General features: G+C 71.4%; 51 protein-coding genes and 4 pseudogenes (1 of these 55 cut by a window edge). 20 read left to right on the top strand and 35 right to left on the bottom strand.

The window, feature by feature from the left end; all coding sequences use genetic code 11:
- Positions 1-432: the 3' portion of a type III effector protein gene (locus KSNIM_RS35495; RefSeq protein WP_263107293.1), read on the top strand. 258 nt of this gene lie to the left of the window's left edge; only the last 432 of its 690 coding nucleotides appear in the window; its start codon lies beyond the left edge, outside the window; the stop codon is at positions 430-432.
- 483 nt (positions 433-915) lie between these two features.
- Here KSNIM_RS35495 and aspA read toward each other — a convergent pair whose 3' ends face one another.
- The 4 genes from aspA to KSNIM_RS35475 all read right to left on the bottom strand — a co-directional run bounded on the left by aspA (position 916) and on the right by KSNIM_RS35475 (position 5,599).
- Positions 916-2,328, bottom strand: coding sequence for an aspartate ammonia-lyase (gene aspA, locus KSNIM_RS35490; protein ID WP_263107292.1), 1,413 nt, complete (start codon positions 2,326-2,328; stop codon positions 916-918).
- 43 nt (positions 2,329-2,371) lie between these two features.
- Positions 2,372-3,388 carry an asparaginase gene (locus tag KSNIM_RS35485; protein ID WP_263107291.1) on the bottom strand — a complete coding sequence of 339 codons (1,017 nt, stop codon included), beginning with the start codon at positions 3,386-3,388 and terminating at the stop codon, positions 2,372-2,374.
- A 97-nt stretch (positions 3,389-3,485) separates the two neighbouring features.
- Positions 3,486-4,925, bottom strand: coding sequence for an amino acid permease (locus KSNIM_RS35480; RefSeq protein WP_263107290.1), 1,440 nt, complete (start codon positions 4,923-4,925; stop codon positions 3,486-3,488).
- Entirely contained in the window at positions 4,922-5,599 is a 678-nt protein-coding gene (locus KSNIM_RS35475) for a FadR/GntR family transcriptional regulator (RefSeq protein ID WP_263108235.1), read from the bottom strand. Before KSNIM_RS35475 ends, KSNIM_RS35480 begins: the two co-directional genes overlap by 4 nt.
- A gap of 1,099 nt (positions 5,600-6,698) precedes the next feature.
- On the opposite strand from KSNIM_RS35475, the gene KSNIM_RS35470 reads away from it, so the two are divergent.
- A complete protein-coding gene (locus KSNIM_RS35470) occupies positions 6,699-9,389 on the top strand; it encodes an RICIN domain-containing protein (RefSeq protein WP_263107289.1) in 2,691 nt (896 codons plus the stop codon).
- Positions 9,390-9,853: 464 nt separating this feature from the next.
- Here the strand turns inward: KSNIM_RS35470 and KSNIM_RS35460 are convergent, their stop codons facing one another.
- The 4 genes from KSNIM_RS35460 to KSNIM_RS35445 all read right to left on the bottom strand — a co-directional run bounded on the left by KSNIM_RS35460 (position 9,854) and on the right by KSNIM_RS35445 (position 15,467).
- Positions 9,854-10,324 (bottom strand): hypothetical protein, encoded by a 471-nt coding sequence (locus KSNIM_RS35460; protein WP_263107288.1) that lies wholly within the window; start codon positions 10,322-10,324, stop codon positions 9,854-9,856.
- 78 nt (positions 10,325-10,402) lie between these two features.
- On the bottom strand, positions 10,403-12,454 hold the full coding sequence (locus tag KSNIM_RS35455) for a family 43 glycosylhydrolase (RefSeq protein WP_263107287.1): 2,052 nt from the start codon (positions 12,452-12,454) through the stop codon (positions 10,403-10,405).
- A gap of 232 nt (positions 12,455-12,686) precedes the next feature.
- Complete coding sequence (locus KSNIM_RS35450) at positions 12,687-13,127, bottom strand: RICIN domain-containing protein (protein ID WP_263107286.1); 441 nt, start codon at positions 13,125-13,127, stop codon at positions 12,687-12,689.
- 108 nt (positions 13,128-13,235) lie between these two features.
- Positions 13,236-15,467, bottom strand: a complete 2,232-nt coding sequence (locus KSNIM_RS35445; RefSeq protein ID WP_263107285.1) for an alpha-L-fucosidase — start codon at positions 15,465-15,467, stop codon at positions 13,236-13,238.
- Between the two features lie 463 nt (positions 15,468-15,930).
- On the opposite strand from KSNIM_RS35445, the gene KSNIM_RS35440 reads away from it, so the two are divergent.
- From KSNIM_RS35440 to KSNIM_RS35385, 12 genes and pseudogenes are all read left to right on the top strand, one after another.
- Positions 15,931-16,995: a sugar ABC transporter substrate-binding protein gene (locus KSNIM_RS35440; protein ID WP_263107284.1), complete on the top strand. Its 1,065-nt coding sequence runs from the start codon at positions 15,931-15,933 to the stop codon at positions 16,993-16,995.
- 47 nt (positions 16,996-17,042) lie between these two features.
- Entirely contained in the window at positions 17,043-18,608 is a 1,566-nt protein-coding gene (locus KSNIM_RS35435; protein ID WP_263107283.1) for a sugar ABC transporter ATP-binding protein, read from the top strand.
- Complete coding sequence (locus KSNIM_RS35430; RefSeq protein ID WP_263107282.1) at positions 18,601-19,641, top strand: ABC transporter permease; 1,041 nt, start codon at positions 18,601-18,603, stop codon at positions 19,639-19,641. Before KSNIM_RS35435 ends, KSNIM_RS35430 begins: the two co-directional genes overlap by 8 nt.
- A 91-nt stretch (positions 19,642-19,732) precedes the next feature.
- Positions 19,733-21,058 carry an L-fuconate dehydratase gene (locus KSNIM_RS35425; RefSeq protein ID WP_263107281.1) on the top strand — a complete coding sequence of 442 codons (1,326 nt, stop codon included), beginning with the start codon at positions 19,733-19,735 and terminating at the stop codon, positions 21,056-21,058.
- Positions 21,051-21,953 carry an amidohydrolase family protein gene (locus tag KSNIM_RS35420; RefSeq protein WP_263107280.1) on the top strand — a complete coding sequence of 301 codons (903 nt, stop codon included), beginning with the start codon at positions 21,051-21,053 and terminating at the stop codon, positions 21,951-21,953. Before KSNIM_RS35425 ends, KSNIM_RS35420 begins: the two co-directional genes overlap by 8 nt.
- Positions 21,944-22,381 (top strand): RbsD/FucU family protein, encoded by a 438-nt coding sequence (locus KSNIM_RS35415; protein WP_263107279.1) that lies wholly within the window; start codon positions 21,944-21,946, stop codon positions 22,379-22,381. Before KSNIM_RS35420 ends, KSNIM_RS35415 begins: the two co-directional genes overlap by 10 nt.
- Complete coding sequence (locus KSNIM_RS35410) at positions 22,378-23,421, top strand: zinc-dependent alcohol dehydrogenase (protein ID WP_263107278.1); 1,044 nt, start codon at positions 22,378-22,380, stop codon at positions 23,419-23,421. The genes KSNIM_RS35415 and KSNIM_RS35410 overlap by 4 nt, the downstream gene beginning before the upstream one ends.
- Positions 23,418-24,179: an SDR family oxidoreductase gene (locus KSNIM_RS35405; RefSeq protein WP_263107277.1), complete on the top strand. Its 762-nt coding sequence runs from the start codon at positions 23,418-23,420 to the stop codon at positions 24,177-24,179. Before KSNIM_RS35410 ends, KSNIM_RS35405 begins: the two co-directional genes overlap by 4 nt.
- Positions 24,164-24,313 (top strand): annotated as a pseudogene (locus tag KSNIM_RS35400) (keto-deoxy-phosphogluconate aldolase); the annotation flags it as partial. The gene KSNIM_RS35405 and the pseudogene KSNIM_RS35400, both read left to right, overlap by 16 nt.
- 16 nt (positions 24,314-24,329) lie before the next feature.
- Positions 24,330-24,764: pseudogene (locus KSNIM_RS35395) on the top strand (sugar kinase); the annotation flags it as partial.
- Positions 24,765-24,825: 61 nt separating this feature from the next.
- Complete coding sequence (locus KSNIM_RS35390) at positions 24,826-25,839, top strand: aldo/keto reductase (protein ID WP_263107276.1); 1,014 nt, start codon at positions 24,826-24,828, stop codon at positions 25,837-25,839.
- On the top strand, positions 25,830-26,537 hold the full coding sequence (locus tag KSNIM_RS35385) for a FadR/GntR family transcriptional regulator (protein ID WP_263107275.1): 708 nt from the start codon (positions 25,830-25,832) through the stop codon (positions 26,535-26,537). Before KSNIM_RS35390 ends, KSNIM_RS35385 begins: the two co-directional genes overlap by 10 nt.
- 600 nt (positions 26,538-27,137) lie before the next feature.
- On the opposite strand, the gene KSNIM_RS35380 is transcribed toward KSNIM_RS35385, so the two are convergent.
- A complete protein-coding gene (locus KSNIM_RS35380) occupies positions 27,138-28,559 on the bottom strand; it encodes a non-reducing end alpha-L-arabinofuranosidase family hydrolase (RefSeq protein WP_263107274.1) in 1,422 nt (473 codons plus the stop codon).
- Between the two features lie 1,839 nt (positions 28,560-30,398).
- Here KSNIM_RS35380 and KSNIM_RS35375 point away from each other — a divergent pair.
- Complete coding sequence (locus KSNIM_RS35375; protein WP_263107273.1) at positions 30,399-32,042, top strand: RICIN domain-containing protein; 1,644 nt, start codon at positions 30,399-30,401, stop codon at positions 32,040-32,042.
- An 832-nt stretch (positions 32,043-32,874) separates the two neighbouring features.
- On the opposite strand, the gene KSNIM_RS35365 is transcribed toward KSNIM_RS35375, so the two are convergent.
- The 6 genes from KSNIM_RS35365 to KSNIM_RS35340 form a co-directional block, all read right to left on the bottom strand.
- On the bottom strand, positions 32,875-33,801 hold the full coding sequence (locus tag KSNIM_RS35365) for a diacylglycerol/lipid kinase family protein (protein ID WP_263107272.1): 927 nt from the start codon (positions 33,799-33,801) through the stop codon (positions 32,875-32,877).
- Between the two features lie 367 nt (positions 33,802-34,168).
- Positions 34,169-35,827, bottom strand: coding sequence for a bifunctional 3-(3-hydroxy-phenyl)propionate/3-hydroxycinnamic acid hydroxylase (locus tag KSNIM_RS35360; protein WP_263107271.1), 1,659 nt, complete (start codon positions 35,825-35,827; stop codon positions 34,169-34,171).
- Between the two features lie 20 nt (positions 35,828-35,847).
- Positions 35,848-36,999: a VOC family protein gene (locus KSNIM_RS35355; protein WP_263107270.1), complete on the bottom strand. Its 1,152-nt coding sequence runs from the start codon at positions 36,997-36,999 to the stop codon at positions 35,848-35,850.
- A gap of 460 nt (positions 37,000-37,459) precedes the next feature.
- On the bottom strand, positions 37,460-37,810 hold the full coding sequence (locus KSNIM_RS35350; protein ID WP_263107269.1) for a DoxX family protein: 351 nt from the start codon (positions 37,808-37,810) through the stop codon (positions 37,460-37,462).
- 13 nt (positions 37,811-37,823) lie between these two features.
- Positions 37,824-39,746 (bottom strand): acyl-CoA synthetase, encoded by a 1,923-nt coding sequence (locus KSNIM_RS35345; protein ID WP_263107268.1) that lies wholly within the window; start codon positions 39,744-39,746, stop codon positions 37,824-37,826.
- Between the two features lie 99 nt (positions 39,747-39,845).
- Complete coding sequence (locus tag KSNIM_RS35340; RefSeq protein WP_263107267.1) at positions 39,846-40,799, bottom strand: fumarylacetoacetate hydrolase family protein; 954 nt, start codon at positions 40,797-40,799, stop codon at positions 39,846-39,848.
- 155 nt (positions 40,800-40,954) lie between these two features.
- Here KSNIM_RS35340 and KSNIM_RS35335 point away from each other — a divergent pair, with 155 nt between their 5' ends.
- A complete protein-coding gene (locus KSNIM_RS35335) occupies positions 40,955-41,626 on the top strand; it encodes a TetR/AcrR family transcriptional regulator (protein ID WP_263107266.1) in 672 nt (223 codons plus the stop codon).
- 268 nt (positions 41,627-41,894) lie between these two features.
- Here KSNIM_RS35335 and grpE read toward each other — a convergent pair whose 3' ends face one another.
- Together grpE and dnaK are read right to left on the bottom strand one after the other, a co-directional pair.
- Complete coding sequence (gene grpE / locus KSNIM_RS35330) at positions 41,895-42,488, bottom strand: nucleotide exchange factor GrpE (RefSeq protein WP_263107265.1); 594 nt, start codon at positions 42,486-42,488, stop codon at positions 41,895-41,897.
- Positions 42,485-44,338, bottom strand: a complete 1,854-nt coding sequence (gene dnaK, locus KSNIM_RS35325; protein WP_263107264.1) for a molecular chaperone DnaK — start codon at positions 44,336-44,338, stop codon at positions 42,485-42,487. The genes grpE and dnaK overlap by 4 nt, the downstream gene beginning before the upstream one ends.
- 268 nt (positions 44,339-44,606) lie before the next feature.
- Here dnaK and KSNIM_RS35320 point away from each other — a divergent pair, with 268 nt between their 5' ends.
- Positions 44,607-45,104, top strand: a complete 498-nt coding sequence (locus KSNIM_RS35320) for a J domain-containing protein (protein WP_263107263.1) — start codon at positions 44,607-44,609, stop codon at positions 45,102-45,104.
- A 72-nt stretch (positions 45,105-45,176) separates the two neighbouring features.
- On the opposite strand, the gene KSNIM_RS35315 is transcribed toward KSNIM_RS35320, so the two are convergent.
- The 4 genes from KSNIM_RS35315 to KSNIM_RS35300 are packed head-to-tail and all read right to left on the bottom strand — an operon-like array spanning position 45,177 to position 46,944.
- On the bottom strand, positions 45,177-45,635 hold the full coding sequence (locus tag KSNIM_RS35315; protein ID WP_263107262.1) for a hypothetical protein: 459 nt from the start codon (positions 45,633-45,635) through the stop codon (positions 45,177-45,179).
- Positions 45,623-46,009: a DUF2267 domain-containing protein gene (locus KSNIM_RS35310; protein WP_263107261.1), complete on the bottom strand. Its 387-nt coding sequence runs from the start codon at positions 46,007-46,009 to the stop codon at positions 45,623-45,625. The genes KSNIM_RS35315 and KSNIM_RS35310 overlap by 13 nt, the downstream gene beginning before the upstream one ends.
- A gap of 17 nt (positions 46,010-46,026) precedes the next feature.
- Positions 46,027-46,452 (bottom strand): STAS domain-containing protein, encoded by a 426-nt coding sequence (locus tag KSNIM_RS35305; RefSeq protein ID WP_263107260.1) that lies wholly within the window; start codon positions 46,450-46,452, stop codon positions 46,027-46,029.
- Positions 46,453-46,509: 57 nt separating this feature from the next.
- Positions 46,510-46,944, bottom strand: a complete 435-nt coding sequence (locus KSNIM_RS35300; RefSeq protein WP_263108234.1) for an Hsp20/alpha crystallin family protein — start codon at positions 46,942-46,944, stop codon at positions 46,510-46,512.
- A gap of 178 nt (positions 46,945-47,122) precedes the next feature.
- On the opposite strand from KSNIM_RS35300, the gene KSNIM_RS35295 reads away from it, so the two are divergent.
- The gene (locus KSNIM_RS35295) at positions 47,123-47,692 is read left to right on the top strand and encodes a hypothetical protein (protein ID WP_263107259.1); all 570 of its coding nucleotides are present in this window, start codon (positions 47,123-47,125) and stop codon (positions 47,690-47,692) included.
- Positions 47,693-47,732: 40 nt separating this feature from the next.
- Here the strand turns inward: KSNIM_RS35295 and KSNIM_RS39230 are convergent.
- The 4 genes and pseudogenes from KSNIM_RS39230 to KSNIM_RS39225 all read right to left on the bottom strand — a co-directional run.
- A pseudogene (locus KSNIM_RS39230) lies at positions 47,733-47,998 on the bottom strand (SDR family NAD(P)-dependent oxidoreductase); the annotation flags it as partial.
- A gap of 92 nt (positions 47,999-48,090) precedes the next feature.
- The gene (locus tag KSNIM_RS35285; protein ID WP_263107258.1) at positions 48,091-48,564 is read right to left on the bottom strand and encodes a hemerythrin domain-containing protein; all 474 of its coding nucleotides are present in this window, start codon (positions 48,562-48,564) and stop codon (positions 48,091-48,093) included.
- Between the two features lie 117 nt (positions 48,565-48,681).
- Positions 48,682-48,804, bottom strand: a pseudogene (locus KSNIM_RS35280) (histidinol phosphatase); the annotation flags it as partial.
- Between the two features lie 124 nt (positions 48,805-48,928).
- Positions 48,929-49,216, bottom strand: coding sequence for an SDR family NAD(P)-dependent oxidoreductase (locus KSNIM_RS39225; protein WP_317634092.1), 288 nt, complete (start codon positions 49,214-49,216; stop codon positions 48,929-48,931).
- Between the two features lie 150 nt (positions 49,217-49,366).
- Between KSNIM_RS39225 and KSNIM_RS35270 the strand changes: the two genes are divergently transcribed.
- Together KSNIM_RS35270 and KSNIM_RS35265 are read left to right on the top strand one after the other, a co-directional pair.
- On the top strand, positions 49,367-49,774 hold the full coding sequence (locus tag KSNIM_RS35270; RefSeq protein WP_263107257.1) for a hypothetical protein: 408 nt from the start codon (positions 49,367-49,369) through the stop codon (positions 49,772-49,774).
- A 32-nt stretch (positions 49,775-49,806) separates the two neighbouring features.
- Positions 49,807-50,361 (top strand): hypothetical protein, encoded by a 555-nt coding sequence (locus KSNIM_RS35265; RefSeq protein ID WP_263107256.1) that lies wholly within the window; start codon positions 49,807-49,809, stop codon positions 50,359-50,361.
- A gap of 12 nt (positions 50,362-50,373) precedes the next feature.
- Here KSNIM_RS35265 and KSNIM_RS35260 read toward each other — a convergent pair whose 3' ends face one another.
- From KSNIM_RS35260 to KSNIM_RS35215, 10 genes are read right to left on the bottom strand one after another with little or no spacing between them, the layout of a single operon-like run.
- Positions 50,374-52,185 (bottom strand): complex I subunit 5 family protein, encoded by a 1,812-nt coding sequence (locus KSNIM_RS35260; protein ID WP_263107255.1) that lies wholly within the window; start codon positions 52,183-52,185, stop codon positions 50,374-50,376.
- 2 nt (positions 52,186-52,187) lie between these two features.
- Positions 52,188-52,535, bottom strand: coding sequence for a sodium:proton antiporter (locus KSNIM_RS35255; RefSeq protein WP_263107254.1), 348 nt, complete (start codon positions 52,533-52,535; stop codon positions 52,188-52,190).
- Entirely contained in the window at positions 52,535-53,287 is a 753-nt protein-coding gene (locus tag KSNIM_RS35250) for an MnhB domain-containing protein (protein WP_263107253.1), read from the bottom strand. The genes KSNIM_RS35255 and KSNIM_RS35250 overlap by 1 nt, the downstream gene beginning before the upstream one ends.
- Positions 53,284-53,553, bottom strand: coding sequence for a Na(+)/H(+) antiporter subunit B (locus KSNIM_RS35245; RefSeq protein ID WP_263107252.1), 270 nt, complete (start codon positions 53,551-53,553; stop codon positions 53,284-53,286). Before KSNIM_RS35245 ends, KSNIM_RS35250 begins: the two co-directional genes overlap by 4 nt.
- Positions 53,550-53,846, bottom strand: a complete 297-nt coding sequence (locus KSNIM_RS35240) for a cation:proton antiporter (RefSeq protein WP_263107251.1) — start codon at positions 53,844-53,846, stop codon at positions 53,550-53,552. The genes KSNIM_RS35245 and KSNIM_RS35240 overlap by 4 nt, the downstream gene beginning before the upstream one ends.
- Positions 53,843-54,160, bottom strand: coding sequence for an MrpF/PhaF family protein (locus KSNIM_RS35235; protein ID WP_263107250.1), 318 nt, complete (start codon positions 54,158-54,160; stop codon positions 53,843-53,845). Before KSNIM_RS35235 ends, KSNIM_RS35240 begins: the two co-directional genes overlap by 4 nt.
- Positions 54,157-54,600, bottom strand: a complete 444-nt coding sequence (locus KSNIM_RS35230; RefSeq protein WP_263107249.1) for a hypothetical protein — start codon at positions 54,598-54,600, stop codon at positions 54,157-54,159. Before KSNIM_RS35230 ends, KSNIM_RS35235 begins: the two co-directional genes overlap by 4 nt.
- Positions 54,601-54,657: 57 nt before the next feature.
- Positions 54,658-54,828 carry a hypothetical protein gene (locus KSNIM_RS35225; protein ID WP_263107248.1) on the bottom strand — a complete coding sequence of 57 codons (171 nt, stop codon included), beginning with the start codon at positions 54,826-54,828 and terminating at the stop codon, positions 54,658-54,660.
- A gap of 56 nt (positions 54,829-54,884) precedes the next feature.
- The gene (locus KSNIM_RS35220; RefSeq protein WP_263107247.1) at positions 54,885-55,961 is read right to left on the bottom strand and encodes an SDR family oxidoreductase; all 1,077 of its coding nucleotides are present in this window, start codon (positions 55,959-55,961) and stop codon (positions 54,885-54,887) included.
- Between the two features lie 55 nt (positions 55,962-56,016).
- Entirely contained in the window at positions 56,017-56,973 is a 957-nt protein-coding gene (locus KSNIM_RS35215) for a TIGR03557 family F420-dependent LLM class oxidoreductase (protein ID WP_263107246.1), read from the bottom strand.
- Positions 56,974-57,025: the final 52 nt, after the last annotated feature.

The raw sequence follows: 57,025 nt of genomic DNA, 5'->3' as shown, positions 1-57,025 counted from the left end.
GGCGCCACGTGGGCGGAGCTCGCCCACCCCATGGGCGTCGCCAGCCGCCAGGCCGCCGAGAACCGCTACCTGCGCCTCAAACCCGCCCGCGGCTCCACCGGCGAGGAGACCGGCGCCGAGCGCGTGAAAGCCGTCCGCGACCGCCGGGCCGCCGAGCGAACGGTCACCGCCTGGGCCCGCGACAACGCCGCCGACCTGCGCGTCCTCGCGGCCCAGATCAGCGCCCTCACCGACCTGCCCGCCGGGGCACGGCCTGCCCGGGCCGCCCTCGCCACCGCCCTCGGCACGCCCGACCCTGCCGACCTCGTCGCACCGCTGAACGGCATGCGCCCCCACCTCGGCCCGGCCCACGCCGACCTCGCCACCCGCCTCGACCACCTCACCCACCACACCGACCGCCTCCGCCATGACAGCGACCAACGACGCGCCTGACCGCACCCCCGACACCACCGAAGAACGCTGGCAGCGCATCCAGGACAAGATCACGGACCTCGAACGCCGGGTCCACGAGACCGGCTCCGCGGCCATCGCCGCCATCGACACCCGCCTCGCCCACCTCGACGCCCTGCGGCAAAGCCTCGCCCGGGACCCGTGGCCCCCACGGCCGGCGCCGGCCACCGCAACGAACACCGCGCCGACCGTCCCTCCACACCCCACCGGCGCGGAAAGCCGGCCCGGGTCGCCGTTGACGACCCGTCACCCCCGCCCCGACACATCCACTTCATCGGCTTCGGCCGGCCGGCCCGGCCTTCACACGGCATCATCGTGGCGCCTGGTCGGCGCGTGACGCAGGAGATCCGGGGCCCGGCGGGTGCGGCGGTCGGTCCCCGCCGGGCGCCCTCGGCTCCCCCAGCGGTCAGAGGTCCGCGTGTGATGCGCGGCCCTCGACCGTCTCCGCCGTCCCCGCTGTTCCCGTCATCGGGCCAGGGCTGTGTCGGTCCCTGCGATCACCTCGGGCCGCAGCAGGCCGGACAGGGTCCCGGCCGGAAGGAGGCCCTTTTCGAGGACGAGTTCGGCCACGCCCCGGCCGCTGGCAAGGGCTTCCCTGGCGATGTCCGTCGCGGCCGTGTACCCGATGTAGGGGTTGAGGGCGGTCACCAGGCCGATGGAGTTCTCGACGGTAGCCCGGAGCGCCTCGGTGTTGGCCGTGATGCCGGTGACGCACCGCTCGGCGAGGATGCGGCAGGCCGCGCTGAGGTGGGTGATCGACTCGGACAGTGAGTGGAGGATGATCGGCTCGAAGGCGTTGAGCTGCAGCTGGCCGGCCTCGGCGGCCATGGTGACCGCAATGTCGTTGCCGATCACTTCGAAGGCGACCTGGTTGACGACCTCGGGGATCACCGGGTTGACCTTGCCGGGCATGATGCTCGAACCGGCCTGCACCGGCGGCAGGTTGATCTCGCCGAGGCCTGCGCGCGGGCCGGAAGACAGCAGGCGGAGGTCGTTGCAGGTCTTGGACAGTTTCACGGCGATCCGCTTGAGCACACCGGACATCTGGACGAATGCGCCGCAGTCCTGGGTGGCCTCGACCAGGTTGGCCGCCGTGACCAGGGGCAGCCCGGTGAGGCCGGCGAGGTGGCGTCGGGCGCACTCGGCGTAGCCGGCGGGGGCGTTGAGGCCGGTGCCGATGGCGGTCGCACCGAGGTTGATCTCGTGGATCAGCTCGACGGCCTCCGCGAGGCGGCTGCGGTCCTCCTCCAGCATGACGGCGAAGGCGGAGAACTCCTGTCCGAGGGTCATCGGCACGGCGTCCTGCAGCTGGGTGCGGCCCATCTTGAGCACGTCGCGGAACTCGACGGCCTTGCGGGCGAAGGCCTCCTGGAGGACGGCCATCGCGTCGAGCAGGCCCCGAACGGCGAACACGGTCGCGATTCGGACGGCGGTCGGGTAGACGTCGTTGGTGGACTGGGCGAGGTTGACGTCCTCGTTGGGGTGCAGGTGCCGGTACTCGCCCTTGGCGTGGCCGAGCAGTTCCAGTGCCCGGTTGGCGACGACCTCGTTGGCGTTCATGTTGGTCGAGGTGCCGGCACCGCCCTGGATGACGTCGACGACGAACTGGTCGTGCAGCTTGCCGTCGCGGATCTCGCGGCAGGCGGCGACGATCGCCGCGGCCTTCGCGGGTTCCAGCAGGCCGAGTTCCTCGTTGGCGAGCGCGGCGGCCTCCTTCACGGCGGCCAGCGCGTCGATCAGGTGCGGGTATGCGGAGATGGGCGTACCGGTGATGGGGAAGTTCTCGGTGGCGCGCAGGGTGTGGACGCCCCAGTAGGCATCGGCGGGGACCTCGCGGTCTCCGAGCAGGTCGTGCTCGCTGCGGGTGGCGGCGGTCATGGGGGTGTTGGTCCTCTTCTTCTTCCTGGAGCGGTGGGTGAGGTCACGCCGGGGAGGGCAGCGCCGACGGGTCCAGCGCTGCCACGGGCCGGACGCCGCCGACGGGACGGCCGCCACCGGTCGCCGGGTCGCCGGCGAACGGGGTCAGCAGCCGGGCATCGACTCCCGCGAGGGCCAGCGCGGCCGCCGCGACAGGGACCCGTGCCCGGTTCGCGCCGTCGGCGATCTTCACAGCGACGGCGCGGCCGTCCGGCAGTGCTGCGGTCTGAACGCCCTCGAAGCCGTCCTTGGCCAGCAGTCCCGGCACCGCCCGCATCAGCTCGGCCACGTCCCGCCCGGTGCCGGAGGCCATCTCCGGGTGCCCTCGCAGCGCGTCCGCCACTCGGAACTCGGGGCTGCCCGGCACCGCGGTGGCGATGCGGGCGGCGGCACGGGCGATGCCCTGAAGGGAGACGGCGAACAGCGGGGTACCGCAGCCGTCGACGGTGACGTGCGCGATGCGCTGGCCGGTGAGCTCCTCGACGGCCTCGGCGATCGCCGTCTGGAGCGGGTGGGCCGGGTCCAGGTACGTCTGCAGGGGCCAGCCGTTGAGCGTGCAGAGGTAGAGCATCGCGGCATGCTTGCCGGAGCAGTTCTGCGCGAGCCGCGACGGCGGACGGCCCTCGCGCACCCAGGCGTCGCGGACGGCCTGACCGTACGGCAGGTCGGGGACGTTGCGCAGGTCGTCCTCGGTGAGGCCGGCGAGCGCCAGGATCCGCCGAGTGCCGGCGAGGTGGCGCTCCTCGCCGGAGTGGCTGCCCATCGCGAGGGAGAGCAGGTCGCCGTCGAGCGGCAGCCCCGCCCTGACCATGGCGACGGCCTGCAGCGGTTTGAGGGCCGATCGCGGGTAGCAGGCGGCCTCGGTGTCGCCCAGCTCGAACCGGACCTCACCATCGGTGCCGAGGACGACGACGGAGCCGTAGTGGACGCCCTCGACCAGGCCGCCACGGGTGACATGGGCGACGGGCGCGTGGCGGGGCTCGCGGATCGGGGGCGCGGCCGCCGGGGGACTGCTGAGCATGACTGCCTCGATCGGTGGTGGCGTGGGGCTGCTGCCCCGGGTGCGTGCGGGCGGCGGACGTACGGCGGTCCGGTGGGAGCGCCCGGCCGCGCGGGATTCAGCCGTCGGCGCGGTCGGCGGCGCGCGCGATGCGCCCGCGGATCGAGTACCAGCCGGCGACCAGCGCTGCGGCGATCAGCGGTACGCACAGCACCGTGGTGCGTCCGGCGCCGCCGTCGGCGTACATGAGGACCAGGACGGAGGCGAGGAAGGCCAGGGTCACGAGCTCGGTCCACGGCGAGCCGGGCAGGCGGTAGCCGGGCCGGGTCAGTTCGCCGTCGCGGGTCTTCCGCCAGAACAGGAGGTGGCAGACCATGATCATGCCCCAGGTGGCGAGGATGCCGATCGCAGCGAGGTTGAGCACGATCTCGAAGGCGTCGGCGGGCACCACGAAGTTGAGGCCCACCCCGAGCACGCACATGCCGCTGGTCAGCAGGATGCCGCCGTAGGGGACCTGACTGCGGCTCATCCGGGCGGTGAAGCGGGGTGCCGACCCGTTGACGGCCATGGAGCGCAGGATGCGGCCGGTGGAGTAGAGGCCGGAGTTGAGTGAGGACATCGCCGCGGTGAGCACGACCAGGTTCATCACGCTGCCGGCCGCCGGGACGCCGATGTGGGAGAGCACCGTCACGAACGGGCTCTGGCCGGCGGAGTACTTGTTCCACGGCATCAGCATCGACAGCAGGAGGACCGAGCCGACGTAGAAGAGGCCCACCCGCCACATGATCGAGTTGATCGCCTTCGGCATGATCTTCTCGGGGTTCTCGGTCTCGCCCGCCGTGACGCCGACGAGTTCCACCGAGGCGTAGGCGAAGACGACGCCCTGGATGATCAACAGCATCGGAAGCAGGCCGTTGGGGAAGACGCCGCCGTTGGCCACGACCAGGGACGGGCCGGGCACGGCACCGTCGACCGGGTGCCGGGTGACCAGCAGGAAGATCGCGACACCCATGAAGAGCACCAGCGCGCCCACCTTCACGACCGCGAACCAGAATTCCAGCTCGCCGAAGATCCGCACCGAGATGAGGTTGACGGTGAGCACCACCGCCAGGGCCACCAGCGCGATCACCCACTGCGGGACGTCGGAGAACAGGTGCCAGTAGTGGGTGTACGTAGCCACCGCGGTGATGTCGGCGATACCGGTGGTCGCCCAGTTGAGGAAGTACATCCACCCCGCCGTGTACGCGCCCTTCTCCCCCAGGAACTCCCGGGCGTACGAGACGAAGGCGCCCGAGGAGGGGCGGTACAGGACCAGCTCGCCGAGGGCGCGAACGACGAGGAACGCGAAGACGCCGCAGACGGCGTACGCCACGAACAGGGAGGGTCCGGCATCGGCGAGCCGTCCGCCCGCACCGAGGAAGAGGCCGGTGCCGATCGCTCCGCCGATAGCGATCATGTTGACGTGCCGGGGTTTCAGGGACTTGCTGTAGCCGGCGTCGCCGGCATCGATGTGACGGGTCGTGGGGCGCTTCTCGTCCTTGAGGAACTGCTCGCTCACGCCTCGGGTATGCCTTCCGTGGGGGACGCCGTGCGCTTGGGGCGCACGATGTCGGTGAGGGTCGTCTCGACCTGACGGAGGTGGTGGGACATGGCCTCCACCGCGTCGTCTTCGGAACCGTCGATCAGGGCTTCGACGATCGCCCGGTGCTCGCAGTTCGACTGCTCGCGACGGCCGCCGAGCTCGTTGAGGAATGTCGACTGACGCGCCAGTGCGTCGCGGATCTCCTCGATGACCCGGCGGAACACCGGGTTGCCGGAGGCCTCGGCCACCGCCAGGTGGAAGACGGTGTCCAGCGCGACCCACGCGGTGGTGTCGGTCTCCCGCTCCATCCGGTCGAGAAGGTGGCCCAGGTGGTCCAGGTCTTCCGGAGTGCGGCGCAGCGCCGCATAGCCCGCGACCGGGATCTCGACGTGCCTGCGCACCTCAAGGAGGTCGCTGGCCGCGTAGTCGCCGAAGGTGGGGTCCTCGACCGTGCTCGCCACGACGAAGGTTCCCTTGCCGGTCCTCGAGACGGTCAGGCCCATGGTCTGCAAGGCCCGGAGTGCCTCCCGCAACACGGGTCGGCTTACCTCCAGGGTCCGGCAGAGCTCCGCCTCCGAGGGGAGCTTGTCACCCACGGCGTACACGCCGTGCTCGATGGCGCTGCGCAGGTGGCCGAACACCGCTTCCATTGCGCTGACGCGCCGCGGGATCGATCCACCTGTCTGGCTGTCTGACAGGTTCACAGGGCGATCTTGGGGGGTGGTGGAGACCGGTGTCAAGACTCGGGTACCGATGGGACCTGTCCGGGCCCACTCATTCGATGACCCGGGTGACTTCAGCGACCTCCACCGCGAACGGCCGGCCAGGGCCGGGGGTTGGTCACGCCTGGGCAGTGGGACGCCGAGGACGGCCTCGGCGGTGCTGCGGGGCGATCCGGGCCGGCAGACGCTCCGGGGTGCGCAGCAGCCGGCGGACAGGGATGACGGCAATTCCGCGGCAGCCGCGATGTCCTGGGCGGACATGCCGCGACGGACCAGCTCAGCGGCCGGACGGCAGCGGGTGCGGGATCGCCGTGGGCGGCCCTGCCCTGGACGCGGTCGGTGTCGCGGCGCCGGGGGCCCGCAGCGGCCGTCTGACGGTACGTGCTCCGGGGGCAGCCGTAGTCCGCGCACGACGCCTGCCCGTGACGCACCCGGCTGCGGGCCGTCCGACGCGACGGCCGCGCACCCGCCGCCTGCTCCCTGGCCCACCGTCACCGCCCGGCGCCACGGCTGGGGTCGGGTGACCTGCGTCGGCACCGTGCCCGGCCGCGACCTCGCCCAGGGAGCCGGCTGCCTGGCTGGTGCCGGTCGCCGTCGCCGGCGGCATGACCTGCCCGCGTCCGTCACCGTCAGCACCGGCACCGCCCCCGACGGGCGCCGGGTCCCACGTGGTGCACAACGGGTGCTGGCGACCCGCCGAGGTCCGGATGCCCGCAGGCCTGACCGACGTCCTGGACGGCAGCGCGCTCAACGCGCGCACAAGGTCCGACTCGGCTCCTGAGACGTACGGGTCTTCATCTTCCGCCAGCGCACAATGAATACGACTTATTTTTGGCCGCAGGTCTGCCGGACACCACCACCCATAGCGTCTCACCTGCAGTATTCACCTCCCCAGCATGATGCACTCCCATGTCAGTGGTGTTCCGTTCGTGAAAAATAGGCATGTCTATTGTCTTGACAGAGTTACTCGTCCGGCTCGATAAATGCAACTCATAAGCCACCGGGGCTTGGAGGAGGGACACCACAGATGAGACCCCGACGCATCGGTGCGGTGACGGTCAAGGCGATGACAGCGGCAGTGGTCGCCCTCGCGGCCGCCCTGCCCGCTCAACCCGCCTACGCGGCCGCGACGAACTTCTACGTCGACCCCGTCAACGGCAGCGACAGCAACTCCGGAACCAGCACCGCCTCGGCGTTCAGGACCGTCCAGGCCGCCCAGAACGCGGTCCGGGCGATCAACGCGAACATGGCCGACGACATCGTCGTGAACCTGCGCGGAGGTACCTACACCCTCACCGGCCCCGTCACCTTCGGCACCGCCGACTCGGGCACCAACGGCCACACGGTGGTCTACCAGGCGTACAACGGTGAGACACCCGTGATCAGCGGCGGCAAGTCGATCACCGGCTGGACCGCCGCCGCCAACGGCGAGTACAAGGCGTCCATCGGAACCACCAACTTCCGGCAGCTGTACGTCAACGGGGTCCGCGCCACCCGCGCCCGCTACCCCGACTCCGGCACCGACTTCAACCTGCAGGGCAGCGACACGACCAACAAGCTGCTGAGGGTGCCCAGCTCGCAGGTCTCGAACTGGGGCAACCTGAACCAGGTCGAGATGATGCTGGAGACGCAGTGGGGCGAGAGCTACCTGCGGCTGAAGTCGATCAGCACCGCGGGCAGCACCGCCAGCATCTCGATCCAGGACCACGAGGCGGGCATCCTCTTCCAGCGCCCGTGGCCGCAGCTCGCCAACAACTCGCCGTTCCACTTCGAGAACGCCCACGAGTTCCTCAACGAGCCGGGCGAGTTCTACGTCGACACGACCACGCAGACCCTCTACTACAAGCCCCGCCCCGGCGAGGACATGTCCACCGCCTCCGTGAAGGCGCCGACCGTCCAGACGCTCTTCGACGTCAAGGGCACCAGCCTCGACAGCCCCGCCCACGACCTGCGCTTCTCCGGCCTCACCTTCACCCAGACCACCTGGATGGAGGCGAGCAACAACGGCTACCTGAACGCCCAGGGCGGCACCTACAACATCTCGGCCAACACCTCCAACCAGCAGTACGTCGGCCGGCCGCCGGCCGCCGTCCAGGCCGCCGACACCGACCGCATCTCCGTCACCAACAACGTCTTCTCGCAGCTGGGCTCCACCGCGCTCGACCTCTCGCACGGTGTCCACAACAGCAGCGCCATCGGCAACTACATCTCCGACATCGCCGGCAACGGCATCATGGTCGGCAAGTTCTCCGACCCGACGGTCGAGTACCACACCATCTACAACCCACCGTCCTCGCCGGCCGGCGAGGACGCCCGGGAGGTGGTCAAGAGCGTCACCGTCAAGAACAACCTGATCACCCGGACCGGTGAGGACTACCTCGGCACCGCGGCCATCAACGCGGGCTTCGTCAACAGCACCACCATCGACCACAACGACATCTCCGACGGCCCGTGGGCAGGCATATCGCTCGGCTGGGGCTGGCAGTCGGCGGCCAACGCCGAGGGCAACAACAGCGTCAGCTACAACCGGATCGGCAACGTGATGAACCGGCTGTGCGACTCCGCCGCCATCTATCACCTGTCCAACGACCCGGGCACGGTCATCAACGGCAACTACATCCACGACGTGGTGCGCAACGCCGCCGCCTGCGGCTCGGCCGTGGCCGGCCTCTACACGGACGAGGGGTCGGACAACATGACCCTCTCGAACAACGTCCTGTCGCACACCGACGGATTCATCAACCAGAACCGCAACGGCGCCAACGTCACCCTCACCAACAACACGACCTCCGGCGACACGGTGATCAAGGCCTCCGGCCTCGAGTCCGGCTACCAGTGGATGACCCTGGTACCCAACCTCGCCTGGAACAAGACCGCGACCTCCTCGTCGGTCTACGGCACCGGCACCGAACCCTCGAAGGCTGTGGACAACAACGGCGCGACCGGCTGGTCCCCCACCGGCACCGACACCTCGGCCTGGTGGCAGGTCGACCTCGGCCAGCCCTACCAGCTCGGCCAGTTCGTCCTGACCACCCGTCAGGACCTGGATCAGTCCGCGACCCGCGGCAACTTCGAGGTCCGCGGCTCCAACGACCCGAACTTCGGCAGCTACACCGTCCTCGGCCGCCAGACCGACACCCTGCCGTTCGCCTCGACCCTCACCGGCGACATCGACGTCCGCCGGGCCTTCCGCTACGTGCGGGTCGCCAAGACCGACGGCGGCTACTTCTACATCACGGACTTCAGCGTCCAGCAGACCGGCGGGGCGCAGGCGGCCTCGACCGGCGCCCCGAGCACCAACCCGTCGACGTACTACACCATCAAGAACGTCAACAGCGGTCAGGTCGCGGACGTGTCCGGCGGGTCCACCACCGACGGCGGAAGCGTCATCCAGTGGCCGAACAACGGCGGCGCCAACCAGCAGTGGAACATCGTCCCGGTCACCGGCCAGCTCTACAAGATCGTGAACCGGAACAGCGGCAAGGCCCTCGAGATCCCGTGGAACAGCCACTGGCGCGGGACCGGCGCGGACCAGTACTCCTACAACGCCGGCAACAACCAGCTCTGGTACTTCGAGCCGACCAGCGGCGGCTACCTGCTCCGCAATTTCGAGAGCAAGCAGGTCCTGGAGGTGACCGGCGCGTCGACCACCAACGGCGCCACCACCGACCAGTCGAACGCCATCAACCAGTCCCACCAGGCCTGGACCGTCCAGTGACCGGGTGACCCACCCCGAGGCACCGACCGTGAGGCCGGAAAGCAACGCTTTCCGGCCTCACGGCCTTCCGCAGCGACTCGCCGAAGCGGAAACCGGCATGCGAAAGCCACGGGCACTCCCCCTGATCGCGCTCGGCACCGCAACGGAAGAGGGCCGACGCCTTCCACCACGGTGTCCGCCCGCGGACACCACCGGGTGGCTGAGGAATCCGCCCCCTGCCGCCGCACGCGTGCCGTCCGGAATCGCCGGCAGATCTCCGGACTCGGACCAGTCGTGCAGTGGGCCGGGCAGACGGCCGATGTGTCCGCCGCGGGCGAGGGCCCGACCGCCGAGGGCGGCGGCCTTCCGTCGAGCGAGCCGTCAGTAGGCTCAAGAACCTCCGTGCGGTGGCTACGCGGTATGACAAGCGAGGCTACGTGTTCCTCGGCACCGTCTCAGCTGCAGCTGTCATCGTGTGGCTCCGCTCATGACCGGCCACTCGTGTTCGAGTCGAGTGCGGAGGCCTGGCCGACCGCGGCAGACAGGACGAGTGGCAGCTCCTTGTCGGCCTGGCCGAGCGCCAGCGCGAGCCAACGACCGTTGTCGGGGAGCGGCCACACCTGCATGCTCACGACCTGTTGGCTGAGGTAGTCGAGCGGCTCGGGCACCGGCTCTCCCTCGCAGCTGGCGCTGAGATACGGTCCGAGGTCCACGACGAACGCATTGCCCCACCGAGTCGTCAGGCGTGCCGCCAGGTCGTCGAGGCAGGCCTGCAGTTCGGCTTCGGCCTCGACCCGGGCCTGCCCGTCGTCGTCATCCCAGAAGTCCTGACTGACCTGCAGTTCGCGCACATGATGCTCTGGTCCACCTCCCCCGGAGGCGTCGACATAGGTCACCTCCGGGAACGGCTGCACGGCCAGCGAGTCAATCGTCGAGAGGTACTCCTCGGTGGTCATGGGCGCAGGCTATGGGGCCGCGCAGACAACCTCCACCGACCGGGCGCACCCACCAATGGTCGGCCGGACAGCTCCTAGCTAGCCGGTGACGCGCTGGAAAGTCCACCGCTGGTTGGTGCTTCCCCTGTCGGAGTACTGGATGAGCGCGGTGCCGTCGGCCGTACCGCCCCCGCTGACATCGAGCACCTTGCCGCTGGTGCGGTTGACCAGGACGAACTCGCCGCCGGCCTGCGGGCGCAGCTGCCACTGCTGGCTCGCCCGGCCGTCGGCGGTGGCCTGTACGACCCGTGCGCCGTCCGCCGTCGAGGAGGCTGCCACGTCGAGGACCTTGCCGCTGTTGACGCACGTGATGGTGTGGTAGCCGTCCGCCGTGGACTGGAAGGTCCACTGCTGGTTCGGCGCGCCCTTGTCGGTCCACTGGACCAGGCCGGCGCCGTCCGCCTTCGAAGCGCCGGCCACGTCGGCGACCTTGCCGCTGCGCACACTGACGATCTTGTATGACCTGGCGGGTCCGACGGTGTACTGCACCGAGTCCACGTCGACGTGGCCGGTGCCGTTCGGGTTGTAGGTGAAGAGGCCGACCCGGTCGCCCCGGTAACCGCCCCAGGTGAGCTGGTAGGTGCCGCCGAACGAGGTGAAGGTGTTCCCGTCGAGGCTGTAGGAGAACCGGCTGACTCCGCTCACGTCCCACGAGGTGCGCAGCCACACGGCGTTCTGCGTGATCACCGGACCGTCGGTGAGGGTGCCGTTGACGTTCTGCGAGATCGTGGTGGTGGTCCCGGAGCACCGGACACCCAGCCCCGCGTAGGTGGCCGCGTAGTGGCACAGCCCGGCGAACTGCCCGTCGGCGAGGCCGTCCAGTTCGATGCGGACGGTCACCGTCGCGCCGCCCGCCGTTCGCAGGACGCGTTGCGTGAGGGTGTTGCCCACCTTGGTCAGGTTGTCGGCCAGCAGCGGTGCGAACGCCTTCAGCCGCAGGTAGCCGGGGCGTTCGGTCAGGGACCAGTGGTCCGCGCGCGGCTGGTAGTACCACTCCCACTGCGGCTTGAGCCGGGTGTCGGCGAACAGGTCGCCGGTCACGACGGCCGGCAGCGCGTCGACCGGCAGACCGGGCGTGCCGCCGGCGGGCACCTGACCCGTCCACACCATGCTGCCGATGCCGTCCGCACCCACCTGGCCCAGGATCGGCCAGCCGTCCACCCAGGTCACCGGCAGCAGGGACAGCGACCGCCCCTCCCAGTCGCCGTGGCCGTGGTGGGTCACGAAGTACCAGGTGCCGTCCGGAGCCTGCACCAGCCCGCCCTGGTTGGGCTCGCGGTCCACCGAGGAGTTGACGTGCTCCAGCTGCCGGGTCTCGAACGGCCCGTAAAGGCTGGAGCCGCGGTTCATCATGAGGACCCGGCCCTCGGGCTTCACCTCGCTGTACAGGTGGTAGTAGAGCCCGTTGATCTTGTAGAGCTTGTTGGCCTCGCTGCCCGGCGACTGGTGGATCACCGTGGACGGGCCGACCAGCGACTTGCCATCCTCGGACAGCTTGAACAGGTGGATCTTGTAGCCGTCCGAGTAGTGCGAGGTGACCAGATAGCCCTGCCCGTCGTCGTCCCAGAAGGGGCACGGGTCGTCCCATCCGGAGGTCCGCCACACCGCCGTCAACGGATCCCACGGCCCGGCCGGCGACGGGCCCGACGACATGAAGAAGCCTTCGTCGGGCGTGTTGAAATACACCCAGTACCGCCCCGCGTGGTAACGGATGGCCCCGGCCCACACGCCGCGGCCGAAGCGGGCCATCCGGTCCCAGTTCAGCAGCGGACCGACGGCGGTGACGTCGCCGACCACGCCGCCGAGCGTCCGCCAGTTGACCAGGTCCGTCGAGTGCAGGACTGCCACGCCGGGCGAGTACCCGAACGTGCTGGTGATGCCGTAGTAGTCGGCGCCGACCCGGATGCAGTCCCAGTCGCTGAAGTCGCCCGGGAGGACCGGGTTGACGTAGGTGCCGTCGCCCTGGTCGCCCCACGTCCCGGCCGGAGGCACGGTTGCCGCCGCCCGGCCCGGTGACAGCAGCCCCGGCAGCAGGAGCGCCCCCGTGCCGACCGCCGCGAGCCGGCCGAGCTGACGTCTGGTGATGTCCACAATCCCGTCCTTGGTCAAGGGAAACCCGCCGGTCAACAGAGGCATCGGCGGCTTCTTCGAGCGAAAGTGACGTGGTGCCAGGACAGTCGGGCAGAGGCCGGTTCCGACCGTCGGCGGGAGCGGCCCTCCGAACCCGCTCGCCGCCTCCGGCGCCCACCCATCGATGACGACGACCGCACGTCGGGCGGACCGGCGTCGCGGATGCTCGTGCGCTGATGTTAACGCTCACAATTCAGATGTCGGACGACTGCCGCTGGGCCGTCCGGATCCGGCCATCACTTTCGGCGAGCTCCGGGCCGGCGTCAAGATGTCCGGCATGAACAGGTACCGCATTCCGGAGTCTCGGCGGTCGGGGGCGGGAGCCGCCGGGGCCACCGGGCCAGGAGAAAGTCCGGGCCTCGCTGCTGGTGCTTGCGCTCCCGCCGGGCTCCTGGTCCACCGCCGCTGCCTGGGCGGTCGGGCCCGCGACCCCGATGCTCAGGCCACTGCCGACGCCCACCAGCAGGTAGTTGCCGCCGGTGTAGCCGCCGGTCAGGTCGAGGGTCCACCGCTGGTTGGCCCCACCGTTGCAGGTCCACTGCTGCACCTGGACGCCGACGGTGGTCGACCTGCTCGGGACGTCCAGGCACAGGCCGCTCTTGACGCTCTTGAACGTGTAGATGTTGTCCGCCACCCTGGCAGGGCCCACTGCCAGGGGCCGGTGGCGACGGAGCGGGTCCGCTCAGCCGTACGGGGCCGCAAACCCTTGTGCCTGCGGCCCCGTACCGGCGGTGGCCGGTGTCTACAGCGCCGTGAAGGTCCACAGCAGGTTGGAGCTGCTGTTGTAGGTCCACTGCTTGGTGACGGAGCCCGACGCGACGCTGCCACCGCCGTCGAGGACCAGACCGGTGGTGCGGTTCTCGATCGAGTAGCCGTAACCGCTCCGGAGAGTGATCTTCCACTGCTGGTTGGTACCGCCGTTCCACGGGGCCTGCCGGGCCGTGGAGCCGGCGGTTGTGGCGCCCCAGCCGTCGGCGACCATGCCGTTGGTGCGGTTGACCAGCTTGTAGTAGCCGCCGCCCACGTCGACCGCCTGCCACTGGAGGTTGGTGCTGCCGTCCCAGGTCCACTGCTTGAGGTTGGACCCGGAGGCGACGTTGCCGCCGCTGTCCAGGGCGAGGCCGTCGGTGACGTTGGTGAGCCGGAAGTACGTCGACGGGTTGAACTGGACCTTCAGCGAGACGATCTGGTCGTTGTTGCCGGCGGCCCTGAGGTCGGGGTTGTCGGCGGTGAAGGTCCAGGCGGTGCCGGTGAAGTTGTCCGCCGAGTAGCCGATGACCTGGAAGCCGGGAGACGTACGGATGGAGGAGATGGCGGCCGCGCCCACACCGGCCGCGGTCAGGTCGGCCGCGGTGTACTCGCCCACGGTCAGCGCGGCGGAGGCGCCGGTGTAGTTGACGTCCTTGAAGGCGACGGCGCCGGCCGGCGGCCGCAGGTCGGGGATGGTGCCCGAGAAGGAGAGCTTCAGGACGTACGCGTTGGCGCTGTACGGCGCGGAGGAGGGCAGCGTGACCGTGAGGCCGGAAGAGCTCTGCACCGGTGCGGCCAGGTCGATGGTGGTTCCGGCGGTGGAGCCGAGCAGCTTCACCGAGGTCAGCGACGAGAGGTTGATCCGCTCCGAGCTGAGGGTCTTGATCGTGAGTGAACTGCCGGGCCAGCCCAGGACCGTGGCGTACAGGACGTTACCGGCCTTGTTGCGGGTGAAGCGGATGTCCTGCGGTGTGCCGGCCGTCGGGTTGGTGAAGGAGCCACCGCCCATCTTCGTCGGGCCCTCCCCGTAGACCGTCCAGGCGCGGGTCGAGTAGATCGACTCTCCGAAGCGCTTCAGGTGGTCGCCGATGCCGAGCAGGACGTCCCTCTGCGCCTGGGGGATGGTGCCGTCGGCCATCGGCGCGATGTTCAGCAGGACGTTGCCGTTCTTGCTGACCCGGTCGATGAACGAGTGCAGCATCTGCTGGATGCTGTAGTAGCCGATGCCCTGCGTGTAGCACCAACTGCTGCTGGAGATGCTGTCGTCGGTCAGCCAGTACGGGCTGGTGAGGTCCGCCGGGCCGCCGCGCTCGTAGTCGAAGATCTCGCCCTTGTTGTTGAGGCCGTCCTTGTAGGTGGCGACGACCTCGCGGCCCCAGGCATTGGCCTGGTTGTAGTAGTAAGACAGGAAGTTGAGGCGCTGAGTCTCGTCGACCATGTTCAGATCGAAGTCCTGCCACAGGATGTCCGGCTGGGCGCGGTCGACGACCTCCTTCAGCTTGTCGTACCAGAGCTGGTTCTCCTGCGACTTGTCCAGCTGACCGTAGAGCTTCTTGAGGCTCGGGTCCGACTGCGCGGGGGCGCTGTCGTAGTAGCCGTTGAAGTTGAACGCATGGTGCATGGCCACCAGCAGCTTGAGGTTCTTGGCTCGGATCGCCGTGGCGAACAGCTGCAGCAGGTTCAGTTTCGGGCCCTTGGCGACCGAGTTCCACTCGTTGACCTGGCTGTCCCACATGGAGAAGCCGTCGTGGTGCTCGGCGACCGGTCCGGCGTACTTGGCGCCGGCGTCGACGAACAGCTGCGCCCACTCGTCGGGGTCGAAGTTCCCGCCGGCCGACTTCAGCTTCGGCGCGAACTGCACGGTTTTGCCCGCGAGGTCCTGCGCTCCGTTGATGAAGTTGTGGTAGGGCCAGGCCGACGGCTGACCGTAGGTGGCGATGTGGTGCTGGTTGGCCGCACTGCCGGCCTTGTACATGTTCCGCGGGTACCACTCGCTCTGGTACGCGGGAACGCTGAAGACCCCCCAGTGGAAGTAGATCCCGAACTTCGCATCCTGGAACCACTCCGGAGCCGGCGGGTGCTGGTCGACCGAGTTCCAGTCGGGAGTGTAGGTGCTCGGTGCCGCCTGTGCGACGCCGGCCGCGAGGCCGCCGCCGGCGATGGCGGCCGCAGCCACACCTGCGGCTGCGGACAGGAACTGACGTCGGTTGAGAGAACTCGCCATGAGGACATCCCTGGGCTGAGGGGACAGCGGAGACGGGCTGGACCAAGGGACGTGCGGCGCGCACGCCCCTGGAGCACCGGAGGTTACGCATGAAGTTCGTTCATGTGACGCCCCGATGTCAACGGGCGTGCAGGGATGAAAACGGCCCGCGGCTCACGGTTTTGTCTATCTGCGATGAGATATGCCCTATTTGGCGTACGCCAGACATGGCATGTTTCAGGCTGTGCGACCCGCAGGCGGAGCACCGGCGTCGCCTGCCACGCTATTGATGGGATTGATTTCCATCCCAGGCCATCCCGCGGCCATCGAACAGGCCGCACTTGCAGCAGTTTTGCTCGACTCCTAGACAGCACCCCCGGCCGCCGCCTATACATACATCCCATCTCTCCGCGACGGCGGCGTACAACAGCTGCCGCCCGGCACAACTCTCTCCCGCTCAAGGGACCAGCGCGAGGAAGTACCGATGAGACTCAGGACCGCACTCTGCTCCGCCACCTCCGCCCTGTCTGCCCTGGCGCTGCTCAGCGCCTGCGGTAGCGGCGCGGGCACCACGGCCGCGTCGGGCGCCGCGCCACTGGTCGGGGTCGACTACCCGCGTTCCGACACCGACTTCTGGAACTCGTACATCAAGTACACGCCCGGATACGCCGGACAGCTGGGCCTGTCACTCAAGACGACCAACTCGCAGAACGACGTCGCCAAGCTGACCGCCAACGCGCAGACCTTCATCAGCCAGGGGGTGAAGGGGATCGCGATGGCGCCGCAGGACACCGCCGCCATCGCTCCGACCCTGGCGCAGTTGGAGGCGAAGAAGATCCCCGTCGTCACCGTCGACACCCGCCCGGACACCGGCAACGTGTTCATGGTGGTACGGGCCGACAACCGCGCCTACGGCGAGAAGGCCTGTCAGTTCCTCGGCACGAAGCTCAAGGGCGAGGGCAAGGTCGTCATGCTGGAGGGCGGCTTGGACTCCATCAACGGCCGGGATCGCACCGAGGCGTTCAACGACTGCATGAAGAAGAACTACCCCGGCATCAAGGTGTTCGGTGAGGCCACCAACTGGGACGGCGCGGTCGCCGCGCAGAAGCTCCAGACCGACCTGACCGCCAACCCGGACATCAAGGGCGTCTACATGGAGTCCAGCTTCGCCCTGTCCGGCACGCTCCAGGTCCTCAAGCAGAAGGGCCTGCTGGTCGACCCGGCGGACAAGAAGCACGTCTTCATCGTGTCCAACGACGGCATCCCGGAGGAGCTCAAGTCCATCGCGGCGGGCAAGATCGACGCCACCGTCTCCCAGCCGGCCGACCTGTACGCCAAGTACGCCCTGTCCTACCTGCAGGCGGCGATCGCCGGGAAGACGTTCGCGCCGGGCAAGACCGACCACAACAGCACCATCATCCAGGTCCGTCCCGGCCTCCTCGAGGACCAGCTCTCCGCCCCCCTGGTCACGCTCGACGGCGGCACGTACGGCGGTGTGCCCAGCGTCAAGAGCGACGACACCTCCCTGTGGGGCAACAACCTCGGCTGACCTGCCCGGTCAGGCGCCCAACGGCTATCGAGTACAAGGCGGTTGTGATGAGCGACGGGGAGCGAGCAGTCAGCTCCTGGCCCGCCCCGGCAGACGACGGACGGTCCCAGGCGGGCCCGCCCGTCGTCGAGGCGACGGGCATAGTCAAGCGATTCGGTCCGACGGTGGCCCTCGACGGCGCCCGGATCACCATCAGGCCCGGCGAGACCCATGCGCTCGTCGGCCGCAACGGGGCCGGCAAGTCGACGCTCGTGTCGGTCCTCACCGGTCTGCAGGCACCCGACGAGGGAACGATCGCCTTCGGCGGCAGCCCCGCGCCACGGCTGGCGGACCGCGACGCGTGGCGACAACGCGTGGCCTGCGTCTACCAGAAGTCCACGATCATCCCCACGCTGACCGTGGCCGAGAATCTGTTCCTGAACCGGCACGACCACGGCCGCGGCCGGCTCATCAGCTGGCAGGCTGTTCGCCGGCGGGCGCAGGAGCTGCTCGCGGCGTGGTCCGTGGACGTCGACCCGCAGACCTCGGCCGGCGATCTGAGCGTGGAGCAGCGGCAGTTCGTGGAGATCGCCAGGGCGCTGTCCTTCGGTGCCCGGTTCATCATCCTGGACGAGCCCACCGCTCAGCTCGACGGGTCGGCCATCACCCGCCTCTTCGAGCGCATCCGCGACCTGCAGCGCCAGGGCGTGACCTTCTTGTTCATCAGCCACCATCTCCAGGAGATCTACGACATCTGCGACATGGTGACGGTGTTCCGCGACGCCCGGCACATCGTGACCGCGCCGGTCGCGGAACTCCCCCGCACCGAGTTGGTCGCCGCGATGACCGGTGAGGCCGCGGTCGACCGGCTTCAGGTGCGACCGAGCAGCCTCGACCGCACCGCCACGCCCGCGCTGTCCGTGCAGGGGCTGGGCAGTGGCGGTGCCTACGGTGATGTCACTTTCGAGGTGGGCGCCGGGGAAATCGTCGGACTCGCGGGTGCCGCCGGCAGCGGTCGTACCGAGGTGGCCGAGACCGTGGTAGGGCTGCGGGCGGCCCAGGTGGGCGAGGTGGCGATCGCCGGGCGGCGGCCCCGGCCCGGCAGTGTTCCCGCCGCCCTCGCCGCCGGTGCCGGGTTCGTCCCGCAGGACCGGCATCATCAGGGATTCGTGCCCGACATGTCGATCGCCGACAACGCCACGCTGTCCGTGCCGCACAGGCTCGGCCGGAACGGACTCCTCAGCCGTGACCGACGGGACCGGCTCGCCGACGACATGATCGAGAAGCTGGCGATCAAGACACCGGGACCCGAGCTGCCCGTCTCCGCGCTCTCGGGCGGAAATCAGCAGAAGGTCGTCATGGCCCGGGCGCTGGCGGACGACCCCCGCCTCCTGGTGCTGATCAACCCGACCGCCGGTGTGGACGTGCGCTCCAAGGAGTTCCTCCTCGGCAAGGTCGAGGAGACGGCGCAGACCGGCACGGGAGTGCTCATCGCCTCCGACGAACTCGACGACCTTCGTATGTGCGACCGGGTCCTGGTGATGTTCCAGGGCCGGGTGACCTCGGAGATGGCCCGCGGCTGGCACGACCACGAGCTCGTGGCCGCGATGGAAGGAGTGGACCTCGATGCCTGAAACCGTCCTCGCGGACACAGCCGCCAGGGCCGCGGAACCCAGGCCCCCGCGCACCGCGCTGCTCGGCGGCCGGATACCCCTGGCCCGGCTGCGCGACCTCGCCCTCGTCCCCGCGATCGTTGTCATCGCGATCGTCGGCCAGATCGTCAACCCCGTCTTCCTGCAGACCGACAACCTGATCAACGTCCTGCAGACCATGTCCGAGATGGCCCTGCTGGTTCTCGCCCAGACGATGATCCTCATCGTCAAGAAGATGGACCTGTCCCTGGAGTCCACGATGGGCCTCGCGCCCGGCGTCGCGGCCTGGCTGGTCGTCCCGGCCGGCGCGGGACACGGGCTCGGTCTGCTCCCCGGAGCCTGGTCGATCCCCGTCACCCTCGCCGTGGGCGTACTCGTCGGCGTGATCAACTCCCTGATGATCATCCGCTTCGGCCTCAACGGCTTCATCGTCACCCTCGGCATGCTCATCGTCCTGCGCGGCATCCTCACCGGCATCTCCGGCGGCCAGACCTTCTTCCAGCTGCCGGACTCGATGCTCTACCTCGGCACCGCCGAGTGGTTCGGGATGCCCGCCTCCATCTGGACGTGCCTGGCCCTGTTCGCGATCGCGATCGTGGTGCTCGGCTGGACCAGCTTCGGCCGCTCCCTCTACGCCATCGGCGGCAACGCGGACGCGGCGAAGGCGGCCGGTATCCGTACCGGCCGGGTGCTGTGGACCGTGATCGTGACGGGCAGCGTGCTCGCCGCCCTCGCCGGCCTGATGCTGTCCGGGCGGCTGGCCTCGGTCGCCTCCGCGCAGGGCAACGGCTACATCTTCACCGTCTTCGCCGCCGCCGTCATCGGCGGGATCAGCCTGAACGGCGGCAGGGGGACCATGTTCGGCGCGTTCTGCGGCATCCTCCTGCTCTTCATGATCCAGAACGTGCTGACGCTGGCGGGTGTCCCCGCTCAGTGGATCGGTGCTCTCAACGGCCTGATCATCCTGATCGCGCTCGCCATCTCCCGCATCACCGGGGGCAAGGTCCAGGAGTGACCCGGGCGGCTGCCGACCGTCGCCCGTCCTCCGCCGCGTTCACGTCTCGCCACGAGGGGATCGCCCCCGTGTTCCTCACAGGAGTTGTCGCATGTCCTCGCCCGCGCCCGCATCCGCCCGCATCACCGCCCTGGACGTCCTGGACGTGCGGTTCCCCACCTCCGAACATCTCGACGGCTCTGACGCCATGAACCCCGAGCCCGACTACTCCGCCGCCTACGTGGTGCTGCGCACCGACGCCGCAGACGGACTGGAGGGCCACGCTCTCGCCTTCACCACCGGACGCGGCAACGACGTACAGGCCGCGGCCATCGCGGCCCTCGCCCCGTACGTGGTCGGCCTGTCCGTGGAGGAGGTCTGCGACGACCTGGGGTCCTTCTCCCGTTCGCTCGTGCACGATCCGCAACTGCGTTGGCTGGGCCCGGAGAAGGGTGCCATCCACATGGCCACCGGAGCCGTCGTCAACGCCGCCTGGGACCTCGCCGCCAAGCGCGCGGGCAGGCCCGTCTGGCGGTTCCTCGGCGAGATGTCCCCCCAGGACCTGGTCGCCCAGGTCGACTTCCGCTGGCTCAGCGACGCGCTCACCCCCGAGGAGGCGCTGGACATCCTGCGCCGTGCCGAACCGGGCCGCCAGGAGCGCATCGCCCGTCTTCTGGAGCGCGGCTACCCCGCCTACACCACCACGCCCGGCTGGCTGGGTTACTCCGACGAGAAGCTGGCCCGCCTGGCCCGCGAGGCCGTCGCCGACGGCTTCACCCAGCTCAAGCTGAAGGTCGGCGCGTCCCTGGAGGACGACGTACGGCGCATGCGTGTCGCCCGCGAGGCGGTCGGCCCGGACGTCCGCATCGCCGTCGACGCCAACCAGAGATGGGACGTGGCACCCGCGATCGACTGGATGCGTGCCCTCGCCCCCTACGACCCGTACTGGATCGAGGAGCCCACCTCCCCCGACGACATCCTCGGCCACGCCGCCGTCCGCGAGGCGCTCGACCCCATCAAGGTCGCCACCGGCGAGCACATCGCCAACCGGGTCGTCTTCAAGCAGCTGTTGCAGGCCGGCGCGGTGGACATCGTGCAGATCGACTCCGCACGGGTCGGCGGCGTCAACGAGAACCTCGCGATCCTCCTGCTCGCCGCGAAGTTCGGGGTTCCGGTCTGCCCGCACGCCGGCGGTGTGGGACTGTGCGAGATGGTCCAGCACCTGTCGATGTTCGACTACGTCGCCGTCTCCGGCACCACCGAGGACCGGGTCATCGAGTACGTCGACCACCTGCACGAGCACTTCGTCGACCCCGTCCGCATCGCCGACGGCCACTACCTCGCGCCGACCCGGCCCGGGCTGAGCGCACAGATGCACCCGGCCTCGCTCAAGGAGTACACCTACCCCGACGGCCCGATCTGGACCGCCCGTGCCTGACGCCCGGGTCCTCGTCGACGCCCACCACCACGTGTGGGACCTGGACGCCCGCCCCCAGCACTGGTTGAACGAGCCCGGCCACGAACCCATCAACCGCACCCTCGGCACCGGCGACCTGCGCGCGGCCGCGACCGCGACCGTGGCAGGGCGCCAGTTGGAGTGCACGGTGCTCGTCCAGTGCGTGACGTCGGTCGACGAGACGCGCGAGTTCCTCGCCCTCGCCGACAAGGACCCGCTCATCGGCGCGGTCGTCGGCTGGGCGGATCTCACCTCGCCGGCGATCGGCGACGTGCTCGACGAACTGCGCGCCGGACCCGGCGGTGGCTACCTGCGCGCCGTACGTCACCTCGTCCAGGGGGAGTCCGATGCCGCCTGGCTTCAACAGCCTTCGGTGGAGCGGGGACTACGGGCGGTGGGTGAACTGGGTCTCGGATACGACCTGCTCATCCGCAGCCACCAGTTCCCCCAGGCGATCCGCCTGGCCGAGCGCCTCCCCGACCTTCCCCTGGTCCTCGACCACGCCGGAAAACCACCCATGGCCCAGCAGGACCTGGGCGACTGGGAGCGGGGCGTGCGGCGGCTGGCCTCACATCCCCGGGTGCGGTGCAAGGTGTCGGGCCTGATCACGGAGGCCGATCACGAGAAGTGGACCCTCGACGACATCCGACCGGTGTGGGACGTCCTGCTGGCGGCTTTCGGCCCCGACCGGCTGATGTTCGGCTCCGACTGGCCGGTGGCGAACCTCGCCGGCGGATGGAACCGGTGGGCCGCCGCCGTCGAGGAACTCCTGGCCGGCTGCTCCGCCGCCGAGACCGAGGCGGTCCTCGCCGGCACCGCCACCGCGTTCTACCGCCTCGACCCCGCTCGAAGGAAGGACGGCACTCCATGCTCCTGACCGAACTGCTGCACCCGGGCATCCTCGAAGCCCTGGCGGCCGCCGGGCATGGAGCCCGGGTGCTGCTCGCCGACGGCCACTATCCGGCGAGCACGGCCACCGGCCCCCGGACCAGGACCGTCCATCTCAACCTGGCGCCGGATCTGCTGGATGTCACCACCGTGCTCGACGTCCTGCTGCGGGTGCTTCCCGTCGAGGCGGCGCACGTGATGGTGCCGCCGGAGGGCGCGCCGGAGCCGCCGGCCATCGCCGAGCACCGCTCGATGCTGGCGCCCGTCGCCGTCGAGACGCTCGGCCGTTTCGAGTTCTACGACGCCGCCCGGTCACCCGACCTGGCCCTCACCGTCGTCACCGCCGACACCCGCACTTACGCCAACCTCCTGCTGACCATCGGCGTCCGCGCTGAAGGGACCCTGAGTACACGATGACGCTTGCTGTTCGCTACACGGCCGCCCGGACGCTGGACACGGCTCCGGTCGAGCCGGCCGAGCCCGGCCCCGGTGAGGTGTTGCTGGCTCCCGCGTACGTGGGGATCTGCGGTACCGATCTGCACATCTTCCACGGCGACATGGACGCCCGGGTCGCCGTACCGGCCGTCCTCGGTCACGAGATGTCCGGCCGGGTGGTGCGGGTCGGCGCCGGGGTGGAGGGCTGGCGGGCCGGGGACGCGGTGACGGTGATGCCGCTGCGCTGGGACGGCACCTGCCCGGCGTGCCTGAACGGCCACCAGCACGTGTGCCAGCACCTGGACTTCATCGGCATCGACTCGCCGGGGGCGATGCAGCAGCGCTGGACGGTGCCCGCCGACACGCTGATCCGGCTGCCGGACTCGCTCCCGCTGGACCGGGCCGCGCTGGTGGAGCCCACCGCGGTGGCCGTGCACGACGCCGGACGCGCCGGCGTGCGGGCCGGCGAGCGGGTCGTCGTCGTGGGCGGCGGTCCGGTCGGGATCCTGATCGCGCTGGTGGCGCGGGCCGCCGGCGCCGACGTCCGGGTGGTGGAGCCGAGCGCCCACCGCCGCAAGCTCGCCGAGGAGTCGGCACTCGCCACCTGGGACCCGGCCGCCGAGAACGTCACCGAGGCGGTGCAGGAGTGGACCCGGGGCGCGGGCGCGGACGTCGCGTTCGAGGTCTCCGGTGCGGCGGCCGGCGTCGACACCGCGGTGGAGGTGCTGGGCGTGCGCGGCCGGCTGTGCCTGGTGGCGATCCACCCCCGGCCCCGCGAGATCAACCTGCACCGCTTCTTCTGGCGTGAACTCACCCTGGTGGGCGCCCGCCTGTACGACCGGTCCGACTTCGAGAACGCGGTGGCGCTGGTCGCCGACGGCACGATCCCGGCCGACCGGCTGATCAGCACGGTCGTGCCGCTCACCGACGCCCAGGCGGCGTTCGAGGCCCTGGAGGGCGGCGGCGACGTGATGAAGATCCTCGTGGACTGCACCGGCGACACCCGGGGAGCGAGCGCATGAACGCCTTCGACCTGACCGGCCGGCTCGCCGTCGTCACCGGAGCCCGCCGCGGCATCGGCCGCGCCATGGCCCGCGCCCTGGCCGCGGCCGGCGCGGACGTCATCGGCGTCAGCGCCAACCTGGAGAAGACCGGCAGCGACGTCGAGCAGGACGTCCTCGCCGCGGGCCGCACCTTCGAGCCGATCCGCACCGACCTCGCCGACCCGGACGCCGTGCGGGCCCTGGGCGCGGACCTCGCGGGCCGCGAGCGGCCGGTGGACATCCTGGTCAACAACGCCGGCACCATCCGCCGCGCACCCGCCGCCGAACACCCGGACACGGACTGGGACCTGGTACTCCAGGTCAACCTGAGCGCCCAGTTCGCGCTCGCCCGGGCGGTCGGCGCGGCGATGGTCGCCCGCGGCCAGGGGAAGATCATCTTCACCGCGTCGCTGCTCAGCTTCCAGGGCGGCATCACGGTCCCCGGCTACACCGCCGCCAAGCACGGCGTCGCCGGCCTGACCAAGGCGCTGGCCAACGAGTGGGCCGGGCACGGCGTCAACGTCAACGCCATCGCGCCCGGCTACATCGCCACCGACAACACCCGGGCACTGCAGGGCGATCCGGTGCGCAGCAGGGCGATCCTGGAGCGGATCCCGGCCGGTCGGTGGGGCCGGGCCGAGGACCTGGCCGGCGCGACCGTCTTCCTGGCCTCGGACGCCGCCGCCTACGTGCACGGCACCGTGCTGCCCGTCGACGGCGGATGGCTGGGCCGATGACCACCGATCCGGCCGGCGTCCTGGCCGGCGCCCGCATCATGCCGGTGCTGACCGTGCCCGATCCGGCCACGGCCGCCCCGCTGGCCGACGCGCTCGCCGCGGGCGGCGCCAGGTGCGCCGAGGTCACCTTCCGCACCCCGGCCGCCGAGCCTGGCCGGACAGTATCCCGGGGCGCTGCGGGTCGAGGCGGACGAGGTCCCGGACGCACTCACCGAGGTGGCCGTCCTGCTGCCCGAGGCACGGGTGCTGGCGACGGCCCTGCGCTAGGTCCCGTCGGCCGGCGTGAACGACTGGTCCTCTGCCCCCTGGTCGGCCGACACCGGCTATGTGCACGGCCCCTCGATGCCCGGACTGCACGTCCGCGACCGCATCGGCTCCGGCGACGCGTTCGCGGCCGGACGGATCTACGGACTGCTGACGCGCGACGGTGCGGCGGGCCTCGACGGCCCCGGCCCGCAACGCGCTCTGGCCTACGGCACCGTCCACGGCGCCCTGGCCATGACCACGCCCGGCGACGTCTCCATGGCCTCGCTCGCCGAGGTCGAGGCGCTCATGGCGGATGGCTCGGCCGCCGTCAGACGATGACCCGCCCGAGGCCGCCGTACCGAATCGAACACATGGAGGAGCGCAGTTGACACATCGGACCATGGGACGCCGGAGGATCACGAACACGTCCGTCGAGCTCACGGAACTCGGCTTCGGGGCCTCCGTGATCGGCAACCTCTACCGTGTCACCCCTCCTGACGACGCCCGCGCCGCGATCGAGGCGGCCTGGGAGACCGGGATCCGGTACTTCGACACGGCACCGCACTACGGGCTCGGGCTCTCCGAGCGACGTCTGGGAGCCGCCCTGCGGGACCGTCCACGCGACGCGTACGTCGTCTCCTCCAAGGTCGGCCGCCTGCTCGTCCCCAACGAGCGGCCGCACGGGGTCGACAGCGAAGGCTTCGTGGTGCCGGACGACCTGCGCAGGCAGTGGGACTTCAGCCGTGACGGAGTGCTCCGCTCCATCGAGGCGACCTTGGAACGCACCGGCCTGGACCGCTTGGACGTCGTCTACCTGCACGACCCCGACGACCACGGGAGACAGGCCGCCGAGGAGGCCATGCCGGCCCTCGCGGACCTGCGCGACCAGGGCGTGATCGGCGCGATCGGCGCAGGCATGAACCAGTCCGCCATGCTCGCCCGCCTCCTGCGCGAGACCGCCGCCGACGTGGTGATGCTCGCCGGGCGGTACACCCTCCTCGACCAGTCCGCCCTCGACGACGTGCTGCCCGCCGCGCAGGCACTCGGCAAGAGCGTGGTGGCCGTCGGCGTGTTCAATTCGGGGCTGCTCTCCCGCGACCGGCCCGCCGAGGGCATGACGTACGACTACCGGGAGGCTCCCCCGGCCCTCGTCACCCGCGCCCGGGCGATCGCCGAGGTCTGCGCGGCGCACGGTACGACGCTGCCCGCGGCAGCGGTCGCGTTCCCGTACAGCCATCCCAGTATCATCAACGTCACCCTCGGCATGCGGACCGCGGAACAGGTCGGACGGAACGCGGAGCTCCACCGTCAGCACATCCCCGAAGCCCTCTGGGACGATCTCCGCGCCCGGGGACTCATCAGGTCGGACGTGCCCGCGGCGAACGGGCCCGGAAGGAGTGCGCGGTGTCTCTGACGGACAAGGCCATTGCGCAGATCCGGGAGCTGATCCGCAGCGGAGCTCTGCCACCGGGCTCGAAGCTCCCGCCGGAGCAGGAGCTGGCCGCCCAGCTCGGCCTCTCCCGCAACCTCGCCCGGGAGGCCGTGAAGGCGTTGGCCGTCGCCCGGGTCCTGGAGGTCCGGCGGGGCGACGGCACCTACGTGACCAGCCTGCAGCCGAGCCTGCTCCTGGAGGGGCTCGGCGGTGCGGTCGAACTGCTGCAGGGCGATTCCGCCGCAGTGCAGGATCTCATCGAGGTACGGCGGCTCCTGGAACCGGCCGCCACCGCGCTGGCCGCCACCCGGATCTCCGACGAGCAGCTGGCCGACGTCGAGCGGCACCTGGAGGCCATGCGCGAGGCCCGTGACGACGTGGAGCGGCTCAACGCCCACGACGCCGCCTTCCACCACGCCGTCATCGCGGCCACGGGCAACGAGACACTGCTCACGCTCCTGGAGGGCATCTCCGGGCGTACGCTGCGCGCCCGCACCTGGCGCGGTCTGGTCGACGCCCAGGCATCGGGCCGGACCATCGCCGAGCATGAGGCGATCTTCCGGGCGCTGTCGATCCGCGACGCCTCCCTCAGCCAGGCCGCCGCGTTGATCCACGTCAGCAACACCGCGCTCTGGCTGAGCGAGCACTTGCGTTCGGGAGAAGCCCTCCCGTGGCAATGACGGCCGAGAAGTGACAGGCCGCCGTCGGCCGGGACGGCGGTGCCCGGGGCCACCGCCCGAGCGCCGCCTGGGCAGACTTCTCGGCAGCCTGGCGGACGAAGCCCTCGCCGCGGTGCGAGACCGGACGGGCCGAAGCCGGTGTGGTCGGTGATCAGGACTGCGTCGACCTCGCCGAGGCGCTCGGCGACGAAGTGCTGGAGCTCGTCGCGGACCTCGTCCGCCTCCCAGCGGATACCGGCGGGCAGCTGCCGCAGGCCGTCAGGGGCGGTGTGACCTGCGTATTCGGCGAGCTGCCCGCGTTCTTGCGGCCGATCGGGCCGAGCCGGCCGCGGACATGGTCGCGTATCCGGCGGCGCGGCTCCGCACGGCCGAAACGGTGGCCGACGCGGAGGAGGAGGTCTTCAAGTTCGCGGTCCTGCCGGGCCCGCCACCGCCGGCGAAGCGGTGGCGGGCGCGCGACCGTACTATCGAAGGCCCGTTGCGGGAAGGACCGGCCGGCCGGTTCGACCGGGAACCCCAGCCGGCGCGGCGGCTGGGGTTCCCTCAGGGCCGTGAGTATCGGTCAGCAGGCGGAGTTGCCCACGCCGTAGACCGGGCGGGTCAGCGCTGCAGGGTGAGCACCGCCGGCCGGTACGGCAGTTGGACGTAGGGAACGCCGTCCGAGGAGGGGTTCCGGCCCTGGTAGAGGAACTGCAGGTTGCAGGGGTCGATGGTCATCGTCTGGTCGGGGTTGTTGCGGACCAGATCGCCGTGGCTGATGTCGTTGGTCCAGGTGACACCGGTGTTGGCCTTGCTCGCGAAGGCGCTGCTCTCGGTGGCGGCCTGCGGGGTCCACGTGCCGTTCAGGCTGGTGGCGGTGAACGAGCGGAAGTAGCGGTGCTCGTTCGCACCCCGGGCCTCGACGATCATGAGGTACTGGTTCTGGTCCTTGACCTTGTAGACCTGGGGCGCCTCGAACAGGTTCTGCACCGTGTCGCTCATGACCGTGGCGTACGAGGAGCCGAAGCTGCCGGGGAAGTTCCCGATCGGCATGCTCGCCCGGTAGATGCTGCCGTTGTCACCGGCGAAGAACAGGTACATGTTCTGGCCGTCGGCGATCAGGGTCGGGTCGATCGGGCCGCCGGTGGGGAGGCTGCCGGTGAACAGCGGCTGGGGGGCGGACCAGCCGTTGGGGTTGGTGGGGTCGCTGGACGTGCGGTAGGTGAAGGGCCAGGCGGTACCCCACCCCAGTGAGGCCAGCACCCAGATGTTCTTGGGCGCGAAGTAGAACAGTTGGGGCGCCACGGCGGACGAGGGCATGGCGGTCTGGGTGGCCGAGGCCATGTCCGACCAGTTCGTGAAGGGAGCGAATCCCATCGATTTCCACGACGATCCGTCAGAGAAGGTCGCGTAGACCAGGTGCTTGCCGTTGTACGTCACGGTGGTGAAGTCCTTCAGCGCGGCCCACCCGTTCGCCGGCTCCGCCAGCGGGCCGGTCGAGGCCCACCGGTACGTCGACGGAAGAGAACACGTGGTGCCCGTCCCGGACAGGCCGGTCCACTGCTGGTTGCTGGCGCCACTGCAATTCCAGAGCTGCACCGCCGTCCCGTTGGCCGTGCCGCCGCCCGAGACGTCCAGGCACAGCCCGGACTCCACACCGACCACCGTGCCGTCGGCGTTCACCCGCCACTGCTGGTTCGCACCGCCGTTACAGGCCCAGATCTCCACCCGCGTGCCGGCCGTCGTGGCGTGGCCCGGGACGTCCAGGCACTTGCTGCCGTACACGGTCAGCTGGTTGCTGTCCGTCAACGTCCACTGCTGGTTGGTACCGCCCCAGCAGTCGTAGATCTGCAGGAGCGTGCCGTCGGTCTGGCTGGCGTTCGGCACGTCGAGACACCGGCCGGCACCCGTACCGCGCAAGGCGCCGGTAGTGGCGGCCTGCGCCGGGTTGGCGACGAGCATGGCTGCCAATGCCACCACGGCCGCAACCATGGCGGTGAGCACCACAGGCAGAGGCCTGCGGGTCGAACTTTGTCTGCGCATCGAGATCTCCTTCGTTGAGGGACGGAGCTGTCACCCGGCTTTGTGATCGTTAACATGCGTGCTGCCCGAGACGGTGCGCACCAGGGGTGCGATCGGCCGGCGAGGGATCCTCGCCGCTGACCGTCGGACGTCGAAGCCCCGCCGTCGTGATGTGTGTCGGGCCGCGTTGTGGTGGTGGGTGTGTCATGTTCCCCCGGCGCCTCGCGATGGCTTTCCGGGCGGAGGCCAAGGGAGTCGGCAGGGGCACATGCGCCCCCGGATCAGCTCACCTGAGATTCCGGTGCCGGCCCGGCGCCGCCGCTGGAGTCCCGGACTGCCGTCCTGGTGCCGTGGGCGGTCCGACCTCCGGCGGGGCGCCGGAGCCTTTGGTGACGATGTTGATCAGCGTCCAGGAGCCGCCAGTGCCCTGGAGGCCGCCACGCTGCCCGCTGGGCACGTCCGACATGCTGCCGCGATGCCGGTGAACGTGCAGACCACCGGAGGCGATGCCCCGGCGGACCCACGCGCGCCGCCGGGGGCGGTGAGCACTGCGGCTGTCCGGCAGGGTGGGTGCCGACGAATGGCCACACAGTTCAGCTCCGCAGAAGTGTTAACGCTAACAATCCAGGGGTCGAAGCATGCCCTCCTGATGGGAGGCAGATGAGCTTCCGGGTGTGAGCGGAGTCAATACCTGCCCGCCCCAGCACGTCAAGACGGCTGCACCGACTTTCATGACCGAGGCGGCGCAGTCCTGCCCATGCCTCCAGAGCGCGGACGACCGGTGCGCCTCGCGAGAACCGTTCAGGCGACGGCGGCAACTGGGGTGGTCCCGATGACGGGGCGACAGTTCCCGGTGCGGGCACGACCGGGCCGCAGCGAGGAGCACCCCGGTAGCAAGAAGGACCCCACCGCGCCCCGGCCGTGGACGCCACCGCCGACGCTGGACCAGGCCGGGCCCTGGCGCTGGGAATGCTCGGTCCTGCTGTTCGTACAGCCACTCCATCGGCGCGCACGGCCAACGCACTGCCGCCGTCGGCGAGTCCGAACGACCGTGGATCCGGGCCGCGTTCGCCAACCCGCTGCCGTCGACCGACCCCTTCGCGGTCGGTGGCGCAGGGCCACGCGCCCACTCCTCCCCCACCCGTCGGCAGGCTGACCGCTCGTGACTTTCCCCCACCCCAAGCGCCGCAGGAACAGCCGTGCCTGGCAGACCGCCAGCAGGATGCGCCTTCTCAAGAGGGCGATAAGTGAGGTGGCGTCCGTTTCGCGGCGTCAGTCGGGACAGGTGGGCGGGTCGCGAACCCGCCGGCCTCCTGTGGTCGCGGCCGGGTGAGCAACCCCTGCCGGGTTCGACCATCGATCGCCTCGCACACCGTCCGGCCCGCAGCGGAACTCCCGGATGTGCGGCGGTGGTGCCGCGCCGGCCGACCGGCTCCCATACCCACCGCCTACCCACCGCCGACGACCGGCTGACCGGACGCCGGCTGCGTTTCGCCCCGGCCACAGCCCCGCCCGACGACGTGATCGCCGACCGGCGCGCGGTGCCCGAAAAAAAGTTCGCGGTCCGCGGCAACCCTTGCGGGGGCGGTGGCAACTGGGTGGTGTCCGGACAGGCGGTCTGGTCAGAGGAAACGGCTGAAAGAGAGCATCGACATGTTCCCTCGCTCATCCACGTCGCCGGAGGCGTCACCCGGCGGCCGCGCCCGCCGCGGTCGCGCGTTGTTCCGCTCGGCCGAGCCGGGGCGGCGGCAGACGCATCGTCGCCGTCGGTTCTACCAGCGTCGGAGTCTGTGGGCGGCCGTCGGCCTGGCGCTCGTGGGCGGCTCGGTGGCCGTGGTCAACACGGCCTCGGCGGGAACCGTGGACACCAACACCTGGTACACGCTGGTCAACCGCAGCACCGGCCAGTCGCTGGACGCCCTCGAGTACGCCACGTACGACGGCTCTCCGCTGGGGCAGTGGAGCCGCACCGGCGGGACCAACCAGCAGTGGAAGTTCATCGACTCCGGTGACGGGAACTACCGGCTGCAGAACCGGAACTCCGGCAAGGTGCTGGACGACTACGGCTGGTCGAAGACCGAAGGCTCCGGGCTGGTGCAGTGGCGCGACCTGAACGGCGCCAACCAGCAGTTCCACCTGGAGAAGTCGTCGGACGGCTACGTGCGTCTGATCAACCGCTTCAGCAACATGGCCGTCGAGGTCCCTGGCGGCTCCAAGACCAGCGGGGCCCATCTCGCCCAGTACCACGACTGGAACGGCCCCCAGCAGCAGTGGCAGCTCGTCCCGGTCGGCGGCGGCAACACGGGCGGCTCCGGCAGCACCACCACGCCCACCAAGCCGGCCGGCAGCGCTCCGGCGAGCCAGGCCCCCAGCACCCGCCCGGCCTCGACGCCGCCGGCGCCCCCGACCACCGGAGGCGGCAGCTCGGCGAAGACCCTCATGGGCAGCACCACGATGCTCATCGGCGGCGCGATGGAGGACTCCTCGGCGAGCGCCGCGCCGTTCGACGTGCGGTACGCCTACGTGCACAGCCAGCCCGCGCCCTCGTCGGACTACTACACGGCGGCCCGCTGCAATGCCGCGTGGTCGGGCTGGTGGGGCTGCTGGACCGGCAGCACCACGGCGCCCGGCACGTTCATCACCTACAAGGACGCCAATGCGACCAAGATGACCTACCAGGGCAAGTCGCGCCCGCAGAAGCAGCTCTGGACCTGGTACTCGCTGCGCGACCTCGGAGACGCGGCGGGCCAGGGCGACGGTCCGGGCGAGGTCCAGGCCATCAACCGGGCCGACCTGCTCACCCGCTACCTGAACGACTACCGCTTCTTCCTCCAGAAGATCGGCACCTCGCACGACATGATCGACCTCGAGCCCGACTTCTGGGGCTACGTCCGGTCGCTCGGCAACCCGCACCAGGTCGCCGCGCAGGTCAAGGCCGCGAATCCGACGGACTGCGGATCGCAGGAGAACAGCGCCGCCGGCCTGGCCCAATGCCTGATCTCGATGGGCCACAAGTACGCGCCGAACACCGGCATCGGCCTGCACCTCACCTGCTGGGACTGGCAGCAGAACACGCCGCAGTGCGTCAAGGACTACGCGGACCTCGGGGCGAAGAACGCCGACTTCCTGGTTACCGACGTCACCGACCGCGACGCGGGCTGGTACGCGCTGCCCGCCCACGGCAGCAAGGACACCTACTGGAACGACCAGAAGGGCTTCGCCGCGCTCGCGTTCTACAAGACGATGACCGAGTCCGTGGGCAAGCCGGTGGTCCTGTGGCAGGTCCCCCTGGGCAACATGGCGCAGAACAACACGCCCAACCACTACAAGGACGACAAGGTCGACTGGTTCTTCTCGCACCTGAGCCAGGCGGCGGACGCACACGTTGGCGGCATCCTGTTCGGCGCCGGCTGGCAGGAACAGACCACGCCCGAGACCGACGGCGGGAACCTGATCAACAAGACGATCGCGTACCGCAACGCGGGCGGCACGCCGCTCAAGTAGCCACCCGCAGCTGATCGGCCACCCTACGACGGGGCCGCGTTCATGCTCACCGGGCCCGCCACGCTGGTCGTGGCGGGCCCAAGTTCACCGAGGTAGCGGCCCAAGTTCACCGAGGTAGCGTGAGGCAATCGCCTGGCCCTGCCGCTGCTGGTCCCGCTCTTCGAGGCGGTCCACCGCACGTACGGGCGGATCGGCGAACGGCTGGAGCTCGGCCGGATCCCGGAGCCCGCCGCGCCGCAGCGCTCGCCGGTCGTCGTCCCCGTCCACGCCATCACCCGTCCCACTCGGGAGGCGCTGTGCGCGGCCGCCTCGCGCGGTGACGACGTGGTGGCCGTCACCGTCGTCCACAGCGCGACCGACGAGGAGGACCGGCAGGCCGCCGAGGCGCTGCGCCGCGACTGGGAGCCGTGGCAGCGGGCGTCCCGCTGGTCGAGCTCCCGGACGGAGACCGGCGTCTGGGTGCGCCGCTGGCCCGCTGCGTCAACCGCCCGGCTGCCGAACACAGCCGCGAACGGATCACCGTCCCCGTTCCCGAAGTGCGGCAGCCGGCGCAGCGCGGCCCGCCGCAGCCCGGCGGGCGCCAGCTGGCACAGTTCGCGCGCCGTTGCCCCGCCCCCGCCCCGATGGGCGGCGAGACGCTCCCCTTGCGGTCTCCTCGTCCGGCCGGGGACGCGGTGCGATGCGCGGGGGTTCACGCTGTCACCCGCGGTGCCGCTTCTGACGGTACCGCCCCGTGGTACGCCGCTCAGGTGGTTGGCTGGGGCCGGCCACCGTCCTGGCGTGACGCGGTTCTGAATCGGGGCGTGCCGGAATGTTCTCCGAGTTCGATGTCTCAGTGGTCACGCGGTGCTCTTGGGAGCCCGGGCATCGGCTCTCGTGGGATTCCTGGTCGGTCCCTCGGTAGCAACACCCGCAGTCCGCCCGGCCGGGCCTCGCACGTGACGGGAAGAGGCAGCGTGACGGGTTCGCCGTCCACCCCTGCCTGTAGGTGCCGCCCACCGCCGTGCAAGGTGATGGTGTCCGCCGTCCAGGCGATGACCGCATCGCCCGGCGCACGTGGACCAGGCTGCCGCCGCAGTAGCTCGCCGCGAAGGTGCCGCAGGAGGTCCGGCGGCATGTCGGTCGGGTGCTTGAGCACGATGCCGCCGAGCAGTCCTGAGGTGAGCGTGAAGCGGCGCCCCAGGTAGCGCGGAGTGGCGATGTGGTACGGGTTGTTGGAGACCAACACGACCTGGGGGAGCTGAACGGTTCCCTGCGGAGTGTCCACATCGGCCTCGACGCATTGCCTCCCGCTGAGGTAGTCGGGTGCGACGGAAGCGATGGTACGCGCCTTGTCCTCCCGGTACCCGGGCTCCAGCAGTGCGTCGGCGTAGGGGCCGAACGACACGTTGTTGACGAAGGTGTGCGGGCCTACCAACCCGAGATCCACACGGGTTGGTACACCGTCGACCAGGGCGCTCAGTGCGGAGACCGGGTTGCGGATGTCGAGGCCGAGATCCCGGGCGAAATGGTTGCGCGTGCCTGCCGGGACCACCAGCAACGGCCGATCTGTGGCAGCGGCCACGGCGGCCACAGCCGATACGGTTCCGTCCCCGCCCGCGACTGCCAGCACTTCGGCCCCCTCCTGGACCGCGAGCCTGGCGAGTGACGTCGCGTCGTGCTCGGCACTGGTCGACCAGACCTGTGCGCCCATACGCTCGGCCCGGTTGATCAGGTCGAAGTGGGCGGCCTTGCCTCCGCCCGAGCGTGGATTCGTCACGACCGTCACCTGGGTACGCGTCTCAGTCCCAGCCATCACGGCAGCCCCTCTTGCCGCCCACGTCGGCTACTGGCCGACCGATTGGACTCCCTACCCATGCTGGCAGCTACGGGTTTCCTCCGCTGGCCGGGGACGACCGCCCAGTGTCTCGCGACCGCGGAGGCCGGCCGCACGATCACTTCCTGCGTCACGCGGACCGGACAGCCGTACGCGTGGCAGAGCCGGTCGAGGCGGCCTTCTGCCGTGAGCTCGGCCGGACCCGAACGCCAGGATGGAGGAGCTCGCGCAGGCCGCCGGTGTCGTACGGCGCACTCTCCTCGGGCGCTTTCCCGGGCGGAAAGCGTCGGGGATGCGGACTCGGCCGTCGTCACCGTGGTTCCGCGACCACGGTTGGAGGGCCCTCGGCCGTCCGGCCGCTGCTGCACAGCAGGGCGGCCCAGGCCGCGGAGGTGGCCGCGAGGTCGTCTCCGCACGTGGTGCCGGTGCGGCCGGGCCGGGCCGCGGTGGCGAGGACGACCCGGTCGGGGCGGAGCAGGACGGCACCCGCGGTGCCCATCCAGCGGACCAGTGCCCTTGTGCCCGGATCGGTTTCGGCGCGGTGCTCGGCGCCGCGGCGCGTGCCGGGCTCTTGTCGCCGGGGATCGTGCAGGTGGAGGACGCGGGCGTCCAGCGTCCGCGCCAGCGCGTGCAGGGCCGGGCTGAGCGGCGTGGTGGCCAGGAGGGCGAAGCCCTCGCCGAGCAGGTCGTCCAGCAGGCGCGGGGTGCCGTCGGCGTCGGGGAGCAGCGGCTGGGGGCACAGTGTCCCGGGGCGCGGGTGGCCCGGACGGCGGGAGCCGGCCAGGGGGCCCGGTCTCAGCGGTGGGCTGACCGCGGACAGTACGAGACCGGAGGCACCCGGCAGGCGGGAGAGGACCGGCAGCACGGCTTTGCGGGCCAGTGCGGTGCCTGTTCCGCCGCCGGTCATGATCGCGCCGACGGCCACGGCGGTGCGTATCAACTGCTGTGCGTGGCGGTGGCGTTCGGCCTGGTAGGTGTCGAGCAGGGCCTCGCTCGCGCGGCCGGTGAGGACTCGGGCGAGTTTCCAGGCGAGGTTGTGGGCGTCCCGCATCCCCGCGCCCATTCCCTGTCCGATGAAGGGCGGGGTGAGGTGGGCGGCGTCCCCGAGCAGGAAGACGCGGCTCTGGCGCCAGCCGTCGGCGACCTGGGCGCGGAAGGTGTAGGTGGCGGTGCGCAGAACGTGCAGTTCCTCCTCGGGGATGCCCGGCGTCCAGGGGGCGATCAGTGCGAGCAGGCGCCGGCGGTCGGTGAACTCCTGCGGTTGCTCGCCGGTGCGCAGACGGAACTCCCAGCGGTAGCGGTCCTCGGCGACTCGCATGTAGGTGGCCGCCCGTCGCGGGTCGCAGATCTGGTGGACGCCGTCCCAGGCGGGCAGCGGCAGGCGGCAGCGGATGTCGACGACCAGCCACTGCTGGGGGTTGGCGAGGTCCTGCATCCGGGAGCCGATGGAGGCGCGGGCCAGGCTGCCCGCGCCGTCGCATCCGAGGACGGCGTCGGCCCGGACGGTGCGGGAGACGCCGGTGTCCTCGTCCCGGTAGATCACCGGTACCGGAGCGCCGCCGTGCGGGGGCGGGGTCACGGCGGTGACCTCGATGCCTCCGCGAAGCGTGACCAGCGGGTGATGCCGGAGGTTGTCCCGCAGCAGTCGCTCGAGTTCGGGCTGGTCGAACATGTTGGCTTCGGGAAAGCCGTGGCGGCCGCACGGCTTGTCGCGGCGGAACTCGGCCAGCACCCGGTGGGAGCCGTCCAGCAGCCGCATGCCGCGGGTGGGACGGGAGATCGCACCGAACGCGTCATGAATACCCATGGCCTGCAGGATGCGGTGCACCTCGTCGTCCAGGTGGACGGCGCGCGGCAGCGGATACGGGGCGCGGTGGCGTTCCAGGACCAGGGCGGGCACGCCGTGGCGGGCGAGGAGGGTGGCGGCGGTCAGCCCGGTGGGTCCGGCGCCGATCACCACGACGGGCACACGGTCAGGAATGGTGGCGGTCACTTGCTCAGGGCTTTCAGCAGGCCCAGCAGACGGGCGCGGTCGATCTCGTTGTCCTCGCGCAGCGCGGAGATCGCCTGGAGGAACGCCCTGGGCGACGGGGTGGTGCCGAGGAAGTCCCGAGTGGCGGGTGGTCCCCACTGGGCCAGGCCGGAGGCGGACATCGCGGCCCAGCCGGGTTCGAGTGTGTTGTCGAAGACGTCGCCGTCGGCGTAGTGCTCGAGCATGAAGCGGTCGGGGTCGCGCCAGTAGTCGAAGATCTGGCTGCCCTGGATGTGCCGGCCGATGCCCCACGAGTGGTGGTAGCCGCGCTCGCGCAGGTACGCGCCGCCGGCGGCCAGCGCGTCGAGGTCGGCGACCTGGTAGGCGGAGTGGACGTAGCCCGTGTCGGGGCCCAGGTGCATGGCCAGGGTGTGGTGGTCGGCGGGTTCGCTGCCGCGGTCGCAGCGGAGGAAGGCCATGCTGGGACCGCGGTCGCGCTGGCCGTCCAGGTAGAGGAAGTCGCTGACGATCAGGCCGAGGTGGTGCAGGTACCAGTCCAGGGCACGTCGGAAGACCCGGGTGGAGAGCACCACGTGGCCCAGGCGCTGTACCTGGGAGGGCTTGCGGGGCGGGCGCTGGGTGGCGTTGATGCGGGCGACTGCGGTGGTGGGACCGGTGTTGAGGACGAGGGGCTGCCGCAGCGGTCGCGCGGGCTGCTCGGTGACGCCGTGGACGACGCGGACGGGGATGCCGGAGGGGTCGAGCAGGTCCACGGCGCGGCCGCCGCCGTACTCGGTCAGAGTGCGGACCTTGTGGCCGGTGGCGCGGGCGAGCCGGTCGAGGTCGGCGGCGTCGGCGGCGCGGAACGCAGGGCCGATGAACCGGGAGGCGGGGCCGCGTCGGATCACCACGCAGTGGGGGCCGGCCAGGGCGCCGCGCAGATGGAGGATGTCATCGGTACGGGCGGCGGTGGTGAACCCGAAGTCGTGGGCGAAGGCTTCCGCGCGGTCCAGGTCGGGCTTGGTGAACTCCAGCCAGGCCAGGTCGACCACCTTGATGACGGGCTGGGCCGCACGGCCGGGGTGCTCACCGCGCAGGGCGCCCTGTCCGCTGTGCAGACCCTGATGGGCGTCGGCGGTGGGGACGGGGGTGGATGTCGGGTCGTTCACGGGGGGATTCCTTCCTGCGGCCCGTGCGAGCTGTCGCGGCGGTGGTGCGGGTGCCCGGGGGCGAGGCGTGGGTGAGGGTCGGGCCCGGGCCGCCGACTGCGGCGGCTGTCGGCGGGCCGGGTGGCACGGCGGTGAGCGGTTCCTACCGGGCGAGGAGGGAGTCCAGCGCGGTGGCGGGTTCGGCGACCGGGTCGGTGCCCGCGCCGTGGGCGCGCCGGCCGATGAAGCGGTCGGGGCGCACCAGGACGGCGCCTTGGGGTGTGTGACCTCGGGCGGCGGTGCAGGTGGAGCGCAGGTCGCGGTAGTCGCCCTCGACCTGGCCGACCCGGATCGCGTCCAGCGGCAGACCGCTCGCGGCGGTGATCTTCTCGGCGGCCTCCTGATGCTCCTCGGGTCCCCGGCCGACGGCTGGACGGTCACGGCGACATGCCGAACACCGGCGACCGAGGTGTGCGGGCGGCTAGCTGCCGGCCAGCAGTACGAGATGGGCTGCGGCCAGGGCACCTACGACGGCGGCCGGCAGGCAGCGGGTGGCTGGGTCGCCACTGCGCAGGTGGACGGCGACGGCTCCGGCCATGAGCAGGATCAGACCGACCGATGCGGCGGCGCCGAGCGCGGTGATCCGCAGGCCGAGCAGCAGGCCTGCCGCTGCCGCCACCTCCAGGGCGCCCAGCAGGCGGTAGTGGGTCGTGGTCATGCCGACGTGGGCCGCGGCCTGGCGCATCGCGGGGACTGCCGCAAGCTTCGCCGACCCGAACAGGAGGGACATCCCGGCCAGGAGGACGGCGAGGACGATGGCGGTGGTGCTCATGGGGGCTTCCCTCTCAGGTGGCTTGTTCGGGGGCGTACTGCCAGTGCAGGACGTACCGGTCCAGGGCAGCGGTGACCCTGCGTCGTACCGCCTCGTCGGCAGGGGCGGGCAGCGTGACACGGACACCGCCGTCGTGCGGCCGGCACAGGATGAGCTCCGGGTCGCAGTCCGCGCCCTGGGCGGCCAGTTCGGCGTGGACCGCACGGCGGGTGGCGTCCAGGCGCAGGCCGAGCTTGTAGGGCTTGCCGACGGCGGTGAGCGGGATGGCGTCGATCACGAGCACCTCGCGCGGGGCGGCTGCGCGTTCGGGGACTCGTTCGGCGGCCCAGGTGAGCAGTTCGGCGGGGCTGGTCCGGGCGCAGGGGGCGAGGGTGACGTAGGCGACGGGCACTTCGCCCGCGTGGGGGTCGGGGCGGCCGACCGCCGCGGCGGCGGTGACCTCGGGGTGGCCGAGGAGGGTGTCCTCGATCGCGGCGGGGTCGATGTTGTGGCCCCCACGGATGATCAGGTCCTTGGCGCGGCCGATGAGATGGATGAAGCCGTCGGCGTCGATGCGGGCCACGTCGCCCGTGTCCAGCCAGCCGTCGCGGATCTTCCCCGCGGTCTCCAGGCGAGGTCCCTGGGCGGTGTGCTCGGCAACGTACCCGGCGAAGACGACCGGACCGCTGACGGCGAGCACCCCAGTGGCGCCGGGCGGCAGGTCGTGCCGCTCGCCGGTGGTCGGGTCGATCCGCACGGTCTTGACCTGCTGGTAGGGCAGGCGCCGGCCGACGCTGCCGGAGCGGGTGTGACCGGGCAGGCCGAGGGCAGAGGCACAGGTCGCCTCGGTCAGCCCGTAGCCCTCGCACAGCGGGATGCCGGTGTGCTCCTCGAAGGAGTCCCGTACGGCTGGAGGGAGAGGCGAGGCGCCGACGGCGGCGAACCGCATGCTGGAGATGTCCGCGTCGACGGGGACACGGGCGAGGACGGAGTACACGGTGGGCACGCCGGACATGGCGGCGATGCGATAGTGCTCCACCAGCTTCCAGAACACCGGATACAGCTCGGGATCGCGGTAGCCCAGCGGCCCGGCCCACACCACTCCCCGGCCGCGCAGCAGCGGGCCGAGCAGGGTGACGATCAGGGCGTTGACGTGGAACAACGGCAGCGCCGCGAACATCACCGCGTCCTCGTCGAGGGGAACGCTCGCGGCCACCGTCCAGGCGTCGACGACCTCGTTGGCGTGCGTGTGCGCGGCGAGCTTGGGAGTGCCGGTGGTGCCGCCGGTGTGGAAGTAGGCGGCCAGGTCGTCGGCGGCCGGGGGATCGATGTCCACCAGCCGGTCTGCGGGATGGGAGGCGGCCAGCTCCGTGAGGTAGCCGACGCGCACGCCTTCGACGGGGTCCAGAGCGGGAGTCGGGCCCTCCGGGAGGGTTGGGGCCAGCGCCAGCAGTGCGTCCAACCGCAAGGCCGCGGCGACCTGCCGGGCCGTCGCCCACACCTGTGCGTCCAGCTGCGGACCGGCGGCGATGAGTACCCGCGCGCCGGCGCGCCGCAGCAACTGCTCGACGTGCTCGGACGCCAGGCCCGGGTTGACCGGGGCGGCGATGCCCGCGGCCTGCGCGGCCAGCAGGGCGGCAGGCAGCTCCGCGGTGTTCGGCGCGAGCAGGCCCACCGCGGCGCGGCGGGTGGCGCCGAGCGCACGCAGCAGGTTGGCGGTGCGGTGCACCTGGTCGCGCAGCTGCGCGAAGGTCACGGTGGTGGGGCGCAGGAAGCGCACGGCGTCGGGCAGCACCGTCATGGCCGGGCGGTCGGGCCACAGGCGGGCGGCGCGCACCACGGTGTCGTAGGTGGTGGCGGTCAGGCCGCGTTCATGGAGCGGAACGGCTTCGATCGCAGAGAGGTCCGCGAAGCTCTCGGGGGCGGGCCACAGCAGGTCGGTGGGTGTGAGTGTCACCGGTGCGCCTTTGCAGGGTGAGGGAGAGGTGGGGTCAGATGGCCGGCCCCGGACAGGGATGCCGGGCCGGGCGGGTCCCGGGCGGGGTCCCGGGAGTCGTCAGCGGGCGCGCACCACCGTGCGCTGCTCGCCGAGATCGATGACGCCGTCATCGGTGGCGATACGGGCCGTGACGGCGTCGCCGTCCTTGAGGTAGTCGGGGTTCGCCAGTTGGCGGGCGAAGAACTTCTGCCAGCGCTTGTGCGGGGGCAGCAGGGCGGCAAGCGTGGTCAGGAGCCTGCCCGGAGACTTGAGGGCGGTGCCGCCGGGGGTTCCGGTGAGCAGGACGTCACCGGGCTGCAGGTTCTGGAAGCGGGCCAGAAGGCTGAGGGCACGCGCGGGTCGGACGATCATGTCCGTGGTGGTGCGGTCCTGCCTCGTGGCCCCATTGACCTTCAGCGTGAGCCGCAGGTCCGGCAGGCGGGACAGATCCTCGGCATCAACCAGGAGCAGCCGGGGCCCGAGCGGAGTGAAGGTCGGGTACGACTTGGACTCGTAGAACTGCGTCTTGGGCAACTGCAGGTCACGCGCGCTGACGTCGTCGGCGACCACCAGCGCGGCGACGTACTCCGCCAGGGTGGCGTCGGTGACCTCGGTGCCGACCGGCAGGTTCGCGCCCATCACCAGCCCGAGCTCCACCTCGTAGTCGAGGAACCGCACGTGCGGCGGCCGGACGATGTCCTGGTAGGGACCGCTGACGGACCCGGAGGCCTTGCGGAAGAACGCGGGCGGGACGGTGTCCGGGTCGAACCCGGAATCCACCGCGTGGGAACGGTAGTTGACCATCTGCGCCACCACCCGGCAGGGGGTGGTGACGGGCGACAGCAGCTCCGCCTCTCGAGCGGAAGGCCCGGCGTCGGGGGCAGCCGCGGCACGCGCGGCCGCCTGCTGCACGGCGGCACGGTCGGCGAGCAGGCCGGCGGTGGTGTCCGCGTCGGTGTCGACGTGGTGCAGCCGTCCTGTGCCGCTCTCCACCCACCAGCCGTCTGTGGTGCGGACGACCTGGATACTCATCGGCTCTCCTGAGTCCTGGACAGGCGCCGACCGGACACTTCTGCGAGCAGCTCCAGTCAGCAGTGATGAAAGAATCAGTCCAGATGGCAGCATCGTCAACAGTCATCAGTGTTGATGAAAGAATCAGAACTGATTCACCAGGTAACGATGGAGGGATGAGCACCGACCGACAGAGCAAGGCCGACAGCCGGACTCCCGGCCGCACACCCAACCGCCTGGACCGGCGCAAGGCGCTCACCCGAGCCGCGCTGATCGCCGCCGCTCAGGGGTTCCTCGCCGAGCAAGGGAGGACCGACGTGAGCATCCAGGAGATCACCGAGGCGGCGGACGTCGGCTTCGGCTCCTTCTACAACCACTTCACCAGCAAGGACGAGCTGTTCGACGCCGCCGTCGCCCTCACCCTGGAGCAACATGGCGAACTCCTGGAATCCGTGGCGGGAGACCTCGGGGACCCCGCGGAGATCTTCGCCGCCAGCGTCCGCCTGACCGGTCGGCTGCAGCGCACCCACCCGCAGATCGCCAGGATTCTCGTCCACACCGGCATGCCCTATCTCACCTCGGACAGAGGCCTGGCACCTCGGGCGATGCGGGATCTACGGGCCGCCGCCGACAACGGACGGCTGGACATCGACGACCCGCGCACTTCCGTGGCCATGGTCGGCGGCGCCCTGCTCGGAGTGCTCCACCTGCTGGAGACCCGCCCGGACCTCGACGCCGAGCATGTTTCCGACCAACTGGCCTTCCGCCTGCTGCGCATGTTCGGCATGACGCGCGCCGAAGCACGGGCCATCGCCACCCGGCCCCTGCCGCCGCTGCCCCGCACCTGACACGGGCGGGAGGCGGCGACGGAAGGGGTGGGGCCGACGCAAGCCCAGGCGATCGGTGAATCAGGCGGACATCTCGTCCTCCACTGCTCCTACCCGGCCCCTGCGAGAAACGGCCGGTGCTCCACCCTCGCTTTCCCCTGTCGCATCGCTGCCGGCCATGACAGGCACGGAGCGCGCGGCTGGCCAGGCGACCGGCGGCGTGTCGTTCCCTGCCCGTCCTGCGTGATCAGCCCGGCTCCGGGACGGCCGGCCCCGCAGGCTCAGCACCTCAATCTGCCGCCGGGCTCGGCGCGATGACCGTGACCTGGGCCGGGCGCAGGAGTCGCTGTCCGAGCCGGTAGCCGGGGCGCACGATCTGCATGCAGGTGGGCTGGTCGACGTCCGGGGACTCCTGGTGGGCGACCGCTTCGTGGCGGGTGGGGTCGAAGGGCTCTCCCGGTGTGCCGAAGGATTCGATGCCGAGGCCGGTGAGGTGGGAGGTCAGGGTGGTGGCGACGGCCTGGAGTGGGCCGGTGAGCTCGCCGTGTTCCCGTGCCCGGTCGAGATCGTCGAGGACGGGTACCAGTCCGGCGAGGACTTCCGCGACGGTGGCCTCGCGGAGCTGCGCTCGTTCGCGCTGGTTGCGTTTGCGGTAGTTGTCGTACTCGGCCTTGATCCTTTGCAGGTCCGCTGTGCGCTCGGCGAGTTGCTTCTCCAGCTTCGCCGCCGCATCCGGCTGTTCCAGGACGGTTCCGCGTCCTGGGTGTTCCTCGGTGTCGGGATCGGGTTGTCTGGGCTGGAGGGTGACCGGGTCGATGCGCCGCCGATCGTGGATGACGATCGGCGGCCTGTCGCCCTGCCCGTCTCCGGTGCGCGGGCTCATCCGGTGCCTCCCTTCACGCCCTCGTCGTCGACGATCTCCGCGTCGACGACCTCCTCCTCTCCCCCTTGCGTCGGGCCGGTGCCGGCTGCTGCCTGTGGGCCGCCGGCCTGGGAATAGACGGCAGTGCCGATCTTCTGCGCGGCGGCGGCCGTCCGCTCGGTAGCGATGCGGATCGCGGCGGTGTCGTCGCCCTTGAGCTTCTCCTTCAACTCCGCCAGGGCCGTCTCGACCTCGGACTTCACGTCGACGGGGATCTTGTCGGCGTTGTCGGTGATCAGCTTCTCGGTCGAGTAGACGAGTTGCTCGCCCTGGTTGCGGGTCTCGGCAGTCTCCTTGCGGCGCCGGTCCTCCTGGGCGTGCTGTTCGGCGTCGCGGATCATGCGGTCGATGTCGTCCTTCGCGAGGGAGGAGCCGCCGGTGACGGTCATCTTCTGTTCCTTGCCGGTGCCGAGGTCCTTCGCGCCGACGTGCATGATGCCGTTGGCGTCGATGTCGAAGGTGACCTCGATCTGCGGCAGGCCCCTTGGGGCCGGTGCGATGCCACTCAGCTCGAACATGCCGAGCTTCTTGTTGTAGGCGGCGATCTCGCGCTCGCCCTGGTAGACCTGCACGGTGACCGAGGGCTGGTTGTCCTCGGCGGTGGTGAACACCTCGGACCGCCTGGTCGGGATGGTGGTGTTGCGCTCGATCAGCTTGGTCATGATGCCGCCCTTGGTCTCGATGCCCAGGGACAGCGGGGTGACGTCCAGCAGCAGGACGTCCTTGACCTCGCCCTTCAGCACACCGGCCTGGAGCGCGGCGCCGACGGCGACGACCTCGTCCGGGTTGACGCCCTTGTGCGGGTCCTTGCCGGTCAGCTCCTTCACCAGCTCGGTCACGGCCGGCATCCGGGTCGAGCCGCCGACCAGGATGACGTGGTCGATGTCCGAGACCTTGATCTTCGCGTCCTTGACCGCACTGTGGAACGGGCCCTTGCACCGCTCGAACAGGTCGGCCGTCAACTGCTGGAACTGGGCGCGGGTGAGCTTTTCGTCCAGGTGCAGCGCGCCCTCGGCGGAGGCGGTGATGTACGGGAGGTTGATCGTCGTCTCCGTGGCGGCGGACAGCTCGATCTTGGCCTTCTCGGCGGCCTCGCGCAGCCGCTGCGCGGCCATCTTGTCCGTGGCCAGGTCGACGCCGTAGCCGTTCTTGAACTGCTTCACCAGGTGCTCGACGATCCGCTGGTCCCAGTCGTCGCCGCCCAGGTGGGTGTCTCCGGAGGTGGACTTCACCTCCACCACGCCCTCGCCGATCTCCAGCAGCGACACGTCGAACGTGCCACCGCCGAGGTCGAAGACCAGCACCGTCTGGTCGCTCTCCTTGTCCAGCCCGTACGCCAGGGCGGCCGCGGTGGGTTCGTTGATGATCCGCGCCACCTTCAGGCCGGCGATCTCCCCGGCCTCCTTGGTCGCGGTGCGCTGGGCGTCGTTGAAGTACGCCGGGACGGTGATCACCGCGTCCGTGACGTCCTCGCCCAGGTATGCCTCCGCGTCGCGCTTGAGCTTCTGCAGCACCCGCGCGGAGATCTCCTGCGCGGTGTATCGCTTGCCGTCCACACTGTCGTGCTCGGGGAAGCGCCAGTCGCTCTCGCCCACGTGCCGCTTCACCGAGCGGGCGGTGCGGTCTACGTTGGTCACCGCCTGACGCTTGGCGACCTCGCCGACCAGCACCTCCCCGCCCTTGCCGAACGCCACCACGGACGGGGTGGTCCGTGCGCCCTCGGCGTTGGCGATGACGGACGGTTCGCCGCCCTCCAGCACGCACACCACCGAGTTCGTCGTTCCCAGGTCAATACCGACTGCGCGTGACATCTCCGGCCTCCTTTCAAGTCCCTTCATCTCAGAGATTGCTCTACACCAAGGCATAAAACTTGAGTCGATGAGTGTCAAGTATCGCGGCCGGTCGTTCCGGGGGTCGCGATCGGTTCGCGGCCCCGGCGCGCGCGCCGGCTGAGCACCATGGGCGATTCGAAGCACCTTGACAGGCGCACGCCTTGAATCTAGGAAGGTGACAAGGAATTCAGTTCTTCGGAGATCTCCCCGTGTGTCAGTGCGCCGGTGCCGAGGAGGTGAGCGTCCCGTGGCAGCGCCAGGAGCCCGGCCTGATCATTACGCGGTGCTCGGGGTCGATCCCTCGGCGTCGGCGCGCCAGATCGCCTCGGCCTATCGCGCGCTGGTGCGCGTGCTGCACCCTGACAGCCGCCCCGCGCAGTCGTCGGCGGAACGGCTCGGCGAGGTGCTCGCGGCCTATGAGGTGCTCCGGGATCCCGATCGGCGGGCCGCCTACGACGCCCGGCTCGACCGCCGGTCGGTGGAGCAGTCCGTCAGGCCTCCGGCGGCCGGGCCGGATCGCCCGTCAGCCCGAAGCGTGCCGGTGCGGGTCCACCGCGCCGAGCCCTGGTTCCTTGCGGCCGAGCACCCCGGCCCCGAGGGCTTCGGCCGGACCGGGCCATGGCCGCCCGGCCCCGACCTGCGGGTCGGCCCGGTCCGGGTGGTGGTTCCGGAGGCCGCCGCCCAGCCGGTCGACCTCGCCCGGTGGGTGCTGTGGCACTGGGGGGACAGCAACCCGTGGCCCTGACACAGGCCCGTGGCCCTGACAGGACGGCCTCCACCCGGCCCGGACCTGGCCCGATCGCCTGATCCCGGTGCATCACACGGGCTGGAGCCGGCCGCGCGGCGGTACACGCACTGGCCGGCCGGGCTTACCGCGCCCGGTCCCGTAGATCTGCGCCTGGGCGTCGGCCGCGGCCGCCCGGCTCCCCGCGGTCCGAAGGGCGGCCACCGTCTGCTGCGGGTAGGCCGTCGTGGCGATGATGCGGGCGAACGGTGCAGGGTCGCGCAGCTCGACACACACCGCCGCGTCCTGGTGCAGGCGCACCGAGACGAAGTCCCGCCCGCCGGGATGGCGCCACACACCCACGCACAGCAGGCCGGGCACCAGCAGGCCGCGTTCGCGAACGCCCCGCACGGCCCGCCACGGATACGGACGGATACGGATCCTGGACACGGCCTCCAGCGGCACCCGTATCTGCCGGCGCCGCACTACCGCCCGCTCCCACCACCCGAGGTGGACCACCAGCGCGTCGCCGTCGACGATCAGCTCCGCCATTGCTCCCTCTCCTTCCGTTCCATGGGACCCACGGGCCAGGTCGCCGCTGCTGCAGGTCCGGCGGCGCCACCGAGCACGGCGCTGACACCGCGCAACGTGCCGTCGTCCGTGGGGTCGTCCGTGGCGTCGGTCCGTGCGGCGACGGCGGCGGCGAACCGCTCGCCGGCCGGCGGCCGGTCCGCCGCCGGCGCGTCGCGCGCGATGGCGGCGTACTCCTCGGGCAGGCATCCCGCCAGGTCGAGCCGCTCTGCGCCGACCAGGTGCTCCCCGAGGAGCCCGAGGACGGCCCGGATCAGATGTTCCCTGCACCGCTCCTCCTGGATGCCGCTGTGTTCGGAAACCCGGTCCAGGAAGTCGTCGCGGGAGACGCCCATGACCAAGGTCCTCCTCATCACTGCGCGGGAGTGGCGCTCCCGGTGTCGGGTTCGACGGCGAGTTCGCGATCCAGCCGGGTGAGCGCGAGCAGCCGCGCTACGGGTGGACTCGGAGTGCGCAGGGTCAGGCGCCGCCCGGCGCGCACGGCGACTTGGTGGGCCCCCGTCAGGGCGCGCAGGCCGCCGCAGTCGATGAAGGTCACCTCGGCGAGGTCGACGGCGACGTGCCCGTGGCGGGAGAGCGCGGCCACCAGTCGGGCGCGCAGCGCGTCGGCCGTGGCGATGTCGATCTCCCCGTGCGCCGTCACCACGGTGACTCCGCCGTCCGATGACGGGGGCGGCGGCACCGCGGCCGCCCCGGAAGACGGGGCAGCCGCGGTGCGGGTGCCGTGGTAGCCCGCATCCTCGCCCGGGAGCCACTCCGGGACGCAGATGGCGGCCATCGCTCATCCCTCCCTTCGAGACCGCCTGTCCTCCCCGCCGACCAGCGGCTCACCGCGTCAGGACCGGATCTCCTTGTGGTCGGAGACACCGGCGACTTCGATCTTGCGGGGCTTGGCCTTCTGAGTGACCGGGATGTGCAGCGTGAGCACACCGGCCTCGTACTCGGCGCGGATGTTGTCGGTGTCCAGGGTGTCGCCGAGGAACAGCTGCCGGGAGAAGACGCCCAGCGGCCGCTCGGAGACCTCCATCTCGATGTCGTCGCCCTTGGCGACCGGGCGGCGCTCAGCCTTGACCGTCAGCACGTTCTGCTCGACGTCGACGTCCACCGCCTCCGGGGTCACGCCCGGCAGGTCGAAGACCACGACGTACTCGTCACCGGACCGGTAGGCGTCCATCGGCATCGCCGACGGCCGCGACCAGGTGCCGGTCGTACCGAGGAACTGCTGGGCGAGGCGGTCGAACTCACGGAACGGATCGGTGCGCATCAGCATCGTGAACACCTCCACACGGTCCGGGTTCGGAACAACCGGAACGTATCGCTCACGAACCTTGTAACATGTCGTCTATCAGATGACAAGGCCCTGTGAGTGGACCATGACGGCATCGACGCCCAGGACTCCGGCCACCGGGGATGAGGCGGCACGGCCACTGCTGACTGCCCTGACAGCCATGGCCGATGCCGTCACCGCGAGCCCCGACGCCGCGGCCGATCCGGCGGACCGTGCACTGCACGCCCTCGCGATGATGCGGCAGCTGCGACAGGCGCTTGACCAATGGGAGCCGCACTTCGTCGAGACCGCGCGGGGTGCCGGCGCCACCTGGGAGGATCTGTCCCGGCCGCTCGGCGTCGGCAGCCGGCAGGCCGCCGAACGCCGCTATCTGCGCACCCAGCACAGCGCAGCCTCCCCCGGAACGACGCAGGACCAGCGGGTGCGGGCCGAACGCGACCGCCGCGCCGCCGAGCGCAGCATCACCGCCTGGGCCCGCGCCAACCCCTCCACGCTGCGCGGCCTCGCCGGGCAGATCGCCGCCCTCGACACCGCCGCCTACGGAACCCGCCGCCACCTCGCGACCCTGCGCGCCGCCCTCGGCGCGGACGACGCGTCGCTGCTGCTCGAGCCGCTCGCGGCCCTCGCCCCACACCTCGCCGCCAGACGGCCGGACCTCGCCGCCCGGATCGATGCCCTCGTCCGCCACGCCAACCAGCTCCGCCGCGACGGCGACCAACACCGCACCTGACAGTCGTATCCGACTCCCTGGACAGCAGCCCCAGCACTGGCTCCTCGGGCAGGTGACAGAACGCGACGTCGGCGCCCTCGCGGGCAAAGGCGAGCGCGCCGGCGCGGCCGATCCCGGAGTCGCCTCCGGTGACGAGTGCGACCCGTCCGGTCAGGCGCCCCGACCCGCGGTAGGAGGTCTCGCCGTAGTCCGGCTCGGGCCGCATCCGCTCCCCGCTGCCGGGATGGGGTGGCTCTGCTCGGGCTGCGGCGGCCGGGGATACTGCTCGGCCGGGTTAGGCGGTGTGTCCTGGTCGCTCGTCACCATCAGCCGTACTCCTCACACGTCGTGCACCGCCGTTGCGGCCCCGCCTCGCAGTTTCGATCCGTGCGTGCGGCGAGCCGGGCGCGGTGGTCGGTCTACCTGGTCGCGCTGGGGACCTCCAGGGGGTCGCGCGTCGCGGTCTTCTTCGCCTCCTCCAGGCGTTCGCCGAGCTCGACGAGGCGGTTGCGGCCCATGGCCTTGCGGACCTCGGGGAACCACTCCTTCTCCTCCTCCTCGACGTGATGACGGACGTTCTCCATCAGCACGGTCATCTTGGCGTCGAAGCGCTCGTCCGCGGGGTCCATGCCGGCAAGCTCGGAGAGCATCCACACCACGACGTGGTGCTCCTCGACGCTCTCCAGCACGTGGTCCGTGGTGTCCGGGGCCGCCTCACGGGCGGCCGGGTAGAACACCTCCTCCTCGATCACCGCGTGCACGGTCAGCTCCTCGATCACCTCATCGGCGATCCGCCGCTTCTCCGCGTGCGCGTCCTCCCCTGCCTTCTCGAACGCCTTGAACAGCTTCTCCACCGTCTTGTGGTCGTCCCTCAACAGCACGATCGCGTCCACCACAGCCTCCGTTCCGGGGCCACGACGGCCCCTCGGCCGTCGCGCCTACCCCCGCGACCGCGGCCCATCCGGGCCTGATCGGGCACACCACCCGTCCGCGTGGCGGCCTGCGATCCCATCGGTCAGTGCCGAGGGGCTGAGGCCGCGGGCGATGGTGAGCCGCGGGGACTCGTCGGTGAGGACGGCCCACTGGTGGCCGAGCGCACGGGCGGCCTGTGGCATCTCGTCGGCAGGGTGCCCCGGGCGGGCGCACGCGATCCGGCTGCCGGGCGGCGACCCGCAGCTGATGCGGAAGGTGCGGTGGCCGCGGGCCGCCCGTCGAAGCCTCGGCCGAGCGGCGGGGCGGAGGCCCATCCACCGCGTGTCACCCGACGTCGCCCTCGTCAAACCGGCTGCGGCGTGCGCTGTCTGTGGTGGCGACGGTGCCGCGTCTGCTCAGTTCGCCTTCGGCGGTGGCGAGTTCCTGCGGATCGCGAGCGCAGATCATCACCCGGGCGCCGCGGTCGGCGACTTCGCCGGCGATCAGCAGGCCGAGCCCGCGGGATCCGCCGGTGACCGGCGCGGTGGCGCCCGCGGAAGCGGTCGTCGTGGTGGCGCATGGGCTGCCTCGTCTCCGGTGTCGGCCCGCACGGGCGGCCGCCCGTGCGGGCACTCCCCCGTCGGCGCCTGTCCGTGCCCCGACCGGCCGAACACCGGGCCGCACCGTTTGCCTGCCGCGGCGGTTTCCGCACCGCATCGACGGGCAGCCGCGACCACCGGACCACGAGTTCGCGCGGAGAGGGCGGCCGACATGAGGGCAGTGGTGTTCACGGGACCGTTCGAGGTGTCGGTCGAGGAGGTGCCCGACCATCCCGAACTGGTGCTGGACCAGCTGGTCGAGGCCGCTCGGACGGCGGGCGGCATCGACGTGGTCGGCCGCTGCGTCCCCGAGGACCCGGAGGCCGCCACCGAGGACGCCAAGGAGGGCCGGATCGGGTTCGGCTACGGCACCTTCTTCACCAAGGGCCGGCGAACGGGCACGGGCCAGTGCCCGGTGAAGCGGTACAACGCCCGGCTGCGCGACCTGATCGTCGCGGGGCGGGCCGAACCGTCCTTCCTGGTCTCCCACGAACTGCCGCTCACCGAGGCACCCCGGGGCTACCGCTGCTTCAACCACCGCGACGACGGCCGGACGAAGATCCTGCTGCGGCCGGCCGCCCTCGCGGCCTGATGCGCACATCCCCGGGTGAAGGGAACGACACCATGACCGACCGCGACGGCGAGCGGTGGCTCGCCATCTACCTCAACGACCACCTGGCCGGCTCGTACGGCGGTGCGGCGCTCGCGCGCCGGATCGCCCGCGAGCACCCGACCGGCCCGGACGCCCCCGCCCTGCGGACCCTGGCCAAGGAGGTGGCCGAGGACCGCGACGAACTGCTCGCCCTGATGCGGGCGCTCGGCGTCCGGCCCCGGCGGCACCGGATGCTGCTCGGCTCCGCCGCCGAACTGGCCGGCCGGCTGAAGCTCAACGGGCGGGTGCTGCGCCGCTCGCCGCTGAGCGACCTGCTGGAGACGGAGGCGATGCGTTCCGGCGTCCAGGGCAAGATCGCGCTCTGGCGGGCGCTCCGCGCGGCCTCCTCCGACGACCTGCTCACGGCCCGGCTGCAGCGGCTGGCGGACCGGGCCGACCGGCATGCGGAGATCCTCGACGCCCGGCAGGCCGAGGCCGCCGAGCTGCTGCGGCACGCCCTCGGCCGGAACTGGCAGGCGGCGAAGCGCCCGGACCCGCTGCACAGCGCCGTACCGGAGCACGTCTGACCGCGTCCGCCGTCAGCTCTGGGCGGCGACGGCCGCGCAGAGCACGGCGATGCCGACCGCCAGCCAGGCGAGGTAGTCACCGAGGTGGCCGGAGTGCAGCCGTCGCAGGCCCCGCACGGCCCGGCCCGCGAGGCGCGGCCGTGAACGCGGCTCGGGCCGGCGGAGCACCGCGGACAGGGCGAGCAGCACGGCGAGCCCGACCGACAGCAGCCCGAGGAGCACCCCGGGCACCGTCCACCCGGCCTCCTCAGCCGGCGGGAGGGCCGTGGTGCCGGCGACCACGGCCGCCCGGTACGCGGCCGGGTCGGTGAAGACCGCTGCGCCGCGCGCCAGGGCGGTGGCGGCGGAGGGAAGGCTGCCGAGGACCAGGCCGAGCACCAGCAGCACGCCGGGTACGGCGAGCATGGTCGGCGGCAGTGCCCGTTCGGGACTGCGGAGCTCCGGCTCCTCGCCCTCACCGGTGATCTCCTCCTCGCCGGGACGGGCCTGCGGTTCGGGGCCGATCCCCCAGAAGATCCGCAGGGCGGCGCGCAGCACCGCGGCGCCGGTGGCCGCGGAGACGAGCACGAACACGGCCGGCAGCCAGGGCTGCCAGTGGCCGGCGGCCTCCTCAACGAGGGCCTTGCCGAGGCCGGTGCCGAACGGCGGGAGGCCCGCCAGGGCCAGGGCGCCGACGGCGAAGAGCAGCCCGGTGGCCCGTATGCCCCGCGCCCTGCCGTACAGCCCGTGTTCGTCGACGGAGCCGAAGCGGTCGAGCAGCACGCCGGTCAGGCCGAACAGGGCCGCTTTGACCAGCCCGTGGGCGGCGACGTAGAGGGCCGTGCCGGCGGTGCCGTGCGGGGTGAGCACGGCGGTGCCGGCCAGGAAGAGGCCGACGTGGCCGACGGTGGAGAAGGCCAGCAGCCGTTTCAGGTGGCGCTGCTGCCAGCACATCACCGCGCCGACCAGGGCGGTGAGCACGCCGACGGCGGTGAAGGTGCTGCGGAAGGCTTCGTGCGGGATGCCGCCGGGGCCGGCGAAGACCGTCCAGTAGAGGCGGGCGGTGCCGTAGACGCCGAGTTCGACCATGACGCCGGACATCAGCATGCAGACCGGCGTGGGGGCGACGGCGTGCGCGTCGGGCAGCCAGAAGTGGAACGGCACGGCGGCGGCCTTGACCAGCAGGGCGGTGGCGACCAGCACGAAGGCGACCACGGTCAGCGTGTCGGTGCGGTGGCCGGCGAGGCGGTCGCCGAGCCGGGCGAGGTTCAGCTCGCCGGTGCGGGCGTAGAGCAGTCCGATGCCGAGCAGCGAGCAGTAGGCGGCGAAGGAGGTGACGATGCCGAAGACGAGGGCGCCCTGCAGCGGGCGGGGGTCCTCGATCCGGTAGCCCGTCAGGGCGTAGGCGGCGGCGCCCATGAGCTCGAAGAAGACGAAGGCGTTGAAGAGGTCCCCGGTGAGGGCGAAGCCGACCATGCCGGCCTCGAAGAGCAGCAGCAGGGCGGGGAAGATCCCGGCCCTTTCGCCGGCGGGCTCGTCGAAGTACCGCCAGGCGTAGACGAGGGCGGCGAGCACCAGGACGGCGGCGAGCAGGGCGCAGCCGGCGCCGACGGGGTCGGCGGCCAGCACGATGCCGAGCCCGTCGGGCCAGCCGCCGAGGCGGGCGGTGGCGATGCCGGGGCTCCTCACCCACAGGGCGGCGAGGCAGAGCACCTCGGCGGCGGCCGTGGCGGTGGCGAGGACGTCGCAGCCGAGCCGGGGCAGTCGCCGGCCGGCGACGGCGAGCAGCGCGGAGCCGAGCAGCGGGATCGCGACGGCGAGCGGCAGCAGGTCCTCGGTGGCCATCGTCAGCCCTTGAGGCCGGCGAGCGCCTGCGGGTCGACGGTGCGGTGGCGTTTGCGGAGCTGGATGGTGAGGGCGAGCAGCAGGGCGGTCACGGTGGCGCCGACGACCACGTCGGTGAGGGCGAGGGCCTGCACGACCGGGTCGACGACGGGGCGGCTGCCCGGGACGAGGTCGGAGTAGACGGGGGCGGTGCCGCCGTCGCGGTAGCCGACGGCGAGCAGCAGCAGGTAGGTGGAGGACTGGGCGACGGCGAGGCAGCCGATGGCGTGGACGAGGTTGCGGCTGGTGACGAGGCCGTAGAGGGCGACGAGCAGCACCCATCCGGCCGCGAGGTAGGGCCAGACGCCCACTACTGACGCTCCTTCCGGTGTTCCTCGGGGTCGGTCAGTTCGACGGCCTGGTCGAGGAAGTGGGCGATCAGGACGATCAGTCCGGTGGCGACCTCGACGCCGACGGCGGCGTTCAGCAGGGGGACGGTGCCGCCGGAGGTGATCCGGTTGAAGGTGCCGAGCGGCAGCATGTTCTGCAGGAAGGCTCCGCCGGCGGCGAGGGTGGCCAGGCCGACGAGGGTGAAGGAGGCGGCGGCCGCGCAGTCCGTGACGTCGAGGACGGTGAGCGGCCGCAGGCGCCGCAGGGCGCGGTGGTCGGCGGCGACGTAGGCCAGGTGCAGGGCGGTGGCGAGCACCACACCGCCCTGGAAGCCGCCGCCGGGGCTGAGTTGGCCGTGGGCGACGATGTAGACGCCGACGACGAGGGTGACCGGCAGCAGCAGGCTGCCGAAGAGCCGGGTGGTGGGCAGGACGCGTCCGGCCTCGGCCCGGTGGTGGCGTTCGTCGCGGGCGCGGCGCAGCAGCAGGGTGGCGCCGAGGACGGTGCCGAAGAGCATGGATTCCTCGCCGAGGGTGTCGAAGGCGCGGATGTCGAAGTTGACGGAGGAGACGACGTTGGCGGTGCGGTGGGCGAGCGCCGCGGCCACGGCGCGTTCGCCGTACGGGTGGCTCGCCGTTCCGAACGGCGGCAGTTCGGTGCAGGCCGCGGCGAAGAAGGCGGCGATCACCGCGGCGGCGGCCAGCAGCAGCAGGAGCCGCGCGCGGGCCGTCACCGCTGCTCCTCGTCGTGCTCGTCGGGGGCCCGGTGGCGGCTGATCTTGCGGACCGTCAGCAGGATCAGCAGCGGGGTGAGGGCGGTGCCGACGGCCAGCTGGGAGAGCGCGACGTCGGGTGCCTGGAGGACGGCGAACAGCACGGCGAGGCCGAGGCCGAGCGCGGACAGCACGACGGCCTGCTTGGCCGGGTCGCGGGTGAGCACGGCCACGGTCGCGGTGGCCACGGTGAAGGCGAGCGCAAGGCCGATCAGCCAGTCGTTCACCCGTCCTCCCCGTTCTCGGACTGCCGGACGGCCCGGCCGACCGCGATCGTGGTGACGGTGCCGCCGACGGCGAAGAGCAGGCCGATGAAGAGCGTCCTGGCCGCCGCCCGGCCGGGGCCCTGGTCGACGGCGACCGCCGCGGCGATCAGCGGCAGCCCGGCGCAGGTGGCGGGGGCGAGCGCGTGCAGCCGCATCGGTGTGCCGCGCAGCCGTACGAGGGCCAGCGCCGACAGCAGGACGAAGGCCACTCCCGTCCACAGCAGGGCCAGCGCGGTGGCGTGACCGGCGGTCACGGCGTCCCTCCGTCCGTCGTGGTGGTCTCCGGGTCGTGCTCCGGGTCGTGCTCCGGCTCGTCGCCGCGGCCGACGACGAAGCGGGTGAAGACCAGCGCCCCGGCGGGGGCGAGGACGCCCAGCACCAGGGCGAGGTCCTGGTAGGACGACCGGTCGTAGGCCTGGGGCAGCAGCAGGAACACCGCGCCCAGCACGCTGGACAGCAGGCTGAGCCCGATGAGCCGGGCCACCGCGCTGCCCCTGGACACCGCCCACAGGCAGGCGGGGACGTCGGCGGCCAGCAGCACCACGGCGGCGGCGGTCCAGGCGCTCACCGCTGCTCCCGCGCGCCGGTGACCGCTTGCTCCGCCGGCCCGGGGCGCCCGCCGAGGGTGTGCAGCAGCGGGTCGTCCTCGTGCGGCATGTCGAGGACGCAGGTGTCCGGGGAGGCGGCCAGGACGACGCCGGCCCAGCCGGGCTCGGTGCCCTGCTGCACGGTCGTCCGGCGCACCGTCGCACGGCCGGGACGGCGCACCGCCGCGGCCAGCAGCGTGCCGCAGCCGTGTAGCACCGCCCACGGGAGGTGCAGCACCGCCCGGGCGGCTCCGCGGCCGCCGCGCCACCGGACACCCGCGGCGCGGCGCATGGCGCGGGCGGTGACGGCGGCGCCGAGCGCGGCGGTGGCGGCGACCAGGAGCTCGACGGGCGACACGGTGCTGATCAGCACCACCGTCAGGCCCGTCAGCGCGCCCCACCACACGGCGATCTCGACCATACCGTCGATGGGGTCCTCCGTGTCCTCGGCCGCCCTGGCCGGTGGCCTGAGCGGGGATCAGTCCGGCGGCTCGACGGGCTCGTCCGGATCGGGGTCGGTGTCCGGTTCCTCGTCGGGCGGTCCCGGGCGGCGCGGCTCGGGCGGCGGGGTCGGCGATCCGGGTGGCGGGGGCGGGTCGGGCGGCACCGGGGTGGCGTCCGGGTCGGTGGGTACGGGGACGGATCCCATGGTCGTCACTCCTGTCGTACGGCGGTCGGAGGCGCGCCGCGGCCGGGTCCGGGCCGTCATGCGCCCGGCCCCGGTGTCACGGGGACCGGCGCTCCGGCGGCCCGCGGTGCGGACCCGGGCCGTGCCGCCCGTACGGCCGGGACGATCCGTCCGGTGGTGCGGGCGACGGCTGCGGCGAGCGCGCCGAGGGCGTGGGCGGCCTGCTGCTGGCGGCTGCGGGCGCGGGCCTTCCCGTCGAAGCGGCCGTGGGCGCCGAAGTCCGTGTCGGCGTCCGCCGGCCGGTCGAGGTTGTCCGGTTGGTCGGCGGGCCGGCGTTCGCCGGTCTGCTGGGAGTCGAAGCCCGTCCGTGCGAGGTAGCGGTCCAGCAGGCCGGGCGCCACGGCGTTGGCGAGCAGGGTGGCGACGGTGCTGGCACCGACCCAGTACTCGCGGCGTGCGGGGTGGTCGGCGGCGTACAGCACCGCGCGGGCGGCGACCTCCGGCTGGTAGATCGGCGGTACCGGCTGTGCCCGTTCGGGCAGCCGGGACCGCACCCAGTCGAACTGCGGGGTGTTGACGGCCGGCATCTGCACCATGGTGGTCCGCACGGCGGTGCCGGTGGCGAGGAGTTCGCAGCGCAGTGCCTCGTGCCAGCCCTGGATGGCGTGCTTGGCACCGCTGTAGGCGCTCTGCAGCGGGATGCCGCGGTAGGCGATCGCCGAGCCGACGTGGACGAGGGTGCCGCGGTCACGGGGCAGCATCCGCCGCAGTGCGGCGCCGGTGGCGTAGACGTAGCCGAGGTAGGTGACCTCGGTGACGCGGCGGAACTCCTCGGGGGTGATCTCGGTGAAGGGGGCGAAGACGGAGGAGAAGGCGTCGTTGACCCACACGTCGATCGGGCCGAGTTCCTCCTCGGCCCGCCGGGCGGCGGCCTCGACGGCGTCCGGGTCGGCGACGTCGGCCTCGATCGCGATCGCTTTCGCGGCACCGGCCCGTTCGGCCTCGTGCACGGCCCCGTCGAGCCCGGCGCGGCCGCGGGCGATCAGCGCGAGCCGGTCGCCGCGGGCGGCGAAGGCGGCGGCGCAGGCGCGGCCGATGCCTCCGCTCGCCCCGGTGATGACGACGGTCCGGGCGGCAGCTTCGTGGTCTGTCATACCGTGCGGCTTTCCGGTCGACGGCCGGGCAAACGGGGTCGGACGCGGGCTGCGGTCAGGACCGCAGGGCGGGCAGGACGAGTTCGCGGTAGGCGTCGAAGAAGACCTCCTGGTCGGGGCCGATCTGGCCGACGTACACCTCGTCGAAGCCGGCGCGGGCGTAGGCGCGCACCGTGTCGATGTGCTGCTGGGCGTCGTCGCCGCAGGTCACCGCCTCGTCGACCATGTCGCGGGTGACGAGCTCGCTCGCCTGCTCGAAGTGCGCGGGGGTGGGCAGGAGCTGGGCGAGTTCGCCGGGCAGCAGTTCGGTGGGCCAGAGCCGGTGGACGGTGTCGACGGCTTTGTCGCGGTTGCTGCTCCAGCAGACCTTCACTCCGCCGGTGACCGGTTTGCCCGCGCCGCCGCCCTCGCGGAAGGCGGCGACCAGGTCGGCGTCGGGGGTCATGGTGACGAAGCCGTCGCCGATCCGGCCGGCCAGTTCGGCCGCGTTCGGGCCAAAGCCGGAGACGTACACCGGCAGCGGGCCGTCGGGCGGGGTGTAGAGCCTGGCGTTGTCGACCGTGTAGTGCCGGCCGCGGTGGCTGACCTGCCGGCCGGTGAAGAGCGCGCGCATCACCTCGACGGCCTCCTCCAGCATGGCGGCGCGGTCGTCGAAGGACGGCCAGCGGTCGCCGTGGATGTGCTCGTTGAGCGCCTCGCCGGTGCCGACGCCGAGGGCGAACCGCCCGCCCAGCAGCACGCTGGAGGTGGCCGCGGCCTGGGCGGTGACCGCCGGGTGCAGCCGGACGGTCGGACAGGTCACCAGCGTGGTGACCGGCAGGTCGACGGCCTGCGACAGGGCGCCGATCACCGACCAGACGAACGGGCTGTTGCCCTGGGCGTCGTTCCACGGGTGGAAGTGGTCGGAGATCGCCAGCCGGGTGAATCCGGCCCGTTGGGCGCGCCGGGCCTGGTCGATCAGCTCGGCGGGGGTGAACTCCTCGCAGGACAGGAAGTAGCCGTACTCGGTCATGGCGTGCCGGTCCTCTCTCTGGCGGCCCCCCCCCCCCCCCCCCCCCCCCCCC

The organism is Kitasatospora sp. DSM 101779 (assembly GCF_025655475.1).
GTDB lineage: Bacteria > Actinomycetota > Actinomycetes > Streptomycetales > Streptomycetaceae > Kitasatospora.
The sequence above is the reverse complement of the archived record's forward strand: the minus strand, read 5'-3'. Positions and strand labels throughout refer to the sequence as shown.

Coding starts and splice junctions, on each gene's coding strand:
- KSNIM_RS35260 (WP_263107255.1), bottom strand. CDS start 52,185: ATGGCCACCGAGGACCTGCTGCCGCTCGCCGTCGCGATCCCGCTGCTC.
- KSNIM_RS35485 (WP_263107291.1), bottom strand. CDS start 3,388: ATGCTCAGCAGTCCCCCGGCGGCCGCGCCCCCGATCCGCGAGCCCCGC.
- KSNIM_RS35315 (WP_263107262.1), bottom strand. CDS start 45,635: ATGGCGGAGCTGATCGTCGACGGCGACGCGCTGGTGGTCCACCTCGGG.
- KSNIM_RS35405 (WP_263107277.1), top strand. CDS start 23,418: ATGAACGCCTTCGACCTGACCGGCCGGCTCGCCGTCGTCACCGGAGCC.
- KSNIM_RS35470 (WP_263107289.1), top strand. CDS start 6,699: ATGAGACCCCGACGCATCGGTGCGGTGACGGTCAAGGCGATGACAGCG.
- KSNIM_RS35295 (WP_263107259.1), top strand. CDS start 47,123: ATGGCCGATGCCGTCACCGCGAGCCCCGACGCCGCGGCCGATCCGGCG.
- KSNIM_RS35415 (WP_263107279.1), top strand. CDS start 21,944: ATGCTCCTGACCGAACTGCTGCACCCGGGCATCCTCGAAGCCCTGGCG.
- KSNIM_RS35230 (WP_263107249.1), bottom strand. CDS start 54,600: ATGGTCGAGATCGCCGTGTGGTGGGGCGCGCTGACGGGCCTGACGGTG.
- KSNIM_RS35390 (WP_263107276.1), top strand. CDS start 24,826: ATGGGACGCCGGAGGATCACGAACACGTCCGTCGAGCTCACGGAACTC.
- KSNIM_RS35380 (WP_263107274.1), bottom strand. CDS start 28,559: ATGCGCAGACAAAGTTCGACCCGCAGGCCTCTGCCTGTGGTGCTCACC.
- grpE (WP_263107265.1), bottom strand. CDS start 42,488: ATGAGCCCGCGCACCGGAGACGGGCAGGGCGACAGGCCGCCGATCGTC.
- KSNIM_RS35410 (WP_263107278.1), top strand. CDS start 22,378: ATGACGCTTGCTGTTCGCTACACGGCCGCCCGGACGCTGGACACGGCT.
- KSNIM_RS35425 (WP_263107281.1), top strand. CDS start 19,733: ATGTCCTCGCCCGCGCCCGCATCCGCCCGCATCACCGCCCTGGACGTC.
- KSNIM_RS35300 (WP_263108234.1), bottom strand. CDS start 46,944: ATGCTGATGCGCACCGATCCGTTCCGTGAGTTCGACCGCCTCGCCCAG.
- KSNIM_RS35460 (WP_263107288.1), bottom strand. CDS start 10,324: ATGACCACCGAGGAGTACCTCTCGACGATTGACTCGCTGGCCGTGCAG.
- KSNIM_RS35220 (WP_263107247.1), bottom strand. CDS start 55,961: ATGACAGACCACGAAGCTGCCGCCCGGACCGTCGTCATCACCGGGGCG.
- KSNIM_RS35445 (WP_263107285.1), bottom strand. CDS start 15,467: ATGGCGAGTTCTCTCAACCGACGTCAGTTCCTGTCCGCAGCCGCAGGT.
- KSNIM_RS35435 (WP_263107283.1), top strand. CDS start 17,043: ATGAGCGACGGGGAGCGAGCAGTCAGCTCCTGGCCCGCCCCGGCAGAC.
- dnaK (WP_263107264.1), bottom strand. CDS start 44,338: ATGTCACGCGCAGTCGGTATTGACCTGGGAACGACGAACTCGGTGGTG.
- KSNIM_RS35310 (WP_263107261.1), bottom strand. CDS start 46,009: ATGGGCGTCTCCCGCGACGACTTCCTGGACCGGGTTTCCGAACACAGC.
- KSNIM_RS35340 (WP_263107267.1), bottom strand. CDS start 40,799: ATGAGTATCCAGGTCGTCCGCACCACAGACGGCTGGTGGGTGGAGAGC.
- KSNIM_RS35265 (WP_263107256.1), top strand. CDS start 49,807: ATGACCGACCGCGACGGCGAGCGGTGGCTCGCCATCTACCTCAACGAC.
- KSNIM_RS35475 (WP_263108235.1), bottom strand. CDS start 5,599: ATGGAAGCGGTGTTCGGCCACCTGCGCAGCGCCATCGAGCACGGCGTG.
- KSNIM_RS35305 (WP_263107260.1), bottom strand. CDS start 46,452: ATGGCCGCCATCTGCGTCCCGGAGTGGCTCCCGGGCGAGGATGCGGGC.
- KSNIM_RS35430 (WP_263107282.1), top strand. CDS start 18,601: ATGCCTGAAACCGTCCTCGCGGACACAGCCGCCAGGGCCGCGGAACCC.
- KSNIM_RS35335 (WP_263107266.1), top strand. CDS start 40,955: ATGAGCACCGACCGACAGAGCAAGGCCGACAGCCGGACTCCCGGCCGC.
- KSNIM_RS35350 (WP_263107269.1), bottom strand. CDS start 37,810: ATGAGCACCACCGCCATCGTCCTCGCCGTCCTCCTGGCCGGGATGTCC.
- KSNIM_RS35215 (WP_263107246.1), bottom strand. CDS start 56,973: ATGACCGAGTACGGCTACTTCCTGTCCTGCGAGGAGTTCACCCCCGCC.
- KSNIM_RS35225 (WP_263107248.1), bottom strand. CDS start 54,828: ATGGGATCCGTCCCCGTACCCACCGACCCGGACGCCACCCCGGTGCCG.
- aspA (WP_263107292.1), bottom strand. CDS start 2,328: ATGACCGCCGCCACCCGCAGCGAGCACGACCTGCTCGGAGACCGCGAG.
- KSNIM_RS35440 (WP_263107284.1), top strand. CDS start 15,931: ATGAGACTCAGGACCGCACTCTGCTCCGCCACCTCCGCCCTGTCTGCC.